General features: G+C 33.8%; 49 protein-coding genes (2 of these 49 running past the window's edge). 23 read left to right on the forward strand and 26 right to left on the reverse strand.

From position 1 onward, the window contains the following. The 13 genes from AVL50_RS08990 to AVL50_RS09050 form a co-directional block, all read right to left on the reverse strand. On the reverse strand, positions 1-654 hold the 5' end (the start) of the coding sequence (locus AVL50_RS08990; RefSeq protein ID WP_062616155.1) for a TonB-dependent receptor. The gene continues 1,338 nt to the left of window position 1, outside the view; only the first 654 of its 1,992 coding nucleotides appear in the window; it begins with the start codon at positions 652-654; its stop codon lies off the left edge, out of view. Further along, on the reverse strand, positions 655-1,521 hold the full coding sequence (locus AVL50_RS08995) for a FixH family protein (protein WP_062616156.1): 867 nt from the start codon (positions 1,519-1,521) through the stop codon (positions 655-657). It abuts the gene before it with no gap. A 241-nt stretch (positions 1,522-1,762) separates the two neighbouring features. Next, positions 1,763-2,152: a hypothetical protein gene (locus AVL50_RS09000; RefSeq protein WP_157491221.1), complete on the reverse strand. Its 390-nt coding sequence runs from the start codon at positions 2,150-2,152 to the stop codon at positions 1,763-1,765. Positions 2,153-2,244: 92 nt separating this feature from the next. Then, entirely contained in the window at positions 2,245-2,793 is a 549-nt protein-coding gene (locus AVL50_RS09005) for a hypothetical protein (protein WP_062616158.1), read from the reverse strand. An 11-nt stretch (positions 2,794-2,804) separates the two neighbouring features. Then, positions 2,805-3,323, reverse strand: coding sequence for a hypothetical protein (locus tag AVL50_RS09010; RefSeq protein WP_062616159.1), 519 nt, complete (start codon positions 3,321-3,323; stop codon positions 2,805-2,807). 222 nt (positions 3,324-3,545) lie between these two features. Beyond that, positions 3,546-3,854: a hypothetical protein gene (locus AVL50_RS09015; RefSeq protein WP_062616160.1), complete on the reverse strand. Its 309-nt coding sequence runs from the start codon at positions 3,852-3,854 to the stop codon at positions 3,546-3,548. A 3-nt stretch (positions 3,855-3,857) separates the two neighbouring features. After that, complete coding sequence (gene rlmF, locus AVL50_RS09020) at positions 3,858-4,724, reverse strand: 23S rRNA (adenine(1618)-N(6))-methyltransferase RlmF (RefSeq protein WP_062616161.1); 867 nt, start codon at positions 4,722-4,724, stop codon at positions 3,858-3,860. A gap of 55 nt (positions 4,725-4,779) precedes the next feature. Next, entirely contained in the window at positions 4,780-5,718 is a 939-nt protein-coding gene (locus tag AVL50_RS09025; protein WP_062616162.1) for a manganese-dependent inorganic pyrophosphatase, read from the reverse strand. 188 nt (positions 5,719-5,906) lie between these two features. Beyond that, positions 5,907-6,668, reverse strand: coding sequence for a LytTR family DNA-binding domain-containing protein (locus AVL50_RS09030; RefSeq protein WP_062616163.1), 762 nt, complete (start codon positions 6,666-6,668; stop codon positions 5,907-5,909). 1 nt (position 6,669) lies between these two features. Continuing rightward, positions 6,670-7,716, reverse strand: a complete 1,047-nt coding sequence (locus tag AVL50_RS09035; protein ID WP_062616164.1) for a sensor histidine kinase — start codon at positions 7,714-7,716, stop codon at positions 6,670-6,672. A 255-nt stretch (positions 7,717-7,971) separates the two neighbouring features. Continuing rightward, positions 7,972-9,285: a TolC family protein gene (locus AVL50_RS09040; protein ID WP_062616165.1), complete on the reverse strand. Its 1,314-nt coding sequence runs from the start codon at positions 9,283-9,285 to the stop codon at positions 7,972-7,974. Positions 9,286-9,290: 5 nt separating this feature from the next. After that, on the reverse strand, positions 9,291-12,329 hold the full coding sequence (locus AVL50_RS09045) for an efflux RND transporter permease subunit (RefSeq protein WP_062616166.1): 3,039 nt from the start codon (positions 12,327-12,329) through the stop codon (positions 9,291-9,293). A gap of 14 nt (positions 12,330-12,343) precedes the next feature. Next, positions 12,344-13,396, reverse strand: coding sequence for an efflux RND transporter periplasmic adaptor subunit (locus AVL50_RS09050; protein WP_062616167.1), 1,053 nt, complete (start codon positions 13,394-13,396; stop codon positions 12,344-12,346). 316 nt (positions 13,397-13,712) lie between these two features. Here AVL50_RS09050 and AVL50_RS09055 point away from each other — a divergent pair, with 316 nt between their 5' ends. After that, on the forward strand, positions 13,713-14,255 hold the full coding sequence (locus AVL50_RS09055; protein ID WP_062616168.1) for a hypothetical protein: 543 nt from the start codon (positions 13,713-13,715) through the stop codon (positions 14,253-14,255). On the opposite strand, the gene AVL50_RS09060 is transcribed toward AVL50_RS09055, so the two are convergent. The 6 genes from AVL50_RS09060 to AVL50_RS09085 all read right to left on the reverse strand — a co-directional run bounded on the left by AVL50_RS09060 (position 14,248) and on the right by AVL50_RS09085 (position 27,120). Next, the gene (locus AVL50_RS09060; protein WP_062616169.1) at positions 14,248-14,868 is read right to left on the reverse strand and encodes a 3'-5' exonuclease; all 621 of its coding nucleotides are present in this window, start codon (positions 14,866-14,868) and stop codon (positions 14,248-14,250) included. The two genes, AVL50_RS09055 and AVL50_RS09060, sit on opposite strands and share 8 nt — an antisense overlap. Before the next feature lie 148 nt (positions 14,869-15,016). After that, positions 15,017-18,082, reverse strand: coding sequence for a response regulator (locus AVL50_RS09065; RefSeq protein ID WP_062616170.1), 3,066 nt, complete (start codon positions 18,080-18,082; stop codon positions 15,017-15,019). Between the two features lie 36 nt (positions 18,083-18,118). Next, positions 18,119-20,119, reverse strand: coding sequence for a SpoIIE family protein phosphatase (locus tag AVL50_RS09070; protein ID WP_157491222.1), 2,001 nt, complete (start codon positions 20,117-20,119; stop codon positions 18,119-18,121). Positions 20,120-20,489: 370 nt separating this feature from the next. Beyond that, complete coding sequence (locus AVL50_RS09075) at positions 20,490-23,594, reverse strand: efflux RND transporter permease subunit (protein WP_063850633.1); 3,105 nt, start codon at positions 23,592-23,594, stop codon at positions 20,490-20,492. A gap of 3 nt (positions 23,595-23,597) precedes the next feature. Then, positions 23,598-24,707 (reverse strand): efflux RND transporter periplasmic adaptor subunit, encoded by a 1,110-nt coding sequence (locus AVL50_RS09080; RefSeq protein WP_062616173.1) that lies wholly within the window; start codon positions 24,705-24,707, stop codon positions 23,598-23,600. Positions 24,708-24,714: 7 nt separating this feature from the next. Next, positions 24,715-27,120 (reverse strand): TolC family protein, encoded by a 2,406-nt coding sequence (locus AVL50_RS09085; RefSeq protein ID WP_062616174.1) that lies wholly within the window; start codon positions 27,118-27,120, stop codon positions 24,715-24,717. A gap of 587 nt (positions 27,121-27,707) precedes the next feature. Here AVL50_RS09085 and AVL50_RS09090 point away from each other — a divergent pair. The 3 genes from AVL50_RS09090 to AVL50_RS09100 are packed head-to-tail and all read left to right on the forward strand — an operon-like array spanning position 27,708 to position 30,750. Continuing rightward, positions 27,708-29,129 (forward strand): MBL fold metallo-hydrolase RNA specificity domain-containing protein, encoded by a 1,422-nt coding sequence (locus AVL50_RS09090; RefSeq protein WP_062616175.1) that lies wholly within the window; start codon positions 27,708-27,710, stop codon positions 29,127-29,129. Continuing rightward, positions 29,130-30,041 (forward strand): Rossmann-like and DUF2520 domain-containing protein, encoded by a 912-nt coding sequence (locus AVL50_RS09095; protein ID WP_062616176.1) that lies wholly within the window; start codon positions 29,130-29,132, stop codon positions 30,039-30,041. Positions 30,042-30,093: 52 nt separating this feature from the next. Beyond that, positions 30,094-30,750, forward strand: coding sequence for a protein phosphatase 2C domain-containing protein (locus tag AVL50_RS09100; RefSeq protein WP_062616177.1), 657 nt, complete (start codon positions 30,094-30,096; stop codon positions 30,748-30,750). Positions 30,751-31,164: 414 nt separating this feature from the next. On the opposite strand, the gene AVL50_RS09105 is transcribed toward AVL50_RS09100, so the two are convergent. From AVL50_RS09105 to AVL50_RS09115, 3 genes are all read right to left on the reverse strand, one after another. Then, positions 31,165-31,803, reverse strand: a complete 639-nt coding sequence (locus tag AVL50_RS09105; protein WP_062616178.1) for a DNA-3-methyladenine glycosylase — start codon at positions 31,801-31,803, stop codon at positions 31,165-31,167. Positions 31,804-32,048: 245 nt separating this feature from the next. Then, a complete protein-coding gene (locus tag AVL50_RS09110; RefSeq protein ID WP_062616179.1) occupies positions 32,049-33,551 on the reverse strand; it encodes a sigma 54-interacting transcriptional regulator in 1,503 nt (500 codons plus the stop codon). Between the two features lie 11 nt (positions 33,552-33,562). Continuing rightward, the gene (locus AVL50_RS09115) at positions 33,563-34,663 is read right to left on the reverse strand and encodes a VWA domain-containing protein (RefSeq protein WP_062616180.1); all 1,101 of its coding nucleotides are present in this window, start codon (positions 34,661-34,663) and stop codon (positions 33,563-33,565) included. 334 nt (positions 34,664-34,997) lie between these two features. Here AVL50_RS09115 and AVL50_RS09120 point away from each other — a divergent pair, with 334 nt between their 5' ends. Beyond that, complete coding sequence (locus AVL50_RS09120; RefSeq protein ID WP_062616181.1) at positions 34,998-35,609, forward strand: trans-aconitate 2-methyltransferase; 612 nt, start codon at positions 34,998-35,000, stop codon at positions 35,607-35,609. Between the two features lie 25 nt (positions 35,610-35,634). Here AVL50_RS09120 and AVL50_RS09125 read toward each other — a convergent pair whose 3' ends face one another. The 3 genes from AVL50_RS09125 to AVL50_RS32925 form a co-directional block, all read right to left on the reverse strand. Then, positions 35,635-36,786, reverse strand: a complete 1,152-nt coding sequence (locus AVL50_RS09125) for a BamA/TamA family outer membrane protein (RefSeq protein WP_062616182.1) — start codon at positions 36,784-36,786, stop codon at positions 35,635-35,637. A gap of 398 nt (positions 36,787-37,184) precedes the next feature. Continuing rightward, positions 37,185-37,493, reverse strand: a complete 309-nt coding sequence (locus AVL50_RS09130) for a hypothetical protein (RefSeq protein WP_062616183.1) — start codon at positions 37,491-37,493, stop codon at positions 37,185-37,187. Between the two features lie 111 nt (positions 37,494-37,604). Next, positions 37,605-37,769 carry a hypothetical protein gene (locus AVL50_RS32925; RefSeq protein ID WP_157491223.1) on the reverse strand — a complete coding sequence of 55 codons (165 nt, stop codon included), beginning with the start codon at positions 37,767-37,769 and terminating at the stop codon, positions 37,605-37,607. Positions 37,770-37,993: 224 nt separating this feature from the next. On the opposite strand from AVL50_RS32925, the gene AVL50_RS09135 reads away from it, so the two are divergent. Continuing rightward, positions 37,994-38,560 (forward strand): carbonic anhydrase, encoded by a 567-nt coding sequence (locus tag AVL50_RS09135; protein ID WP_062616184.1) that lies wholly within the window; start codon positions 37,994-37,996, stop codon positions 38,558-38,560. A 223-nt stretch (positions 38,561-38,783) separates the two neighbouring features. On the opposite strand, the gene AVL50_RS09140 is transcribed toward AVL50_RS09135, so the two are convergent. After that, on the reverse strand, positions 38,784-42,092 hold the full coding sequence (locus AVL50_RS09140) for a WG repeat-containing protein (RefSeq protein WP_062616185.1): 3,309 nt from the start codon (positions 42,090-42,092) through the stop codon (positions 38,784-38,786). A gap of 773 nt (positions 42,093-42,865) precedes the next feature. Here AVL50_RS09140 and AVL50_RS09145 point away from each other — a divergent pair. The 17 genes from AVL50_RS09145 to AVL50_RS09220 all read left to right on the forward strand — a co-directional run. Continuing rightward, positions 42,866-44,953 (forward strand): DUF5696 domain-containing protein, encoded by a 2,088-nt coding sequence (locus tag AVL50_RS09145; protein ID WP_157491224.1) that lies wholly within the window; start codon positions 42,866-42,868, stop codon positions 44,951-44,953. A 389-nt stretch (positions 44,954-45,342) separates the two neighbouring features. Then, a complete protein-coding gene (locus AVL50_RS09150; protein WP_062616187.1) occupies positions 45,343-46,011 on the forward strand; it encodes an energy transducer TonB in 669 nt (222 codons plus the stop codon). A 103-nt stretch (positions 46,012-46,114) separates the two neighbouring features. Next, positions 46,115-46,699: a Crp/Fnr family transcriptional regulator gene (locus tag AVL50_RS09155; RefSeq protein ID WP_062616188.1), complete on the forward strand. Its 585-nt coding sequence runs from the start codon at positions 46,115-46,117 to the stop codon at positions 46,697-46,699. Between the two features lie 65 nt (positions 46,700-46,764). Beyond that, positions 46,765-47,169: a DUF5367 domain-containing protein gene (locus tag AVL50_RS09160; protein WP_062616189.1), complete on the forward strand. Its 405-nt coding sequence runs from the start codon at positions 46,765-46,767 to the stop codon at positions 47,167-47,169. An 86-nt stretch (positions 47,170-47,255) separates the two neighbouring features. Further along, positions 47,256-47,807 carry a TetR/AcrR family transcriptional regulator gene (locus tag AVL50_RS09165; protein WP_062616190.1) on the forward strand — a complete coding sequence of 184 codons (552 nt, stop codon included), beginning with the start codon at positions 47,256-47,258 and terminating at the stop codon, positions 47,805-47,807. A gap of 50 nt (positions 47,808-47,857) precedes the next feature. Further along, on the forward strand, positions 47,858-48,718 hold the full coding sequence (locus AVL50_RS09170; protein WP_062616191.1) for an SDR family oxidoreductase: 861 nt from the start codon (positions 47,858-47,860) through the stop codon (positions 48,716-48,718). A gap of 392 nt (positions 48,719-49,110) precedes the next feature. Then, positions 49,111-50,139 carry a DUF2268 domain-containing putative Zn-dependent protease gene (locus tag AVL50_RS09175; RefSeq protein WP_216639024.1) on the forward strand — a complete coding sequence of 343 codons (1,029 nt, stop codon included), beginning with the start codon at positions 49,111-49,113 and terminating at the stop codon, positions 50,137-50,139. 198 nt (positions 50,140-50,337) lie between these two features. Further along, entirely contained in the window at positions 50,338-50,790 is a 453-nt protein-coding gene (locus AVL50_RS09180; RefSeq protein ID WP_062616192.1) for a DUF695 domain-containing protein, read from the forward strand. Between the two features lie 120 nt (positions 50,791-50,910). Continuing rightward, positions 50,911-51,573 carry a hypothetical protein gene (locus AVL50_RS09185; RefSeq protein ID WP_062616193.1) on the forward strand — a complete coding sequence of 221 codons (663 nt, stop codon included), beginning with the start codon at positions 50,911-50,913 and terminating at the stop codon, positions 51,571-51,573. A 136-nt stretch (positions 51,574-51,709) separates the two neighbouring features. Next, positions 51,710-52,390 (forward strand): hypothetical protein, encoded by a 681-nt coding sequence (locus tag AVL50_RS09190; protein WP_157491225.1) that lies wholly within the window; start codon positions 51,710-51,712, stop codon positions 52,388-52,390. Positions 52,391-52,500: 110 nt separating this feature from the next. Further along, positions 52,501-52,782 (forward strand): hypothetical protein, encoded by a 282-nt coding sequence (locus AVL50_RS09195; protein WP_062616195.1) that lies wholly within the window; start codon positions 52,501-52,503, stop codon positions 52,780-52,782. A gap of 92 nt (positions 52,783-52,874) precedes the next feature. Continuing rightward, the gene (locus AVL50_RS09200; RefSeq protein ID WP_062616196.1) at positions 52,875-53,309 is read left to right on the forward strand and encodes a GNAT family N-acetyltransferase; all 435 of its coding nucleotides are present in this window, start codon (positions 52,875-52,877) and stop codon (positions 53,307-53,309) included. Positions 53,310-53,579: 270 nt separating this feature from the next. Continuing rightward, positions 53,580-54,572, forward strand: coding sequence for a hypothetical protein (locus AVL50_RS09205; protein ID WP_157491226.1), 993 nt, complete (start codon positions 53,580-53,582; stop codon positions 54,570-54,572). Between the two features lie 88 nt (positions 54,573-54,660). Further along, a complete protein-coding gene (locus AVL50_RS32930) occupies positions 54,661-54,843 on the forward strand; it encodes a hypothetical protein (RefSeq protein WP_157491227.1) in 183 nt (60 codons plus the stop codon). 59 nt (positions 54,844-54,902) lie between these two features. Beyond that, complete coding sequence (locus AVL50_RS09210) at positions 54,903-55,763, forward strand: hypothetical protein (protein ID WP_062616198.1); 861 nt, start codon at positions 54,903-54,905, stop codon at positions 55,761-55,763. Between the two features lie 116 nt (positions 55,764-55,879). Continuing rightward, a complete protein-coding gene (locus AVL50_RS09215; protein WP_062616199.1) occupies positions 55,880-56,803 on the forward strand; it encodes a hypothetical protein in 924 nt (307 codons plus the stop codon). A gap of 534 nt (positions 56,804-57,337) precedes the next feature. Next, positions 57,338-57,671: the 5' portion of a DUF5018 domain-containing protein gene (locus AVL50_RS09220; protein WP_062616200.1), read on the forward strand. It continues 1,460 nt past the right edge of the window; only the first 334 of its 1,794 coding nucleotides appear in the window; the start codon lies at positions 57,338-57,340; its stop codon lies off the right edge, out of view.

Here is a 57,671-nt window from a genome sequence, read left to right on the forward strand (position 1 = left end):
TAATTTATAAGTTGATGTAAAAGTATGATTCATTTTTTCGTACTGAGTATACTTTACCAATTCATTATTCCCATCTGAATAACTATCATGCTTTCTGTATGCACCTGAATAACGGATTCCCCATTTTTTGGAAATGCTTTTCTCAACATAAACATTCCCATCAAAACCATTAGAATTACTGCTGTACGCTGTCTGTATTCCTACTTCTAAAGGCTTTTTGAAATCCGGATATTTCATTTCTGCCATCAGTGTACCTCCCAATGCAGTACCATACATCTGTGACTCATTTTCTTTCAAAACTGAAAGCTTTTTCAGGTTAACAGGTTCGAGATAAGAAGTAGCAGGATCCATTTTGTCCGTACAAGCTCCAAAAACACGCATTCCATCAATTGACACTGCAATTTGCCCATCAGTAAAACCTTCTATAATTGGTTCAAATGCAAATCCACCTCTTTTGACTACCTGTAAATCATTTCTTTGATTCATGTAGTCATCTACTGTAAGTAAATAATTTTCTGAAGGAATTGTATCTTGATTGATAGTCACCTCTTGAAGGTGATAGGTCGTCATTTGCTTGTCTTGGGAAACAACATTATATGAAATCAGCATACAAACTACAAACGTTTGTATGCTGATGAATAAATTCCTTTTCATCTAGAATTCGAAATAAAAAGACTGTCCTTCTTCTGTTAGATAGATTTGTTCTCCCTCTGAAACATTTAGCAATAATTGCCAGTCACCCGTCATTGTGAAGTTGGCAGTACCCATGTATTTCCCTTCAGATACATATTTTGGATCAGTATTATTAGAAGATCCGTGACCCATTGATGGCATGTGAGGAGTAGATTTTATAGTCAAAGCATTTAGTGGTTCATACGTTTCCAAATGACCATGCCCCATTGATGGCTTTCTTCTAAAGGCTAAAACTTCATATTCATTACTTCCCATTTCTGGACTTCCTGAAGGGAAATTATATCCCATAATCAAACGATCCTCTGTTCCTTCAATTCCAACCATAACTACCGTTTTGAAGGCTGGATCTTCTGCTAAGAATTTGATGGCATCAACCTGAATTTCAAACATCCAATTGGCAAAAATCTCGTCATTCAATAGATAAGTCACTTCAAGTGTCCAGGCACCCATTTCTACCGTTGGCATTACAAAAAGTACTTGACCAATACCTGTAGATTTGTGATCTGCATCTTCGAAACCTAAAAATGGTGTCGAGTGTACATGAGTCACTCCTTCCATTTGCATGTGCATTTTTGGAAGAATTTTCCATTCACCACCTGCTGGCAAAGTATCTCCTTCAGTCACAAAAGCAACATTATTCACCCCTTCATGTAAATTAGATTTGCTTGAAAGTAAGTTTAAGGTATAAAGATTCGCTTCATCTTTTTCTGAAGCAATTGTATATTCTAAAATTGGTTCTTCCTCTGGAATGATGTTAGATTGATCATCGTTATCATTACATGAGAATAGGATAATTGATAAAAATAGTACTAAAAAAACGTTTTTCATTTTTGTTATAGTTTAGATATAAGCATGCCTACTAATCCTTATGTGTATTCCTCCTCATTTGAATCAAGAAGTGATTTAACACACTGAAAAAGTGATACTTAATAAGTTATCTCTGAAAAAATTAAGAAATGGAGTAGGTCTCCAAAAAATAAGCTGTAAAAACCTAGGTACTTCAAGATCAAAGCACTGAAAAATTAGGTCTTAATAATTGAAAGCATATGTGCTTCCATCAAAGATAAATCTAAACGATTGGAGGGCGTAATAATTGTCCCACATCATTAAGGGGTTTCATTCGCTCAGTATTAGCAAAGACAGATGTGGTGTATTCAACAAAAATGTTCTCTTCATGGAGACAAAAATCTTGTTGTACCGGCATATCCAATACAACTTCTTTATGCATTGTCTCAGAAGTTTCCTGTTGTTTATCAGACTCTTTTTGGAGTTCTTTATTGATAAAACATTGTCCGTGACAAGACATTTCGGGTTTATCTTTATTGATACAGAATACCTCTGCAATAAAATCTCTTTGTAATTCGAGATCTAATTTCAATAAAGACACAGAAAATGCATTGAATAGGATAACTCCTGCACAGATCAAATTTAAGACGATATGTAAGCGTTCTATTTTCAATACATCATTTTTTGTTGCAACGCAAAACTATGATTTGGAAATATTAAAAACAAACCTTGACAGATAAAAATATGACATTTGTCACTATTTGTCTATTCGGCAGTTCTACCTAAATACTTCTTTCCTTCTTGATCGTAAAAGTTTCTCACTTGAATCACATGATATTTCATACAGAAAGTATAATCAATATTATCATGGTACAGATGATCCGTTTGTGTGCTAATTTTCACAAGGTACTCCTGAGAGGTTTCAAAATCTTTTAGCCCTAAATAGGTCAAAGAAACAAACCAATCTTTGTGATGAGACTGAGGCAACTCCTTTAGAATTTCTTTAGCGTCACTGTAATTCCCTTGTTTCAATTCCATAGCAACTCCTTGTAAAGAATAAGTGATCAAACGTGACCTTTCAATTGTTTCCACATTAATGTACGCTTTGTTAACTTGTTCAAGTATAAATTGATGAACTTTCACTTGATTGGCCAGATGAAAAAAGACAAGCAACAAAAAAATAGAAAATGACTTCGCAAAGATGGAAAGCACCTGTCTCATCCTCTTTTCTCTATGTAATTGTTCCTTTACTTTATCAATCAGTTCCCTATTATGCTCTATTTTAACTCTGTCCTTGATTTCTTTAATCTCCATATATGAAAGATTTAAACACTTAGTTTTGAAAGGTTTGATGAGATTGTATTCCAGTATCGACTGAGCTTATCAATACTTTTTAAATTTTCAAAAGTTATAGGTTTGCATTTTGAATAAGCATTTGAAAATTGACGATGAAAAAAGAGATCATCTTCTTTGAATGGAAGATTTTCCAACAGTTGTGGATCATAATTTTTATGGTAAGAATCTGAAGTATAATATGTATAGTTATTTTTCTTTTTTAAAGTGCTCACCCATAAACATCTAGAGAGAGTGTAAATGTAAGTTTTAATGTCCGCTTTATCATCTATGTATTTTTCCTGGATAAGCCAAATTACTTTTGACAGAGAATACCTGAATACATCTTCAGCATCACGTTTTTCTCCCTGCATTTGTAAAATCATTGCTTCAATGGCACTGTAATTATCCTTGTATAAAAGTTTTACGCACTTTTTAAGATGCTCATTGATAGAAATGAAGTAAACAATTTCTTTATTACTTAATTTAGATCGTGTAGTAAAAATTGACATGTCCTTTATTAGTTAGTTTGATATGGTAATTAAAATACTTGTGTAAAACAAAATAGCTATTTCGAAGCATTACAAAATCAGACAACTAACTCATAATGAGTAAAGTAATTATCATTATACTATTGTCTTGAAACAATATACATTTTTTTGTTTAGTACTCAAACAAAATTAAACGATAACCAACTATAGTTATATTTTTATCAAAGCTTGACAAACAGTACATCATATCTTGAAAGTATTCTCAATCAAGTCTTTCGCCATATCAGATGGGTTTTCTTCTTCCAGGTTTCTCAATTTCAATTCTCCTCTAAAATAATTACCTCCATCTTCTAAAAAACCTTGTCCTTTGGGTGTAAAAACAGGGAAATTATCAGGAGTAGAGACCTCATATCGGCCATCTTCTGCAACAGTAAGTGTGGTGGTCACTTGAAAATAAAATGCTTTTGTCCTAGTAAACATATTCAATAACGCATTTGAAATATTTCTTAGTTGCTCTTGAAGTAAATGTTCTTTTAATTCTTCTTTTGTCATGATCTAAATAAATGTCCAAGCAATAAATCTACTTTTCTTCTGTCCCTGTCCCATATCAATGATTTGATGAGACTTAGGCTTTATTTTTTTGAGATGTTTAAGAAGTGGCACCACATTCTCTTGTTTTGAAACCAATGAGGTAAACCACACGACGTTGTTTTTGTAGGCTACACTTTCATCCATCATAGATTGAATAAATTGATATTCGCCTCCTTCACACCACAGCTCATTACTTTTACCACCGAAATTAAGTTTTACATCACTTTTTCCAGTAAGATTTTTGATTTTTCTCCTACTTCCCTTCTGTGCATCTTCAAAGCTTTTATGAAATGGAGGATTACACATACAAAAAGCAAATCTCTCATTTTCTCTGATGATTCCTTTAAAAATACTTTTGCTGGAACTCTGTTTGCGGATCCCTATTTTTTTGGGACTTATTTTGTTCTTCTTCAAAATACCAACCGCATTATCAATAGAAGCTGTTTCGATCTCAGAACCTACAAAGCCCCAACCGAAAAGACTAGCCCCCAATAACGGATAAATAATGTTAGCACCGGTACCAATATCCAAGCCTTTAATTTGACTATCTTTCAGATTTGTTTTTTCAGACAATAAATCTTTGATAGCCAAAATATAATCGGCTCTTCCTGGAACTGGAGGACAAAGATATCCTTTGGGTAAACTCCAATAATTTACATTGTAATATGCCTTGAGCAATGCCTTATTTAAAGCAATTACTGCATCAGAATCCGCAAAATTAATAGTATCTTCACCTATTTTATTTTTAATAATAAATTCAGCAAGAGGTGGATAAGCAGTGATTAATTTGGGAAAAGAATAACCGTTTTTATGTAAATTATTTTTATGCATAGAATGGGAAAAGAAAGGTGGAACAAATTTGATTTATTCCACCTCAATACTATTATTAGTTGTTGAAATAAGCAGAAACTGGAGGAATGAAATCATTCTTACGAGAGATTTTACCTTCCAAACTCACACCTAAATCACCTTTTGAAATTCCAAACGCTTTTTCCAATACTGTAAAATCAGCATCGTCAGCTCCAATTACAACAGAGTTGTTTGTTGTTAAATCAACATAAGCGAAGAAAATAGCTTCATAACCGTTCTTCTTGTTTTCTTGCATAGCAGCAGAAATCTCATCATGCTTTGCAATCACTTTATCGATCAATAAACTTTCACAAACACCAAAACCAATTTTGATATCACCGAAGATGAAATCTTTGTAATCTAAGTTTAAGATTTCAGCAGCAGTATATTTTGATAAGTCAGACTTTGCAATCAACATTTCTTGAGCAAAAGCTTCAACATCTTCTACACCTGCAATTTTTGCTAATTTTGCCGCTACTTCTCTATCGATATCAGTAGTATGAGGAACTGTAAGACCTAATGTATCTGATAAAATACCACCCAACATTACTCCTGCCATTTGCGCTGAGATCTCAACATTCATATCGGCATAGTAATCCGCGATAATTGTACAGCAAGATGCTACAGTACGCATATCAATGTGGATAGGCCCTTTTTGGAAGAAGAAGTTATCTTGAACTGCGTGGTGATCAATAATTGATAAAATATTAGCCTCAACAACTGAAGCGGCTGATTGAGTTGTTTGATTGTGGTCTACAACAACAACATCTTTTCCTGCGAAATTGTCTTCAAATGCTGGTTTTTCAACATTAAATTGTTTTAAAACAAATTCAGTTTCAGGGTTTAATTCTCCTTGTACAATTGGAGTACCACCCCAAAGGTTTGCTGCCGCAATAGCAGAACATGTACAATCTGTATCAGGGTTTTTATGCCCTACAAATAAAGCGTTACTTGGAAAAGATAGTTGAACACTCATTATCTTTTTTAAATTTTGTTGATGTTAATTTTTAAAACACGCTAAAATAAAGGTTGAAAATAAGGTATCAAACTATTCCAATTATTTTTTTGGTAAGGAATGTTTTTGAGTAGAGTTTTGAGTAATGATGAAGTATTAAAAATGATTCATTTCCTTAAGAGTATGCAAACATACTTTAAATAAAACTTTTATTCTACTACCCACTTCTTGAACTTTGGAGCTTTTTCCTTTGGTATAACAATTTCCTGCTCTTCCATTGTTTTTAATCTCAATACCCATTTTCCATTGTAAAATGGCTCAATACTTTTTACAGCATTAATATTTACAATGTACTGACGGTTCACTCTAAAAAACATAGAAGGATCCAGCTCGTATTCCAATTTATCTAAAGTGAAGTCTACGGTAATGGTTACTTTTTGATCTGTCTGTGCATAAGTGGTCTTTTTTTGAGAATGAAAGCAGGCAATATCCTTTACATTCAAGGCTTCCATGCTCACAGGTGTATTCCCCCAAATTCGTTTTCTATATGCTTTTGACTGCTCAGAGACGTGACTTTTTATGTTATCTACTTCTTGTTTTGATACCACAGCAGTACTTTGATTTTCAAACTTTTCTACCGCTTTCAACACCCATTTCTCTTCCACTGGCTTCAATAAATAATCAATGCTGTTGACTTGAAAAGCCCTTAAAGCATACTCGTCATAGGCAGTCACAAAAATGATTGGAATATTCACATCTACTTTCTCCAGAATTTCAAAACTCAATCCATCGGTGAGTTGGATGTCCATGAAAATCAAATCAGGTTTCGTTTCCTTCCCTTCAAAAAACTCCACACTTTCTTCCACTGACTGTAATGGAAAAATAAATTCCCAATCAGGTCTTAATTCTTGAATTACTTTTTTTAAATAACGCTGTGCAGGTACCTCGTCCTCTATAATTAATACTTTCATTTTAAGCTGTTTTCTTCAATAATGGAATGGTCACCGAGAAATAATCATCAGTTTCTTCGAGTTGAACTTCCGCTTCTTTATCCAACGCCACAAAACTCTCTTTCAAGTAGGTAAGTCCTATATTATAAGATTCTTGTTTTTTATTTTTCAACTGTTTGTTGTTCTCAACGGTGAAATAGCCCCCCTTCATCACAATCTTGATGGTGAGAGGTTTCCGGATAGTCGCCAAATTATGTTTGAAGATATTTTCCAATAATAATTGAATACTCAATGGTGGTATAATTTCCTGTGCATGCTCATTTTCAATATCAATATCCAGATGCAAACCTTCACCGAGCCTCACTTGGTGCAAATCAAGATAGTGCTTCATTGCTTCCCATTCCGTTTCAAATGTCACCTCTGTGGCTTCTTTGGTTTGTAAAACATATCGGTAAGTATGGGATAAATCCATGGCAAATTTTTTAGCTTGCGCTGGATCATAATCTATTTCCGAAATAAGGACATTCAGACTATTGAATAAAAAATGAGGATTTAAATGAGCTTGCAACGCTCTATTTTCAGCCCTTAATTTATCCTGCTTCATTGTCTCTGCTTTGATCGACTCATCTCTCCATTTTCTTAAGAAATCATCTGTAATAGTCAACGAACAATACAGTAACAAAATCAAACTTTGAATCACGCCAAGGATCAAATTACTCTTTTCAATTAAATAAGGTGAAGGTTTATTGGAATGAATATTCAATGTTATCAAGACCACATAAAAGAACAAAAAGGCCATCACAAACAAGGAAATTAGTTCTAACGTGAGACGGTAACCAGGGTTCTTTTTGAAGGGCAATACATTTTCATAAAAATTAGAAAGGTGCCTTCCCAAATACACTACTCCGTTAAACCAAATCAAATACAAATAAGTTGACACATAACCGAGAATATCTATAATTTTAAAATCCTCAATTATTGACCAATAAGTGAAGTATAACAATAATAGAGATAATGTGATACTTAATGCAGGTGTAAGCCATTTATAGTTTCTCTCAAGTAGAATCATTGATGAAGTGTTTTATTTGTAGTAAGCAGCAAACCAAAATAGAGTATAACTTAATTCTTAATCATTCTAATACGTTGTGCTCTCAAAACAAACCTATGAATTAGTATTTATCTTTTGTCCTTGTATTTATACCTTAATACCATTTTATAAACTTAATGAATAGCATTTGAAAGTATACTTACTTTTATAAAAAAAGTGGGAAGATATATTAAAATATCTCCCCCTCTTTCTCCTCTTTCGTAATTGTTTTAGTTGTTAGTTAGCTGTTAAATTTCCCATCGAACGAACATAATAAGTCCATTGTATCTGAGCCTTTAACTTTGATTGTATATATTCAATGACGGCTTGTTCTAGATATAACTGTGAATCAATTACTTCCAAAATATCAATCACCCCCTCTTCGAATCTTTCTTCCATTACCGTTGCATTTTGTTTTGCCTTCACCAAAGACATTTTAGCTACAGTATTCTCTTTTAAACTATTTTGCCAAGCCACTCTCTTTTGGGCAATTTCCAGATCCAGTAATTCTTTAGTTCTTTCCAAAGCCAATTGCTCATTGTGTACTTTCAATTGCTGACTTGCTACAAGGTGTTGCTTTCTTCCACCATGGAAAATTGGAATACTCATCATCAAACCCGCTTGAACATTGGGTACTGCACCTGGCTGAAAATTATAACCTGGAGATGAATAAGATCCTGTTACTACACCACTGAATTGTAAACGGTAAGTACTCTTCACTATATTCATGTCTTTGATACGCTCCTCTACTTTGTATTCTGCTACTTTATACTCAGGACGTACAGACATTTCCATTTCGTGTGTTTGAAAATGCTCCAATTCAATAGAATCAATTAAAGTAATTTCATCTTCAAAAGGTCTTCCTAGTATTCTATTCAAAGACATTTTGTAAACTTTCAAATCATTTTCAGCTTGAATAACAGCTAAATCAGCTCTATTCACTCTTACTTCAGTCATCAAAAGATCACTTTGATCTAGTGTACCCACCTCTACTTTATTTTCAACAAGACCTGCAATTCTTGATAAGTCATTTTTATAATTCTTCATGGCAAATACAAGCTCATTTTGAGCCACCGATTGCCAATATTGAAGATCTGTTGCCATGATGACATCCTGACTTGTAATTTCCAATTGTTCAGAAGCCATTTTATGTTTGATCTCAGCCCTATTTTTTCTTTCCTTCAGCTGGCCACCTCTATAAATTGGCTGTGTCAATGAAGTGTATAAACCGTATTGATTTTGAGCTCCTTGCCCCATAGTTTGCCCAGCTAATTCACCAAACCTTGGATCATCAGGCAAAGCCATCTGCAATGGATTTTGAACATACCAGTAATCGGCACTTGCACCAATTTTAGGCATCATATTCGACATGGCTGCTTTGTAGTTTTTATAACCCATTTCTACCCTATTTTCAGCCATTTTCACCAGTTGCTCGTGCTCAATTGCCTCCTTTCTATATTCCATCAAATAAGGATCGTTGACTTGAGCATGTGCTTGAACTGCTCCTAAACATATCAGGAGAAATACGAAGTGTTTTTGTAATTTTTCCATGGATATTATTTGTTTAGTTTAATGTTGTAGAAAATAGCGTAGAAGACTGGTACTGCAATTAGAGTCAAAAATGTAGCAAACCCTAAACCGAAAATGATGGTCACAGACATGGCTCCAAAAACTGAATCTGGAATCAATGGTATCATACCAAACATGGTTGTAATGGCCGCCATTAATACTGGTCTTGTTCTTGAAATAGTAGCATAAATAATAGCATCAAGGTGCGACTGTCCTTCTTTCCTTTGGATATTCACTTCGTCCAACAATACTATAACATTTTTGATAACCATTCCCAAAAGTCCTATCCAACCAATGAACGACATAAAGTCAAAGGCCTTTCCTAATCCTACCAGACCGAAAATGACACCAATCAGTGAGAAAGGAAGTAATACTACTACAATCAATGGCTGTTTGTAATTTCCAAACAAAGCAATCAAAATGGCAATAATCAATAAGAAGGCTAATGGGAAGAAAGTTACAATTGCATCAACTGCTTCTTTCTGATTTTTCTTCTCAGCATCCCACATGAAAGTATACCCTTCGGGTAATTCCATGGCTTCAATTTTACTTACAATATCCTTCTGTAACTCCGCTGTTGTCACCCCTTCAATTGGATCACATAAAGCTGAAAGTGCTCTATGACGGTTGTAAGTTTGAATAATTGGATATTCATAACCAAGTGACATCCCATTGGTTAATTGAGGTAGAGGAACGTTTTTCATTCCTGAAATCACCTTCATATTTTCTACCTTTTCAATATTTGGAATTTCACCTTCATCCAATTTTAATACAATTGGCATCAGCTCATTTTCTTCTCTATAAGTACCTACAGGTAAGCCTTCACTCACTACTCTGAATGAATTAGCAATTTCTGCTCTTGTCACTCCTGCTCTAGCGGCTTTATTGTTCGAAAACTCTGCCGTCCATACAGGTGCCATGTTGAACCAGCTACTATGAACATGTCTTGACAACTCACTGCCTCTCATAATTACCATTGCTTCATTGACCAATGAATCCAGTACTCGAATATCATCTCCCATAAAACGAGCCTCCATTTTACCATCAAGTGGTGACATGACTGAATACAATTCAGGACGAATAAAGATGTCTGGCCAGTTGGCGTATTTCTCTTTTTCTAAACGAGAAAATACTTTATCCACATTTTCAAAGTCTTCACACTCCACTATAAAGTGCATTACATTGGATTGTGGCCCATAAGAAGAAGAGGCCAAGAAATATCTTGGAGGTGTATTTCCTAAAGTTAAAGTCACCTCTTTTACTTCCTCTTGAGCAATTAGCCACTCATAGATTTTATCTGCTTGCTCTTCCGTATATTCAATTCTTGTCCCCTCTGGAGTGAAAGCATTGATTTTGAACAAGTTCTTCTCAAGTTCAGGCATAAATACAACTGACATGTACTTAGCCGTGAACAATGAGAAAGCGAATAATCCTAGAAAAATGCCTAATGAGATATATTTATATTGGATTCCCAATCTTAAAAAAGCTCTGAATTTATCATAAAATTTCCCTTGGAATAACGCTTCTGCCTCGCCCTCTTCCTTCTTTTCATCTTTAAGAAAAACGTCGCAAACCAAAGCCGATTGTGTCAAGGCAAAAATCCAACTTAATGACAGTGAAATGGCTAAAACGCTGAATAAAGATGATAAATACTCTCCTGTTGAATCAGGTGAGATTCTAATTGGCAAAAACGTAAGAATGGCAATAATTGTAGCACCTAAAAGTGGCCAAGCTGAAGCTGTTGCCGCTTCCATAATAGCTTGCTTTTTAGGAATACCCATCTTCATTTTCATCAAAATGGACTCAATCACTACAATGGAGTTATCCACCAGCATACCCATGGCAATGATCAGCGCCGCTAATGAAACCCTTTCCATATTGATTCCAAAAGTCCACATGATAATGATTGTAGCAAGAATCGAGAATACCAATCCAGAGCCTACTAAGATCCCGTTCTTTAATCCAATAAAGAATAAAAGAATTAATACAACCGTTCCTACTGATGCAATTAGGTTGAAGACAAAACCGTCATTGGCCACCTTGGACTCGTTTCCTTGGTCGTAAATATTTTTGATAAATAAACCAGCAGGAAGATTCTCCTTGATGATTTCCAATTGAGCACGTACATCTTCCCCTACCTCTACTACATTGGCACCCGTAGAAGCTGAAACAGCAAAACCTACAGCTGGGATACCTTGTATTTTCATTTTGGAGGTATAGGGAGTGACGTACCCTTCCTCAATCGCACAAATTTCTTTTAACCTGATTTGGTTACCTTTTGAATTAGTAACTAAGAAGTTCCCAATCTCATCTATATCGTTAAAGTCTCCGCCAATTTTCACTCTCAATCGCTGTTCATGCGTATTGACGAAACCCGCATTTACTAAATTATTTTGTTGATTGAGTGCATACATTACATTTTCTAATGACACCCCCAATTGATTCATTGCAGTATAAGATAACTTTAAGTCGATGCTTTCCTGAGCCTTACCAAACAATGATACCTTGGCTACATTATTGACCTTCAACAGCTCTTTCTTAATGTTATCTGCATAATCATTAAGCTCTCTATAAGTGTACCCTTCTCCGTAAATCCCATAGAAAAGACCCAATACATCTGCAAAATCATCGTTTACAATAGAAGTATTGGCGTTTTTGGGTAACTGTGGTTGCACATCCCCTACTTTTCGTCTCAACATATCCCACATCTGCGGAATATCATCACCTGGCACTGTCTTTTTAAGTACCACCAAAATCTTAGAAACACCGTGTCTACTATCAGAATCTAAATAATCCAGTCCGTCCATGGCTTGGATTGCTTCCTCCAACTTATCTGTTACCTGTTGCTCAACTTCTTCGGCTGATGCTCCTGGGTAAGTGGTCAAAACTACAGCTTGTTTAATAGTAAAAGGAGCATCTTCCAACTTACCAATTTTTTGATAGGCGATTACACCACCAAGTATGACCAAGCCTAGAACAAACCAAGTAAATGATTTATTCTCAATAGAAAATTTCGTTAAGTTCATTGGTTTCTTAGTTCTTAGTTCTTAGTGATTGTTGAATTTCCAATGTTAGCTCTCACTTTCTGGCCCTCCACCAATAGTGTTCCACCAGTGGCCACGACCCATTCGGCATTGCCCAGCATTTTCACTTCAACCTTGCTGTCATTTTTTAGATGAAGCAACTGTACATTAACTTTATGAATTTTGTGATTTTTGGGTGATACTGACCAAACAAAATGCTCTCCATTGGCCTCACCCATTACTGCGTTGGAAGGCAGTATCACTGAAGCTTCTCCTTGATTATTGAAGTTAAAATAAACCTCTGCTGTCATCCCTGCTAAAAACTGTTCATCCACATCTTGAACTTCCAACAACATTGGGTAAGCATAATTCAATTGTTCTGTGTCATGCAACACTTCAATCACTTTTGCCCAGTATTTTTTATTAGGATTTGAGTCAAAAACAACTGCTACTTTATCTAATTCTTTGACATGTCTGACAATTTCTTCTGGAACAGTGCATCTCACTCTTGTGTTTTCAAAATCTTGTAAAGTAATAACTGTTTTGGATGCTGTGACATGCTCTCCTTTTTCAATGGATAACTTCTTGATTCTACCTGTGAAAGGAGCTCTTAATTTTGTATCTTTTAAGGCATTTTCTGCAAATTCTAAATTAGAAGAAGCTTGTTCAAAATCAAGAATTGCTTTGTCATATGCTTGCTCTGAAATATTACTTTTCTGAAATAGTTTTTCGGCTCTTTCTTTGGCTGCTTTAGTCAATTGAAATGACGATTTTGCTTTCTGTAGATCTATCTTATAATCTCTTGGATCAATAATCCCCAACACTTCACCCTTTTTGACATGTTGCCCTTCCTCTAAATCAAAGTACTTGAGGGGACCACTTACTCTGAAGGACAATTGTACTTCTTTTTGTGGTATAGAAACGCCCGTTGCAATATTGGTTTTATTCGTTCCTTCTTCAATTACAGGAACCACTTTAACCAATTGATCTTTAGATGGTTTTTCTTGAATTTTTCCTCCACCACAAGAAGTGAATACAATTAATATTGTATACAGAAATAAATGCCTCATTTTAGGTAGTAATTATGTGAGTATAAAAATTATGATAATGATTGTGTAGATAAATCGCTTTAATCTTATTCTATATACTCCATTGCGTTTCGATTGTACTTACACAACCACCCAAACGGCAAAATAATGCACTGTAATCCGCCATAAAACGACTGAAACAGCCTCTTAAAGGGAAGTAATATCTTCTAGCTACAAATAAAAAACAGCTAACGAATGTCAAAAAAAATAAAAATCAATTTTGGTTTATAAGGTAAAATGTTAAATTTGTGTAAGACTAAATTTTTTAAATGTGTATCAGAAAAACTTACTCTAAAACATGTCAATTTGGAAAGCTCTTGAAAATGCGGTCTTAATTACTCCTTCTTCCCAGAAACTCACAGTATCAGAAAATACAATCTTAAAAGAAAGTGAGTTATTTTTATTAAAGGAGAATGATTTGGCTGCGGACGAGTACATGCGTAACTTAATACATCGTACTTCAGAAAAATTGTATAATACAGAACACTACGAACCTTACGTTATAGGGTTATTTGCTGTGGGAATGGCAGTAGCTCGTTGTGACGGTAGAATTGTAGAAGAAGAAAAAGTTGAAATCAGACAGTTTATTGATTTCGTAACTCAAAGTGAACTACCTCAAAGATATTACGATAAATTAGATGCCATTAAAAACATGGTTTTCTTAAATTTCAATACAGCAATGAGCTTTGTAGGTCAAATGCATGAAGACACTTGGGAAGTGGTTGACCACCTTATTACACTTACTATTAAAGCAGACGGAAAAATAGCAACTCAAGAACTTGATTTTTACAGAAAGTGGAAAGCTTGGTTAGCATCTCAAGCATACCGAAGGGCTATCTAAGATAATTTTTTCCTTTTTCAAAACCAGCTTGCATTAATTGTTCCCAGACAAAAAGTGTCATAAAACTATCAGACAGAGAGTCGTGAGCATTGTCTAAAAGTATTTTATCTTCTAATGTCAAATGATTTTTGAAGTGGTTGAACGCAGTAGATAAACGTTGCCAAGTATAATTGTTGTATTTATCGTTCCACTCTTTAATGACGCCTGTTGAAAAAACATTCATTGCACAATAAATACCCTTAGCATTTCTAAGGTCTATATAGTTCATGTCAAAAGGTGCATTGTAGATAATTATATTTTGATCTTCTACGATATCGTTGATCATATCCTGCATTGCAAAGTCATATACAGGTGCATCTTCTACCATTTTTGGAGATATACCATTCACTGCCATTGCTTCAGGCCATGTTTTTCTGTACTTAGGTTTAATATAAGTACTTAATAGGATCTCTTTTTTGTCATTGATAATACTTATCTGCAAAGCTTCATCTACACCAGCATCCAAACCTGTAGTTTCAGTATCTAGAACTAAAAAATCTTCAGTAATAAACTGTTCTTCTTGAAATTCAGCTTCAGGTCTTGCTTTTTTATTTTTGATAAGATCATCAAACATAGTAAAAAATATAAACTGGTTTAAAGGATTTAATAACTATCAGGTGCTGAGACTTACAGATTGGTAGCTTGTCAGTGATACCTCAACACTTTGCTCAAAGGTATTAATTTAATCATTAGATCTTTTCATTACAATATTTTTTGAAGAATTAATTGTAATTTTTTGATTTCTCAACCGTTCCTTCTCTATATTTTTTAGGAGAAACGCTATAAAGATCTGTAAAACACTTTGTGAAATAGGCTGGTGTGTTAAATCCTGTCTGATAAGCAATATCTGAGATACTTGTATCGGAGTTTTTCAATAATTCGGCACTGTATCTTAGTCGGATATCACGCATAAATACACTAGATGATTTTCCTGTTAACGCTTTAATTTTTCGATGTAACTGGCTTCTACTGATAAATAATTTCTGAGCAACCTCTTCAATACTCAGTTCGGTGTTATCAAGGTTTTCTTCAACAATTGATGTAAATGATTTAATCAGTTTTTCATCATTGTTGGAGAATTCTACCACATCTTCTTTCACCATAAAATGCTCCCTGAATTTAGCCTGAAGTATTTTCCTGTTTTCAAGAAGGTTATGGATACGTACCAATAACTCCTGCTTATTGAATGGCTTAGTGATATAAGCATCTGCCTTGGTTGAGTAGCCTTTCATAACCGTCAATGGATCAGCTTTTGCCGTTAAAAGAATGACTGGAATATGCGAGGTTTGAGAAGTTTCTTTGAGTAAACGAGTCATTTCTATACCGTCTACTTCTGGCATCATCACATCTGATAAAATAATATCTGGAATGAGATCTTTTGCCATAGTCAAACCAATTTGTCCATTTTCTGCCAAGCTTACCTCAAACTGTTCTTTTAGTATTTTATGAAGATAATTTCTGATATCCTCATTATCATCAATCACTAAAATAGACGGGAAGTTTTGCCCCTTATTTGAGACCACTTCAATTGCAGTATTTTCTACAGGAATGTTGTGAGATAGAGTTTCTTTTTCTGCCACGTCAGACTCAATGATTTCCAGCTCGACATCTTTTTGTTCAAAGAATGCTAATGTTACGGGTATTTCAATATCAAATCTTGTCCATTCACGTTCTACACTTTCAACCTCAATTTTACCGAAGTATTTATTGATAATTCCCTGCGTTAAAGCTAAACCAATTCCATTTGTAGTAGAAAGTCCCACATTGGAATGATAATATTGATTGAATATATGTGGAAGATCTTCAGCTGCAATTCCTTTACCATTATCATGAAAAGACATTTTCAGAAGTCCATCCTCCAAACTCGACTTCACAGTAATCTTTCCTTCGTTTTTTGAGAATTTTATAGCATTGAAAATCAAATTATTCACTACTTTATCAAGGCTATTTTTATCGATATACCCTTGATGTTCTTGACCTTTAAATTCAAAATCGATGTGTACATTTTGTTGTTCTGCATAGGAATGAAATGATGACACACTCACTGATAATGATTCTTTCAAGTCAATTTTACTAAGTTTCAATATATTGCTATTCTGCAACTCAATATTTGTAAGATCAAGAATCTGGTTGATCAGTTCTAGTAATTGCTTGGTTTGGTATTCCAAAGAACGTAAATTTTCATTCTTTACCATTTGCTCTTTTAAATGGTCAATTGCACCAATCATTAATGTAAGTGGGGTTCTGAATTCATGAGAAATATTAGCAAAGAATTTGGTTTTAAATTCATCCAACTCTTCCAACCTTTTTTCTCTCTCTATTGCATTCGATTTCTGCTCTTCCGAAATTTTCAATTGCGCTTCTTTCAATCGGATATTAATGAAGTATAATACGATAACCACCAATGCTAAAACACATACCAAAATGACAATACCAAACCATAATTTCCTTTCTTTTTGTGCAGACTTTAACAAATCATCTTTAAGCCGCTTCTCTTTGAGTAATTTCTTGTTATTGAAATTGGCCTCTAACTGAGTAAGCTTTCTAAACTCTGATTTACTGTTCAGTTCGTTGTTTACTTTTAGTAGTTCTTGCTGATAATCAAAGGCTTTTTTATAGTCTTTTGTATTCACATAAAACTTTATCAAATGAGATAGAATCTTATATTTTCGTTGGATTAAACTCCTTTCTGTTGCAATCTCATAAGCTTCTAAATAATACTTTTCAGCCTTATTGATATCACCATCTCTATCGATTGCAATAAGTGCCAAAACTTCAAAAGCAGCTGCTTGAGTTGAATAATTATAATCGTATTTTTCAATAATGTCTAATGCCTCATGAACATAATATTCAGCAGAATCATACTCATCTAGATGCCATAAACCAATACCGATTAGAGTAGAAGCAGGTGCTAGCTTTTCATGATAATTATTTGAAATGAGGATTTCTCGTGCCTCCTTTGCAATAGCTACAGCTCTGAGATAGTTCTTGTGAATGAGAGCAGAATCATCTAATGTTTCATTCAGAGAAGAATAGGTTCCTGACAAATTAATCCTTACAGATGATCTAAAATGATTGTTTTGGAGTTTTTCTGCAATTTTTAGTGCTTCCTTAAAGGCGTTGATAGCCTTTGTATAATTCTCTCTTTCTAACTCAATATCGTCATCAATACTATTATTCTTCCAGATTAAAGCCTCATTATTCAGCACTTTAAAAAGTCCTTTGTAGTCTTGATTTTCCTCATAGATAATCTTCGCACGCTGAAAATATCGAATTGCTTGATCGAAATCTCCTTTACTTTTTAGATATAAACCGAGATGATTGCAACCATGTGCAATTTCAAGAGAATCTTGGAGATCTTCCAAGTAGCCAAAACCTGTGAGCAAATTCACAAAAGCCAATGAATCATTACCCATAAAAAATTCTATTGTACCAAGGCATACACTACTCTTACCTTTACCCTTCAAATAATCATATTCATAGCTCAATTCTTTGGCTTGGGTAAGGTATTTTTTTGCACTGTCCAGTTTTCCTCCAATCATAAAAGATCTTCCTTTGATCTCTATCAAATCAATTTTTTCTTCAGACAGACTTTCAATCTCCGATTCAGAAAGCAGTGAATCGATCACATTTATGGTATGTTGTGTATTTCTATATTTAGCCTTTTCTAAATACTTTTTAGCATTGACATACTTATCTCCACCATCTTCACTAAAATTAGGGGTCTGACTTAGTAAAGATGAAAAGGTAAAAAGTAGAAAAGTTAGTAGCAGTAAAAATTTATTCACTTTCGAATATGTTTAAAAAAATTGATTCCGATTTATTTAAAGCTTGAATCCTATCACCAGAATATCATCTGTTTGGGATTCATTTTGCTGTTTTCTCCAAAGTTCAAAACGATGCAACAAAGCCTTCTCTTGTTCTTTGGCAGGAAGATGGTGAATTTCATCGATGAGTTCCCTGAATCTTTTTACTAAGAACTTCTTATTATTTGGTCCACCAAGCTGATCTTGATAACCATCAGAATACAGGTATATATAAGTTTCTTCCTCACTGAAATCAACCTCATGATTTACAAAGGCAGAACTATTTAAATCCATTCCTCCAATACTTCTTCGATCACCTTTCATTACAAATTGCCTTCCATTTTGGTAATAAAGCCAAGAATTTTTTGCACTGCTTACGATTACTTTCTTTTTCGTGTAATTAATCAAAGCAATCGAAATATCCATACCATCTTGAACGCCAAAGCTTTCGTGTTGCTTCAGTGTCATTTGTAGTTGAGTATGCAAATTTTCTAAGATATCTTTTGGGGAGGTAATATGCTTTACCTTAATGATTTCATTTAAAAGTCCTGTCCCAATAAGCGACATAAATGCACCTGGAACACCATGACCTGTACAATCACTACAAGCAATAATTGACATCTTATCTTCCTCACCTTCAAGGATACCTGACGAATAATAAAAGTCTCCAGATACAAGATCTCTTGGTTTATAGAAAAGCATTAATTCTTTGAAAAGCTTCTCTATATTTGATCTAATTGGCAATGAAGCATTTTGAATTCTAGTGGCATAATTCACTCCAGCAGAGATTCTTCGGTTTTTTGAATCAATTAATTCTACATATTCCTGAAGGTGATCTCTTTGAGCTGCAATTTCTTCAGCCTGAATTTCAATCTTAAAGTTTTTATCAGAAATCTTTTGATAAGCTACTTTGAGGTCGCGGTAGAATCGATATAAAAAGTAAATGAAAATACCACTAACAATAAAAATGAATACCAGAACATAAATGAACTTTTCCTGATCATTCATCACTCTTTCGTTGTATTCTTTCTCTAACTTTAATGAATAGATTTCTGAAATGTGCTTTTCAGATTCATACGAAGATTTGATTTTCTCAACCCTCGTTTCAATTTCTATATTATCTATTTTAGATTTTACTTCATTGTATTCCGTCACATAATCAAACGCCGCTTTCCAATTTTGATCTTCCTTTTCAATCTTAGCCAGCAACTCACAAACATCTCTTTTAAAAAACATCGCCTCCAAAGCATTGGCAATATGATATACTTCCACGGCCTGCTTTCTCGCCATATTAAGATTAGAAGAAATGAAATAATACTCTGCCGACATCAACTTGTATTCACAAAGGGCGTATTGATCTTCGAATACTTCAAATTGTTGAATGGCTTCATTGATGTAGGAAGAGGCTTCTTCCATTTCACCCAAATTCGCATAAATCTGAGCTTTTATCGCCAATACATACGCTTCTTCTTCTTCAAAATTATACTTTATCGCATTGACGTAAGCTTCATCTTCATATTTCAACCCCAATTGATTATGCCCCCACTTCATATAAACTTCTCCAATATTGAGCAACATGCTGACTTCGTGCCTTCTTTGCTCCAAGGTAATTTCATCAGATTCATACATGCCATTACGAATAGACTCCAATCCCTTCAAATAATATTTCAAAGCCTTTTTATAATCTTTCTTTCTGAAATAAAACACCCCAATATTATTACAAATGGTGGATACGTCTGGCCAGTCTTTAAGTTCTTCTGAAATATGAAGAGCCTTGATGGTATTTTCAAATCCCTCTGTGATTTCACCTTTTTTAATCAAATAACTCCCACTAATCTGATAGGCAAAGCTTTCCGCCTCTCTATCACCTATTTCCAACGCAATTTTTTTCATCTTATCTGTAAAATAAAGCGTTGAATCGGTCAATAAATTGAGATGTCTTATTGACTTCTCTTTTAAATTGGCAATATCGATCTGAGGAGTATTCTTTGCAGAAGCATACTCAATAATACATGACAACAGTATTATGATTAGGGTAAGTTTAGAACCAAACTTTTTTGTATAAAAGGTATCGATCAGCAAGAGTTTTGTGTATATGAATAGAGCCTTATATCTTAAAATTATAAAAATACTTAGCTAAATCCAAGTTTTTTGACATAGTCTCTTCGTCAAAAAAAATGATTTTAATCTTTTTAGCTCATACAATGTGTTATATGAATGTATTTAAAAAGTAAATACATAACTTACCTCTCATTATTCTTACACATTTCATTCTTTAAAATCTCAGAATAAATAGTGAAATACAAAAATCCCCTCAACTTAAATCATAAGTATTTTTTTCAATTTTTCTTACGATTAGTCAAGGGAATTAATATGATTTAAATGCAATTTATAAATTAGAACCGTCGTAATTTTTAAACTTCACTTTGTAAAACAAACTATAGAAAACGGGCACTAAAACTAAGGTAAGAACTGTTGCAAACAACAACCCAAACAACAAGCTTATTGCAAGGGGTTCAAACATTATACCTCCGCCTAACCATAAGGGAATTAAACCACAAACTGTCGTTGCCGTAGTCAGTAAAATCGGTCTAAAACGCTCAGTTGCTGCTGCCACAATAGCATCCGCCGGTGTCCTTTTATTTTCGGTCAGTTCTATCTCAATCCGATCAATTAATACAATACCATTATTAATCACAATACCTGCTAAAGATACCAATCCTAAGAACCCAAAAAAGCCCATATAGGAATCTGCGATGAAAAGCCCATAATAAACACCAATTGCACCCATTGGTATGGTAAATAAGATAATTAATGATTTTTTGATGGAATTAAACTGTCCAACTAATAGTAATACAATAATACAAAACGCCAAAGGCAAGAATGCCACAACAGAACCTATACCAGACTGCGTCTTTTCAATATCACCGCCAAAGTCATAAAAATAACCTGTCTCCCATTCCTTCTGATCTTCTTCCAGCCAAGGAGTTATTGTATTCATAACTTCACTTGAAGTGGTATTCTTATCCACATTTGCAGTAACAGTTATGGTTTTAAATAGATCATACCTTTTGATTTTTGTAAACTGCCAATCTGTAATAATATCCGCCACTTGTTTCAATGGAACATTATTCCCGTTCATCTGAGAGTAAATATTAATAGATTCCAGTTCTCTCAATGAATATTCTCCGTCATGATTGTCTTTCATCATGATTGGAATAGACTCATCAGCTTCTCTGTAGCGATCTAATTCAACACCTGAAATACTTGTGAGCATTGACATAGCAATATCTTGATTTGTCACACTTGCCAACTCCGCTCTATCAGGATCAATTTTGATAATAAACTTCTTGGTTTTCACTCCCCAATCATCATTTATATCTTTCGTGCCAGGAGATTCAGCAAGTTTTGCTTTCACTTTATTGACCAATTGATAAAGTACCATTGGGTCTCTTCCAGAAATACGAACTTCTATAGGGTTATCTGCTCCACCTGCACTTCCAAGTCGTTTGATTCTTGGCTGAAGGTCAGGAAAATTATTAAAACAATACCAGTCCAAACTATCAATTACCACTTGATTGAACTCATTGGAAGTGGTATTCACCAAAATATGAGCGGTGTAAGAGGACTTCTCAGGCGCTTGGTAGCCTAAGTCATATTTTGGAGCACCTTCCCCTACATAAGAAGTATAATCCAAAATTCCTTCTTCCTCATTTTGAGCTTGCTCTGCAGTCAGCAAGAACCTCTTTAAGTACTCATCTACTTTAGCTACTACATCTTTAGTAACCGATATATCTGAGGTCATTGGTAATTCTAAATTGACCGTTACTAAAGCTCTATCAGAATCAGGCATAAAAATAAACGGTACATGAGGGGCAATTTTTGTCATGGATAAAAAACAAAGCCCAATAATACCTAAAAACAATACTGGCCTCTTTAAATTCCAAATCAAGAAAGGTTTATAATAGCCCAATAATTTATCAAAGTTACTTTGGTTCGTTTCATTTGATGTGTCTTTTGGCTTTACCTTAATCAAATAAATAGCTAAAAGAGGAATCAACGTAATGGACATTACCCATGAACTAATCAACGCAATAGTTATTACTACGAAAATTGGTCCTACCACTTCGCCCATTGTTGACTTGGCTAAGAAGAAAGCTAAAAATGCCGCAGACGTTGTTAAGGTAGAAATCAATAATGGCACCATCAATTCCTTAGCTGAATCGATTGCAGCATTATAAACCTTAGCACCTCGTTCCATCTTCACCATTATGGATTCTGACATAACAATTGCATTATCTACCAACATCCCTAATGCCATAATAAGCGCTGCCAATGAAATCTGATTCAAGCCAACATCCAACAATCCCATTATTACAAATGTGATAACAATGGTTGAAGGAATTAATGCAGAAACAACTAGCCCAGTCCTTAAACCTAAAAATAAAAACATTACAACCAATACAGTTGCTACAGATTGTAACAAGTTACTTACAAAATCATCTACAGAAGACTCCACGTATAAATCAGCTGAAGCAGTTCTGGTAAACTCAATGCCCCAAGGATATTGTTGCTGATAATATTTTATCTTTTCATCGATCTCCTGTCCTAGTTGTACGATATTCCCCCCTTCTTTCAATTTCACACCTAAAGAAATGGCAGGTTGCCCAGAAACAGTAACGATGCTCTCTGTTGGATCTTTGTAACCTCTTCTGATTTTGGCGATATCTCCAAGATGGACAGATTGTCCATTTTGAAGTGGTATCACCACCTTTTCAATTTGACTAACTGTCTCGAAGCTACCTGTAGGTTCCAAAATGATTCTTTCAGTACCAAATTTCACATCTCCCCCTGGGAAAATAATATTAGTATTGGCAATGGCATTTTTGATCATATTGGTTGTCAATCCATATTTGGAGACCGCTGCATTATCAAACTCCACAAAGACATTTTCCACTTGTTCTCCTACAATTTCAATTCGAGCTGCATTGGGAAGTTTAATCAATCCATCTTTAACATCTTTGGCTATATCATAAAGCTCTTTGTAGGTATAACCGTCACCTGTAATAGAGTAAATCACACCAAAAACATCTACAATATCCTCATCTTTGATCTGAACACTGCAACCATCCGGTAAGTCAGGCTCTACCTCAGCCACCCTTCTCCTAATTTTATCATAAATAGGTTGCATTTTCGTATACATCTCTTTGATTTCCAAGGTGATGATAGATACATTATTTCTTGATTCTGATTTGATGGATTTCAATTCAGAAACCTGCTGCAATTGCTTCTCGATCTTATCTGTCACCAGCATTTCTACCCTTTCTGGAGAACCTCCAGGATAAGTTGTAATGATCGAAACAAATCTCACTGTAAATGGAGGCATACTATCTCTTGGCATCGTTTCATAGGTCTGAAAACCTAGAAAGCCTAAAAGCACCACCAACGTGAGGGTAAGAACGTTATATTTAATTGAAAACTCGGTAATATTCATGTGCTAGATCTTCTGTTGGTACTTTGTAAGGAATTTCACTTTCAAACCGTCACTTATTTTTGTGACGCCACTCGTCACCACCATTTCACCTTCTTTCAACCCTTTTTCCACCACAAAACCTTTCCCGCTCAATTCTCCAATTTCGATGGTTTTATAGTGCACAATTCCAGTTTTATCATCCAATCGTTCTACCGTGTATACAAAACGCTTTCCATCCACTGCCTCACCCACAGCATCTACAGGGACAATCATATAAGGCTCTGAAGACTTTTGCTGTACTTGGAAAGTCACGTTAGCTGACATGCCTGGTCTCACATTTTGAGATTTAGCATCCAATAAAACAGTGACTGGAAAAGTAGAAGAAACATCTGATACATAAGAAAGCTTTGTTACTTTGCCTTTGAATTTTTTTCCTGCTACAGAAGTAAAACTAACATCAACTTTATCCCCAACTTTTATCTTAGAAATGTACTTTTCTGGAATGCCTACTTTAATTTCAAGGTCATTTCCAGAAGCAAATTTTACCACAGGATTCCCTGCCATTATGTTCTCATTTCTTGAAGCAATTTTCTCCGCGATAATACCATTCATCGGAACATAAAGCTTATAATAACTCAATTCTCTTCTTTTCAAGTCTTCCGTTTGCTGACTGTTCTTATAAGCTGCTTTTGCAGAAGAGAAGGAGTTTTTAGCTTGTTCGTATTCTGATAGAGAAACGTTATTGGCTTCATATAATTTTTTTGTTCTATCCAGACTCGCCTTCATGGTTTCCAATTGTACTTTAGCACTTTGTGTTTGCGCCACCGTCTGCTGGAAAGCAATTTTAGCATCGGAATCATCAATTGTTGCAATCAACTGTCCTTTTTTTACGACATCGCCTTCTACCACATTGATACTCGTCAGCACTCCGCTTACTCTAAAACTGAGTTGAGACTCTGTTCCGGCTTTTGACACTCCAGCAAAAGTTTGAAAAGCTTCTCCACCAGAATAATACACTTCTGCGTAACGAACGGGTCTGATTACTTCTTCTTGTTGTTCTTCTTTTTTGGAACAGCTTCCTAATAGCTGCACAATGGAGAAGAAAATAAATAGTTTTGTTATGATATTTTTCATTTCGATATTATCTATCTATGTTTTTTAATAATTCATTGACCTCTTCATTGGCCTGTTTCCGTTCTTCATCCGTCTGCAATAAGCTGAAAGTACCCACTGCCCTTTGTATTTTCATGGAAGATTGCAGGAATTGATACACTGCATTGGCGGCATTCTGTTCTGATTCAAAAGCATTGTTTTGTGCATCAATCAATTCAATAATGGAAACTCTACCCTTTGAATAATTATCTCTTACAATTTCAAAGTTTTTTTGGGCGGCTTCCATTGCTTCTCTTGAGTTGGTGATATTTGTACTTGTACTGGCTAACTCATACAATGCACCCCTTACTTCTCTTTCAACATCAAGATTTACCTGTCGTTGTTGTGCCTCTAGCTGAAGCTTATCATATTTTGTTTTCTGATAATTTCTTGCTTTTTGAAACCCAGAAAATAAAGGAATAGAAGCAACTACAGAAATACTCCAATTTTGATCCAATGGACTCAAACCTGTTCCTCCTCCTGGTATTGTTATGGACTCAGTGCCACTTCCGCCTCTAGCTAAAAATCGGTTATAAGAACCTTGTAATGCTACTTCAGGAATAAATCTATTTCGACTATCTGAAGATTGCTGACGCTGTATTGCCAGCATTTGTGCTGCGTATTGTTGTACCACAGGACGTTGAATTACTGCTTTGTCCACTACATAATCTGATATTATTAACAGAGAGATGGGGTCGTTTACTAAATTAGCCATTCCTTCAGAAGCTAACCCTCCATAAATACCATCTGTCAGTTCAACATCTTTTACATAGATCGGTGAACTCATGTTTCTATTCAACAAATTATTCAACACCAGCATCTGCTGTCTTTCTTGGAGGTTGGCATCAATTACTTGCTGTTCTGATTGTACCAAGTTGGATTGCCAACGATAGACATCTGAATTACCAGAGTACCCAACATTTTCACGTAATTGAGCAATTTCAAGATTACGTTTTGTTGACTCTAAATATCTGTTGGTAATTTGAACTTGTGTTTTCGCATATAATAAATTAAAATAAGCAATAGAGGCCTGATAAACTACATCCAGCATAACTTGCTCATTTCCTGCTTCTCTGGATTGCTGCAAGTATTTCTGAACTCTGGCATTGACAAATACTTTTTCAGAATAAATGACCTGTTGCAGTTCTAGAGTTCCTATCAATTGTCTTTCTGCACGAGTACCAAAGGCTCGATCCGCTGTAGGCTGATCAATCCAAGTCCCTGCCATAGACGCATTAATACTTGGCATCAGAGAGGAATTGGCCACTTTTCGTAATTCATCACCGCTCAAAACTCCATATTGAGAAGCTTTATAATTCATATTTTCAGCAATTGCCTCATCCAATACATTTTCTAGGCTTAGCTGTTCACTTTCATCAGGCAAAGCATCCACCCACTCTGCATTGAAAATTACATTCCATTTGGGGAGATAAGAAAGTTGTCCAGCAACAGATGCATTCAGCACTATTTTCTCTTCATAATCCACCCTTACAGGCAAGTCTTTTGGATTAGTATTTTCATAAAAAATCGATTCAATATTCAATGCGATTCTTCTTGCAACTATATCATACTTGTCTTCCGTTTTCAAACCTACTAATGCTCCATTTTCTACGCCTTCTTCTCCCTCAGCAGTAAAAACATAGAGCCCCTTTTCAGCGAAAGCCTCAAATAATTGCCGTTTCTTCTCATTAGAAAGTTTAAACATGAAAGATGCATAAACAGCGTCATAAGTGGTGTCAACCTGTGCTATTAATGAGTCAATATCATCACCTACCCCAAACGATTTGTACTCCACGCCAATTTCTTCAACAATTCGGTCTAAAGGTTTTGCTGGAGAATAAACCTGATGAATATAATTGTCAAATAGGACTGCAATTTTATTGTACTTGATAGCATCATGAAAAGTAATAATATCCGTTTTCAATGATGAACTAGTCAAAATAAAATTGAGGTTGTTAATTCCTGTTGTTCCTTCTTCAGTCAACGGCACCCCTTGACCTTTAGGATCAATAATGCCCCACAATAGTGTAGGCTTTACTAAATTCTTTTGCTGCACTGCAATAGTCGACCCCAAAACACCCAAACATATGACGACATCGACCTCTTTGTCCGTTTGTAAAAGTTGAAAATGCCGTTTGGCTTTGGTGTTATCCCAATCGCTAGAAAGCTGATATTTATCGGGAAAAGTGACGTTGTAGGACGATCCCATGACTGCGGGCACCTCCTTCTCTAGGATATCAATAAACTTAGATTCTTTGTATACTTGAGCATCATACAAAATTCCTATTGTAAGGTTTTTGACTTGATCTTGACAAAATGCTCGTTGAGTATAAAAAGAAGAAATAGATAGTAGTAAGATTATTGATAAAGTTAAGTTCTTTGTAACTCTAAACATGTGATGTAGTATATCATTTACTTAGTTATAAGCTACAAAAATGTAAACTAAGAATGAAGTAAAAAATAGATAACACAGTTCATACTGTCAAAATTTCTTAGTTTATAATAATTTTTTGTTACATCGTTACATTCTTAACAAAAAAAAAGAACAGAATACTTTTACAATAAGCATTCTGCTCTCCAATAAGGTAAAGAATCGTAATTTCTAATATACTTAGCTAACAGTAATCACTAAGATAAAACGTAAATTATCTTAGTAGTTATTTTTATAACAAAGCAAATATATTCAGTAGAGTACAAACTTCTACTACCCAAAAGGGTAGTTTCTACCTTTTTTTATCAGAAATTAATCTGCATCATCAACAACCTTATTGAAAGCACATTTCTACTAAATTTTATAAATGTAATACACCTTCACTTTAACTGTTTGAAAAATAATGAACTACAATCCATAAAGGTTATACTACAAGGAAATAGTCTTTTTTATTTTACATAGATTGTAAAATAATTTTTGGATTTTACTTCTATAAGTGGGTGTTCATGTTAAATTTGTATGACTTTTAGATTATAAATAATAATAACTTAATGAGACTTACATTTTGGGGGGCAGCCAAAAAAGTAACAGGAAGTATGACGTTACTGACTTTGGATGATGGATATCAAATACTAATTGATTGCGGAATAGATATGGCAAATATGACCGAAACTGATCCGTTATACCCTACTTCAGCTTTACCTTTTGATGCTTCATTAGTCAATGTAGTTTTATTAACGCATGCCCATTTAGACCACTCCGGTAAACTTCCCAATTTGTATAAAGAAGGTTTTGAAGGACAAATCTTATGTACTTCAGCCACTGCTTCTTTAACACAGATATTACTGGATGATTCTGCTAGAATCAATCAACGAAAACTCAAGGCTTACAGCAAAAGAAAGTCGAAAGGTTTGAGCCTGGATCACTTCAATTTTATTCCAGAAAACCTTTATACTACTTCAGAGGTCAATGAAACCATGAAAGAAGTAGTACCTATTCAGTTCAAAAGAAAGTTCAATATCAAACCTGGACTATGGGTTACTTTCCTGCCTGCAGGACACCTTCTGGGTGCGGCACATATTCTTGTTGAGGTAGAAGAAAATGGAATTCAAAAGTCATTCCTTTTCTCTGGTGATATAGGGAGAAAAAATTATCCACTTTTACAAGACCCTATTGAACTGCCACAGGTAGATTATGTCATTTGTGAAACAACTTATGGTAATAGAGAACACACCAAGATTGACGATTCTACTAAAGAGTTGCAAGATGTTATCAAAAGAGCTTGTGTGGATATTCCTGGACGACTGATCATTCCTGCATTTAGTATTGGCAGAACTCAAGCGGTACTTTTTGAATTGCATAAACTTTTTGAGGCTGGAAAACTTCCAAGAATAAAAGTATTTGCAGATTCACCTTTGGCAATGCAGAGTAATAGAATCTATGAGGATTTTCTTTATTTGCTAAATCAAGAAGCAAAAGATTTCAAAGAGGATTACGACTCATTATTCAACTTTGAGAATATAGAGTATGCCCAAAAGCAAAATGACAGTAAGGCCATCTCCAATTACAATGAACCTTATATCATTATTTCTTCCTCTGGAATGCTGGAGGGTGGCCGTATTCAACACCACATTCAAGCTAATATGGAAAACCCGTATGCCACTGTGCTGATGGTCGGTTTTTCGGCTGATGGAACACTGGGTGCTCGACTTCGTGATAATGAAGGGTACTTGAGAATTGGAAATGAGGATTTAAAAGTCAATTGTAAAATTGAACAGACTGATTCATTCAGCGGACATGGGGATGTCAACGATCTTCAGCACTTTATTCAGCAACAGGATAAAAATAAAGTCACTCAAATCTTCTTAAACCATGGAGAAGAAGAATCTATGACAGCTTTTAAGGAGAGAATTGAAAACTTAGGATATGAAAATGTAGTGATCCCAGAAAAGGGACACGAATTTATAATATAGATGATGAGGGTATCTTTAATAGGATCAGGAAAAGTAGCTACACACTTGGGGACGGCTTTGGAAGATAAAGGTGTAGTTATTGAGGAAGTATACAGCAGAAATAAAAAACACGCTAAAAAACTAGCAAGGAAATTTTATGACGCCCACCCTACTGATCAATTGGATTTTTCAAACAGTATCTCCGAAATATTTATTATTGCAGTGGCCGATAATGCGATTCAGGAAGTCGCTGACAGTATAAAACTTCCAAATCACAAAGTCATATTAGTACATACATCTGGAGGTACACCTTTAGAGGTTTTATCTGGAAGCACCTTATATACAGGCGTTTTCTATCCATTGCAGACTTTTTCTTTTGAGAAAAAAATAAAGTTCAGCGAGGTTCCAATTTGTATTGATGCCACCTCAAAATCTGCGTTAGATCAGCTGGCCTTACTTGCAGAAACACTTACTCCTAAAGTTTTTCACCTTAACAGCGAGGAAAGAAAAAGACTTCATATTGCCGCTGTTTTTGCCTGCAACTTCACCAACTATCTTTTAGAAACTTCCTCTCAAATTATTGAAACTTCTGGTCTTTCATTTCAAGAATTAAAGCCTTTGGTACAAGAAACCATTGACAAGGCTTTCTCACTTCCTTCACCAATTGAAGGACAGACTGGACCAGCTATTCGTCATGATTACAAGACCATCAAAAGGCACTTGGACGCCTTGGAAAATGACTCTCAAGAATATAAATACCTCTATGAGCACCTGACGGATGTAATTCAAAAAAACGAGGGACAATATGTGAATGCCGAAGTAGTGAAAAAATTAAAGGAACTAGAGGAACAAAAAGGTCTACAAGAACATTTGAATGACATGGGGGAAGCATTATCTCAAGAAGACGAGGATTATTTGGATTTAGAAGAATAAAAAACTACAAGTAATAGGGTAATCACTGAAAAAAAACACTTTTAAAAGAAAAATGATTATCCAAACTTTTTCTAAAAGAGGGCATTTTCATGACTGTAACGAAGACGCCCTTTACCATTTCACTTTCAATGAGCGGTTTATTGTAAATGCTGTGATGGACGGATGTTCTTCTGCAATTGAAAGTCATTTTGCATCTATGCTCTTCAAAAAAATCCTGCACAAATCATGCAATCGATTAATGATACGGTGGAAGCAGTCAAAAAAAATCGAAGCTTCTGTCATAGGAAAAGAGTTATTGCACACTTTTTTCACTCAAGTACAGCTTACCCAAAAACTTCTGCAACTGAATTACGATGAGCTAGCAAGCACATTGATTCTAAATATAATAGACACTGAGCACAAAAGTAGTACAGTTTATTGTTCTGGAGATGGAGTATTTGCTGTCGATAATAAATGGCAGAAGGTAAACCAGAATAATGTACCTGATTTTCTCTGCTATCACCTTCAAGATCGATTTCAAAATTGGTTTGATCACCATGTTTTAAAAGTCCAGAATACTTTTGAGCAATCTGTAATTATTTCCACCGATGGTATTGATAGTTTTGATTTTGAAATAAATTACAGCACTATTAATTATGAGGAAATCAAAGTACTTTCCTCAAAGTGTAGACATCATGATGATATAAGCATGGTATTTTTTATTTTTTAAAACACTGAATTACAACCATGTAACATTCTATTAATTAGTTTCCTCCATTTTTAACATCGATAACAAAGTATATATCGTATTATTACATGTGTAACATTGTTACAGTGAAAGTGATAGAAAATTAGTAGTAATGAGTTGTAGGCAACTACAAACAAGAAGTAAATTAAGCTAGAAAGTAATACGAAAGGTTTGGTATCTTATATCAAACCTTTTTTGTTTTGCATCAATCAAGAAATGAACAACCCATTCAATAACAATTATTTAATTTTTATTTTGTTTAAATTGAAACATAAAAAGAAAAACAAGAGTATAAGTAATTAGAAGTTAGATGAATAGACTTATTAGATAAGTGAAAAAATTGAGAGAGTTAAGTTCATAAGACACCTTGATGATGTTATCGTTAAGGTGTTTTTTTTATTTCAATATGGGGTCTTCCAATCCTTCTATTGCCCCACCCGCTATGGCCCATAAATACAAACTAGCAATTGAGCCATAAGGAGCATATCGTTTTTTGTATTTCTGAAATCGCTCCTTTGATACTTCTTTATGTCGGTAAAGCATTCTCAAACCTCTTATAATGGCCAAATCTCCATAGGATAAAATGTCTTTTCTTTGCATTGAAAAAATCATCAGCATCTCTGCTGTCCATTCTCCAATTCCTTTTAAAGAAGATAAAGCTTGAATTACCTCATCGTCTGTTTGATTTTTCAAAGCTTCAATATCAAATTCGTTGGAACGTACTTTTAAAGTGAAATTTTTGATATAACTCACTTTTCGAAAAGAAATACCAATACCTTGCAAAGTTTCATCCGAAAGTGAATCAATGTTTTCAGCATTGACCATCCCTACCTTTTCTTGCAACCTTGCCCAAATTGTTTCTTGTGCTTTGGTTGATATCTGTTGTCCGATGATAATTTTTATGATGGAAGAAAATAAATCTGGATTGACACTTCTTTTTATCATACCGATTTGCTCAATAACTGCTTTCAGTTTTTTGTCTTTTTTTTTCAAAAATTCAAGTTCTGTTTCTCCGTACTGAAAATAATCTGACATCTTATAATTGCTTAGACTGATTGGATCTTTTTTGTTTTGCAATTTATAATTTACCGCATAAAAAAACAGTGATAGGTCATAAACCTATCACTGTTTCACAACTAAATTGATATGATTATCATAATTGTTATATCTAACAACTACTATTTTTTTATACTCATTTATTATAACGGTATGTTATGTCTCACGATTTGCCTTAAAAGGTCTTAAATTATACCAATCTGTCCAAATTTACTTTTTTTGAACTATAAGTCTTCATCATCTGAAAAATTCATCATACCTGTCAACAAATCAGAGAAACTCATACTTGAAGTAAGATTATGTTTACTCAGCTGACTGAACTCAGCCAATCCGTGCAATACAAATTCCATTCGATAGTAAATTTCATCTGGTGATTCATTAGGGTATTTCTTCTCAACAATTTTTCGAAGATTAGGTACAGAATCCAGTACTTTTCTAAACTTCTCATTGCTTGCTGCATGAATCAAATCTACTTTATAACCTTCACCAAACCACTCTACAACAGGCTGATATATATTATCTCCTTGCTTTTTAGCTTGCTCTGGAGAAGGGAAGTAATTCGTAAATTGTTTTCTAATGGCCTTACTGATCAAACTTTGTGCTACTTCACCAGCCCCTTCTTGCTCCCCTTCATACACCAACTCAATTTTACCCGTGATAGCCGGAATTGTGCCTACTAGGTCTGCTACTCTCATAAAGGTGGAAGATTCATTATTGATCAAAAGTCTGCGTTCGGCAGCAGAATATAGGTTTTCAAGAGCGGAGATGGTCAATCTTGCCGATACACCACTTTTCTCATCCACAAACTCATTTGATCTCGCTTCAAAAGCCACTTGCTCAATTAAGTTTCTAGTAATATCATTGATTGTGATTGTTTCTTTTTGCGAAGGTTTAATAGCCGCCTCCTGTTCAGTAATTTTCTTCGCAATTTGTAAATCCTTCGGATAATGAGTAATGATCTGTGTCTCAATTCTATCCTTCAGAGGAGTTACAATACTACCTCTATTTGTATAATCTTCAGGGTTGGCTGTGAAAACAAACTGAATATCCAAAGGCAATCTCAGTTTAAAGCCTCTGATTTGAATATCGCCTTCTTGTAAGATATTAAAAAGAGAGACCTGAATTCTTGGTTGCAAATCGGGCAATTCATTAATAACAAATAAACCTCTATGCGACCTTGGAATCAATCCATAGTGAATCACTCTTTCGTCTGAGTAACTCAATTTATTTGCAGCTGCTTTAATAGGATCAATGTCACCAATCAAATCTGCCACACTCACATCTGGTGTTGCTAATTTCTCAGTATATCGATCTTCTCTCACCCACCAATCAATAGCGGTATCATCACCGTATTCTTTGATAAGTTCTTTTGCTTTATAAGACAACGGTGCCAAGGGATCATCATTCAGTTCTGTATCTTTTACCACCGGAATCACATCATCCAATAAGTTAATCAAAAGCCTTGCAATCCTTGTTTTAGCCTGCCCTCTTAACCCTAGTAGGTTGATATTGTGCATAGACAAAATACCTCTCTCCAGTTCTGGAATAACCGTTTCCTCATATCCCCAGATTTCTGGAAATGGGTTTTCGTTCTTCTTTAATTTCTCTATTAAATTATCTCTAAGTTCTTGTTTGATAGATTTAGACTGATAGCCAGACGCTTTTAGTTCACCAAGAGTACGTATTTGCTGTTTCTCTTCAGTAGTGAGTTGAGTGTAATTTTTCATATATTTTTCGTTTATCTTTTTTTCTTATTTCTATTGTAATCGCTGAAAATCATATCACCAAGTCCTTTTAAGCCACTGTAATAAGCATTTCCATTGTTGGCTTGAGTGAATTCTTGTACAAACTGCTGCAAGTAGGGATCTGAGGCGATCATGAAAGTGGTAATTGGAATTTTGAGCCTTCTTGCCTGAGAAGCAAGATTGAGTGTTTTATTGACAATCTTACGATCCAAACCGAAGCTGTTTTTATAATACTTCGCTCCCTCTTTAATACAAGAAGGCTTTCCGTCTGTAATCATAAAAATCTGCTTATTAGTTGTTTTTTTTCTCCTCAAAAGATCCATGGCTAACTCCAGGCCAGCAACAGTATTGGTATGAAAGGGACCTACTTGCAAATAAGGCAGATCCTTGATATTGATCTGCCAGGCATCATTTCCAAACACAATAATATCTAGTGTATCTTTCTTGTATTTCCTCTTGATCATCTCTGCTAGGGCCATTGCTACCTTTTTGGCTGGCGTGATTCTGTCTTCTCCATACAATATCATGGAGTGTGAAATATCAATCATCAATACTGTGGAAGTTTGGGTTCTAAACTCCTTTTCAACCACTTCAAGGTCATCTTCATTGATTGTAAAATTATCAATACCGTGATTGACTTGAGCATTTCTGATGGAGTCTGTCATTGAAATTTGGCTCAATGCATCACCAAACTCAAATGCCCTTTTATCGGGTGTAAACTCATCTCCTTTATTACCAGAATAGGGCGTTTTATGATCACCTGCACCACCTTTTTTAAGCTTACCAAAAATTTCATCCAATGCCTGTTGACGGATGCTTTGCTCACTTTTAGGTGTGATTGTCACATCTCCATTGGTTAATGGGTCTTCTTTGATATAACCATTTTTCTTCAGGTCATCATAGAAGTCTCCCATTCCATATCCATCATTGGTCAGATTGTATTGTTTATCAAGATCATTCATCCAAGAAAGCGTTTCTGAGACGTTACCTGATGTAATATTGATCAGTTCTAAGAATATCTTAAGCAGATCTTGAAATGTATTATTTTGATTATTTTCTGGTGGGATATATTGTGTAAATCTATAACCACTCATAGCATTTCTTTTGTTTAAAGTTTAAGATGGGTCAGCATCAAATAGTCTATTTTCAATATTAATGTAATAACTAATCAAAGCTAAAACAAGTTAACAAAAAAGGAACAGTTAATTGATTTGTTTTGTTTTCAATGAATTCAATTAATACTTCTTTTTCATTTTTTATAAACTCCCATACACCAATGATGATCAGATAATTCTTAGGAAGTTCAACACCTTCTTTTTATATTGAGAGTTGTTATGTACTACAAATGAGCAACTTGATTTGTTTATTCAGCGACTATTTTGAGTTCAAAACCAGAACAGACTTATTCTTTTTAAACTACTAAATATTATGAAAACAGAAAAAAGCTACCACGACTATGTGATTAAGGAAGGACAATTTATTGGTGATTTTGAAACCATGTACCGCGAATGCAAAGATCCTTGGACTCAATCTACCCAACCGAATAATTACTCCAGACTATCAGGTATCTTGCACATGAGGAATTTCAATATTAATTCATTAGTAGAGTGCGGTTGTGGTTTAGGGTATTATGCAGAATGGGTTTACAGAGAAACCGGTGTTATTCCAAAAAGTATTGACATCTCTGAAACAGCAATTGAAAGAGCTAATGCATTATTCCCACACCTTGATTTTGAGGTAGGTGATATTACAAAGAGTTTGAAGGATTATAAGTCATATGACTGCATACTACTCAGTGAAATCATATGGTATATTCTACCTGAATTGAAGCAACTTTTTGAAACGATGAAGGAGCATTTTTCTGGAAAATACCTGATGGTAAATCAAGTATTTTACAAAGGCACTCAAAAATATGGCAATGATTACTTTACCTCCATGGATGAAATGATTGAATATTTCCCGTTTGAATGTGTGGCTAAAGTAGAAGGTACACAGAAAACGGATACCACAATTGAAACCTCCGTTTTATTTAAGATATAAAAAAGAAGCAATAGACTAGCAAGGTTTAGAAAGCTTCTCGGCTTGTTAACCATAGACCTTGCTGGTCATAATTACCAATACCATAATCCATTCTGAAATTCAGTTTCATATTTTCGACCAATTGGAATCTAAAACCAACACCCAAAGTGTATTTTATATTTTCAAAGGCATTGGTCCCGTTTGAACCGTAGACATTTCCTACACTGGCAAATGTTGTAATACCCACTCTCCACCAAAGATGTCTTCTGTATTCCACTTGAGCTAAATAATAGTTTTTATCAATGAAACGATTGGGTTGTGCAATGCTTCTCATCTTTTTTGAGCCACCCAATGCATTGAGATAATAGAAAGGTACATGACCGCTTTTCATATGAAAGGCCCCAAAGAATCCCAATATGTTTTTATCATTTTTCAGCTTAATAAAATGACTGTATTCCGTGTAAAAATGCCAGAAGACATAATCATTTCCTAAAAGTTTTGGATAAGCCGTAAGCGATGTTACTAGTAATCCTCCTTTTGTGGGATAAACAATATCATCTCTTGAATCATATTTTAAAATCGGCCCTAATCCAAAATTAAAGCCACCCTCAATCCCTTCTGAGGTCTCGTATAAATGAGGCACACTCTCCACTTCTTCAATCGTATTATTCTGAATATCATAATGTAAACCAAAGAATAATGTCTCCGTCAGCTCATAGCTCACCTCTCCAAATGTTGAAAAACGTCTATTAAAATACGACGTTGTATCAGTAGGAATTTCCTCATTAATACCATAATAAGTATTAGGTACATATTGATAAACTCCAGTGAAATACATATTGAATTTCCCCTTGCCAAACATAATTAAGCTGGCATCTAAGTTGAATAACCCTTTTGTTGAAACTGACAAAGAAGGTATCAGAGTGGTTGGTCGGTTATACTTGGAAATAGGCTTATCTTCTGACTCTTTTTCATTAAATGTCACCACTGGCATCACCCCCAAAGAAATGCCCTCCTGCTCGCTAAATCCACCAATAGGATAGAATACAGAAGTGAAGCTTTTATTTCTATGTGTCAATAAATCCAGCACCTTATCTACTAGGTTTGGATCTTGTAAAGTTTCTTTTGTTTGATTATACTCTTGGCCATAAGCAAAAGTACTAAGCATTAGAAGAGAAGCAATTATGAATGGTTTCATTTAGTAATCGATGGGTCTTGATTGTAAAAATTGACAGTGATTGTATAGGGTTGACTTAATTTATATTCAATTTACATGTTTTTTATGGATTATTTCTACGTATGTAATAATTCATCTTAATAAACCCTAATTCTTAAAAAAAAGTTTTCTATTCGGTCACATTAATTTCACTTCATTCATGTTCTCTTAATTTAAGAGAAAAATCACACCAAATAACCACATGCTATCCTTTGTTATTACCTTGTGTAAATTCTCATCAACTATCAAAATGGTATTTCAGTAAGCTTTTGATGTTCTACTTTCAATCATAAATACTGTTTTAACTGACGGTAACATGAATTGAAAGGACAAAAAAAAACCACTACTTCAGAAGCAGTGGTTGCATATATGGAATCAAATTATCTAAACATCTTTTGAAAGTATTCTTTGTAAATAAAGATGTCGTTTGGCTGATCTAATCTTTTTGAAAAATCATATATCACATCCAACATCTCTATAGCACGAGCTTTAATATTTTTCTCATTCAACAAAGAACTTGCATCCGTTTGTTTATTCAATAATATTTCATTTATCATAGACAACAGCTTCTTTTCTTCAGTTACGTAAGAAAAAATTGCATGGTCTTCAACTCTTTTTTCATTTAAGTAATCTAAAACTGATTCTAATAAATCAGGATGAACATCTAAGTGGTATCTATCTGTAATCATAATCAAAAGTATTAAGACGAGTTATTGTTTAGATATATATACGCCCACCCTTGAGTTATTTTTTTACTTAAATGTTCAAAAGTTTACCCTAAAAGCTCAAAATATCCTTATTTACCACACACGGTCAAAATAAAGAAGCTGATGATTGTTATTTTGTATCTCAAAATCACTTTTGGCTTTATCAAAGAAAGGAGAGTCTAATTCTACAAATAAAATGGCGATGACAACGATTAGCAGGCAGATCAGTTGCTTTTTTAAGGCGTTAAGTTTGTTCATAATTTTGATTGATATTATACTCCCAATCTAGAAGTAATAATCTTGAAAGCCAAATGTCGATTTGATAATAATTCTATCTTTTCTCAGAAAATGGCGAACCAAACCTATAAGATAACCGCTTAATTTTATGACAAAGGTTTCTTAGTTGGCCAATCTTTGATAAAGATGCTTAATAATATTATATTAGTCCGTTATTAATATACACAACCGTTAAAAACTTTATTATGACACAACAAGAGATCATCAATAGTCTTATTGCTGGGAACGAGAAATTTGTTGCTGAAAAAGCTGAAGGGAAATTAAGAAATAAAGCAAGAGTAGAGGAACTAACTACAGGCCAAAATCCAGACACTATCGTTTTGAGTTGTGCTGACAGTAGAGTTGTACCTGAATTAGCCTTTGATAAAGGTTTAGGTGAATTGTTTGTGGTTCGTGTGGCTGGAAATATTGCCAATACAGACAGTATTGCATCTATTGAATACGCTGTAGCTCACTTAGGATCTCAGGTGATTGTAGTATTAGGACATGAAAGCTGTGGTGCTGTAACTGCTGCGGTAAACGGTGGAGACAATGGCTATAACCTAAACCACTTGTTATGTCAAATTACTCCTGCGGTAGAAGCTTCTGAAGAAGGCGCTGATGTTAATACTGTAGTACAAAAAAATGCTGAGTTAAACGCAGAGCAATTGGTTGAAAGATCAAAAATTATTGCTGATGCTGTTAACAGCGGAAAAGTGAAAATCGTACCTGCTTACTATCACTTAAAAGATGGTAAAGTAGAATTCTTATAAGAAGATATTTTTGATTGAAGTGTAAATTTACAGCACTTCAAATAAAAGGTGAGCAACTTATACCATTAGAATAGATATAGTGCTCACCTTTTTTTAGAGTATGTTTGGAATATATATTTTAGTATTGAAAATTTCCCTTCCACCAATCACCTCAAGTTTAAAGAGATTTAGGAATTTATGATGTTCCGTTCCCTTTTTACTTAAAATACGAAGTCAGAAGGATTTAAATACCATCATAATACCCATCACTGTCTGTGATCAATCCTTCATTGAGATCAACTACAGCATATAGCTCTTTTCTTTTGTTATTGATATAAACAGGGTATTTAATTTTAAACTTTGAAGTAGATCTCACTTTGACTTCATGAGGATAATTGGTGATCAAATCGCCTTTATTATCAAGAATACAACGGTCTCCACTTCCTTTACTTCCTATAAAGAAAGAAGTCTCAAAAATATAATTATCATTTTCAATGATGTAGTCAATCGGTTTGACCTTTTCATCTGGAAAAATAAGTTCGAATTTATAAAAATACCCATCGTCGTCATCGTTATCATAACTCACTAAAATGGCACCATTGTTAAGTTTACCCAACGCTTTTTCGTATTTCTTGCGAGTAATTTTATCTCCATCCAAGTTCAATAAATTAAAATTATTTCTAGAACCTTTATCCGCAAACTTAAACATGTTTGATGTTCTCAAAGAAGATAAATACTTGTCTTCTTTTTGCTTGATTTTATAGAGTTTTTGTTTTTCTAAATCAAAAATCTGAGTGAATTCATCGAACTCACTTAAAAGGTATCGGTGCATTTGAATACGGATTCTACTACTTGTTTCCTGCATTTTAAAATCTTCATCCACTGGATACACTTTTTTATCTGTCAGACTTTGAACAACCCATTTATCATTTTCCTTTTTGAATACGTATTCCATCATTACATCAGCATTATTAATGATAGAATGTACGTTATCTGTGATCAAAGAAAAGTCTTCTGCACTTTCTACCCATTTTTTACCCTTTGTGTCTTCATAATAAATAAATGGACCTTCTACTCTAATCTCTTTAAACTTCACCTCCTTTACAATATTACCTTGAGGATCTAATAATCCAAAAAGGTTATTTTTTGATATTCTAAACAGCTCATTGTTTTTATAATAATAACTAATATTGTGAAGTGGGAGTTCTAATAGCTTTTTATTTTTGAGATCAAATACCTTTCTGATAGGATTAATATAAGCAGTATAATTATAATCTGATTGAGACAATCTTCTTACTATTCCATCAGGATCTTTAAGGTTTTCCGCTACTTCATTATCCAAATCAATGTCTGAGCTATAGAGTTCTTTAACAGGAAGGTTATTGAGCACTTGGAAATGTTTAATTTTCTCAGGACTTTGAGGATACTCCAGTATAAAATGATCAGCATTTACACGGTATTGTTCAAATCCCTTGGCGGTATAAAGTGTTTTTCCTGTTTTTAAATCAACAAAATCAATTTGCTCAATGTCTGAATAGCTTTTGGGTTTCAATCGTTTACCAATCACAACCACGTCATGTTCATAACCTAACACTTTTACATTCGTTGCTTTATAAATTGACTTCTCGTTTCGGTCAAAAATATTAAGCGTATTCAGTTTCTTTTTGGGATCTTGTTTGAATTCATAAAAATAATCTGTGCCAAATCTTGCAATGGATTCATACTTCGCTTTCAACACTTCCTTTCCATCTTGATCGATATACCAGAATTTATAATTGTTCCCCACTTTTGCTAAGCCATCTTTGAAAGGAAAAGCATATTCATATTGAGGTACGATGACCATATTTTCCTCAGCATCCGTAAAGCCCATTTTTATACCTCCATCTGTTTTAGAGGCAATCAATTTTCTATCTTCAAATAAAAAGCCTGCATACTCAAAAGAGAAATCTAGTTTTTCATAATCTGAAAAGTCTTTCGATAAACTTGCTGAAGTTCCATTTTTACGTAACTCATATTTATTATCAGATACAGACCACGTAATATATTCGAAGCTTTCCGGTAACATTTTTTGTCCATCTTTCATGGAATATATATTATAAGAATTACCTTTTTTACAGATAAGATAACCTTTTGAAGCTTCACGGTAATCCAAAAACTCAACTTCTAATGTTTTCTTCCTTTTGTACATTAAACCTACCAAGGTGTCTTTCTCTAAAAAGATATAATCATTACCATACTCTTCCTCTTGGACATAAGTTCTGGTGTACTTCTCCTCATCCATCTGATTTCCCTTTACATCATATAGGACTTCATATCCCCCTTCAGCAATTGAAAAAGTATTGGCATTGAGTTGTTTTTTCAAAAAAGGCATTCTCCTTTTAGGCCTCTTAGTAAGTGTACTGAAATTGTAAACCGATTTATCACTCACTCTATACTTCATAAAATCTTTGGAAGCCAAGGTGTCATATACATCCACAAATTCACCAAGAGCATTGACATAAAAATCTGCTTCTCTTTCACTCGCCTTAAAAACAGTATTGTTTCTTGGTCCAAAATACCCCACAAGACGTCCTTTCTGATCAAGAAAATATTTATTCCTGATTACTATTAGACCATTTTCCTTGAATTCAGCATAGTTATCATCATCGCCCTTATTGGTTAAAAAGCCATACTCAATGTACTTCAAAGGCTTATTATCGGTATCTGCAATCAGCAATATTGGATTACCATTATTTGTAACATTAAGAACCAAAAAGTTGGTATGATGTGCCAAATCATCTTCACTGTTGTCTCCTAATTTTTTTCCACTGGCATCAATCAAGAATCGTCCTCTTTCTCCTGTCTTCTTCACTATGGCCATTCCTTTATGAAAAGGACTAGCAGTTTCAAAGTATTGATCCATCAATTGCTTTCCGTACAAGTCAATATACGTCCAGCCTTTTTGAGTTTTAACAGCCACCCTACTCTCAGATGGAATAGATATTTCGTCATAGATTAGGTCTGTAATCAGTTTACCATTTTTATCTGCAAGAGCGTATTTATCACCCACTCTAACTACCCTACGGTTTTCCAATTCCAAACTCACAAAATCAAAATGTTTTTCATCCCATACTTTCAATTGTTCTGAAACTGATAACTCAAAATCTTCCTTTGTTAGAGTTGGGAGTTTTTTTAAACCGTAATTTTTCTTGATTACATCCACAAACATTTTATTGGATTCCTGCCTGCTTCTAAATAGGCTTCCAATATTCAAATTATCAGAGATAACTTTTGTTATTATCCTGTAGTAATTCCTTGTTGCCTCATTCGCCTTTTTAGTATACTTATGAACAGAAGGAACATCAAATGGATACGCGGCCTTAGGAGTAGGTCGCTTTTTTTCTTTTTTCTTTAACTGTAAAAGCTCCTCATTAGAATAGATTTCAACTACTGGAGGAAGAATTTTTTCCTCAATGATAACCACTGTCTCTTCCTCTTCTTCCTTTTTATTTGTATCACATGAAATGAATATGTACAAAAGAGGAATACAAAAAAATAATAGTTTTAGTCTCATGGTTGCATGATTAATTTAATAATTGGTTCATTAAAAGTTACATCACTTATCTACTAAAAAAGATATGATTTAAGTCGTTTGCTTGAAAATAGTTTAAAGTACAGTAACCTTGTAAAATTAATCAGTGTGATGGTAGATTCAAAATTATATTCTGCATTACAATGTGTTGTATTTGATGTTAGTATTAGATTTTTGAAAGTCTTGCTTTATTCACCTGTAGAAATACTAATACTCAATAAAATGGTAACAGTGAAATCTTCTAAAATGAATAGATAATTAAAGCTTTACAATTTCTTATCGTAATTATCACTACTGTTCATGTAGTGCATTGGAATACAACAGTCATTCAAACCATCAAGTAATTATAAAAATGGAATAAAATAAATATTCACCTCCTCATTACTCAAAATCAAGGCATAAAAAAAGCGTTATTCAACTCAATCCATCACCTCATCTCCGAATCATTTTAGTTATTGACGTAGAGATACACATGAACTGTAGAAATACGTCCAAAAAATGTTGTTTTCATGAGCAAAACGCCCTTTTTAACATAGAAACGTATTCTAAGAAATATTAATAATATCTAGAGCAACATCAAATTTTCTCTCTCAAACTAATTTTACTACCGTTAATTTAAGTCTAATGCGTGACTTGTTACTCCTTTAACACCCTATAATTCCCATCATAAGCCTATGGTTACAGTCAAGGGCTTATGATGTATGAAATATAAAATGATAAAGCGATTACAATCACCATAATTGAACTCAATACTTATGAAAAGAAATGATAATTTCATACGCTTATTGATGGCCCTTCTCTTTACTTTAGGAACATTTATGACGTATGCTAACGCTATTACAACGGCTGATAAAACAGTCATTGAAAATAATAAAATCAAAGTAACGGTAGATGAAAAAACAGGTTCATTTACAGTGCTTGAAAAAGAAACCAATCACTTATGGAAAGATGATCCTTGGATAAAAGCGGCAGGTCTGTTGACGGTCAAAAAGCAAGGGAAAATGGAAAACATCAACATCTCAACCAGTAAAAAAATAAGCGTAGTGAAAGATGGTGATTCCAAAGTTAAATTAACTTTCGCTGATCCTGTGTTCGAGGACGGCACAGTAGCAAAAGGTGTGGTCATCAACACTGAATTACGTTTAACTGAACAAAGTAATGTTTTAGATGTTGAAGTGATGTCAGTAGAAAAAGGGGATTACAATTTGACGGAATTGAGATACCCAACAAGAGCATTTAGTTTAGAAACAGACGTGGATAAGGGCGCTGCCGTAATTCCACAAAAGCAAGGTGTAATTTGCCCTTCTTATATTTCTCCAATGAACGGTGGTTCTTTTTGTATGTGGGACGATGCTACTTATTATAGAAAGACAAGTGGGAAACTGCCTCTTTTTAATAATGGAATTGGCTTGACAATGCCTTGGTGGGGAACACATACCGAAAAGACTGCTGTAGTTGGGATTGTGGATGTATCAGCGAGACCTGATATGTTTTATAATATCAACAACAATGGACAGTATTTATTTAACAGCAAAGGTGTAATGTCACCTTACAAGAGAATTGCCTTTTTAGACCCAGTTTGGAAGCTAAACAGAACGAACGAGCGTAAACTGATCAGCTATGAGTTTATTCCTAAAGGTGATCATGTGGACATGGCGAAATCTTACAGAAAGCAAGCAATCAAAGATGGTTATTTTGTTTCTCTGAAAGATAAAGCGAAGAGAGATCCAAACGTCAACAAACTGCAAGGTGCCATTTATATGGGTGTGTATGGTGGCTATCCTCACTATGTTGAAATGCCGGGCATGGCGTTTACTTTTAAAGAGTTACAAGATATTATTAAAACCACGCATGATGAATTGGGTGTTGATAATGCATTCTTCCATGCTTGGGGGGTATTCTCTAACTTTGTGCCGAACTGCTGGCCTATCAACGAGAACCTTGGCGGTGTAAAAGAACTGAAAAAAGCGGTAGACTTAACAAAGAAATACGGTTACTTATATTCATCTTATCACGCCTACTCTGCAACGCTTGAAAACGATCCTGAATTCAATACCGACCTTTTTGCAAGAGATAAAGACGGTAAATTAAAGAACACAGGCAGTCGTTGGGCTAATATCGACCAAAACAAACAATTAGGTCTTGCTCAAAAAAGCTTACATAAAGAAATTGCCGCTTTGAAATTAGAAGCTGATATTACAGATATTTCCTTCGCCACTTTCCCAGACGAAGACAATACTGGCTTATTCAATTTGGCTAAATACATTGACTCTTTAAACTTGGTCAACGGTACAGAACATGGCCAACAGCAATTTATTCCTTACTTTGATATGTTTGAAGGATTGACTTACCTGCCTAACCCGAACTTGGTACAATTCTCACATAGAGCACCATTATTCAATTTAGTTTATCATGATGCGATTGCCATCTTTGGTAAAATCCAAGATCCAGATAACCAAATTTCTATCAATGGTGACTTCAGAGTAAAATCACTAAGAAACATTCTTTTCGGAATGGGGACAACCATCTTCTTCTCTCCTTATGAGTTTGACGGAATGAAGGAGATGATTCAAATTGCCAACCAAGTAGTAAGTCCTGTCAACCGCGAGACTTTCTTTGCAGAATTGACAAATCACGAATACCTCAGTGATGACTTTAAAGTACAACGCTCTAACTTCTCATCAGGAACAGAAGTGACAGTAAATCTTGGTCCTGTTGATCAAAAAACAAAAGAGGGCGAAGTCATTCCTGGCTATGGTTATAAAGTAACATTCAGTGACGGAAAAGTCGCAGAAGGAAGCTTTAAACTATCATACAATACCACTCCAACGAAAAAAATCTAAGTTACTTACTTTTATATAGATGATGATAGAGGCGACCAGCAAGTAAAATTGTTGGTTGCTTTTTTTATTTTTAAATTTAATTTTTTGAGGTGTAAGCAAAATATTCGATTTAAAAACTGATTTGCAATAACTCTCGACTAGCCCTCGATAAGAACCTTAGAGATCGTTTAATAATGGATTATGATACATTGACTGTTGAGAATTGGGAGAAGTTAGATGACAATAGCAACGGTTGGATAATGAGTAGATATTATCGTGACCCAAACAGGTATTATGGATCTTGAAAAGCGTAAATATCTAAATCTGCAAAGACCGTAAATTTTTGGATATTTGAAATCGAAATGCTTAAATCTAAGTTACTACTTTTGTCGTCACAAAATAATCAAAAAATGAAGCATATAGTTTTACTTTTATATTTATTCCCATGTTTGATTTATGGACAATCAAGCTCTATTGATACACTATTCTATGGATTTGACGAAATAGTGTCAACTATTGATTCAGCTTTTACGGTGAGATACATTAATTACGACTCTATATCAAAACGATATGAGTATGAAGAATGGCTTACCACAGAGATGTCTCATGGAGGTTTGGTTCAAAGAGGCACTCTTAAATCGATAAGTCCAGAAATAAAGGATGGTAAATTTTGGGAAGTAGATGATTTTGGTAATAGTGTAACGTATGTTTATTCCAATAATAGTTTTATTGATATCATTGAATATCTAGATAAAGAAGGTCAAGCGGTAGAACCAATATATAATAATGGTATTATTGAAAAATCGGCAACATACACAGGAGGTATGAATAAACTCTTTGAATTTCTTTCTGAAGAATTATCAATTGAGCAATTACAACAGAAAAACCGTATATATGTTCGCTTTGTGATAGAAAAAAATGGGAAAACTTCGAATATAACACCTATTACAGGGGAGACGAAAGAACTAAACCCAAAAGTCTATAATGCACTCTCAAAATTAACTTTTATTCCTGCCATGCATAAAGGAAAAAATGTCAGAACAAGCTTAATAATTCCAATACAAATTAAAATGAGGTAAATGGAATTTATTTAAAGAATTGGAAATTCATTTTATAAATATGATTTTCTATTATCCATCTTCACTCAGAATCTAGCCCTCACATCTCACTCTATCAAAGAAAATGTCAACAAATAAATTAATAGAACATATATCAAAGTTCATTCAATTGGATGAAGAAGAAATCAACGCCATTTCTAACCAAATTCAAGTAAGGAAGTATAAAACAGGAGATATATTGCTTAGCGATGGGGATATTTCTACGGTTTCCTATTTTAATTTGGAAGGGTGTGTGAGATTATATCATTTGGTTGATGGTGAAGAAAAAACGGCCTTTTTCTATACTGAAAATTGTTTTATTTCTTCCATTCGAAGTTTTACAACAGGAGCTCCTTCCAATCATTATTTAGAATGCATTGAAGACTGCGTTTTGGCCTTGATTCCTTATGATGTTGAGAAAGAGTTATTGATGAAATATCCAAAATTAGAAACATTTGCCCGCATTTCTTTGGAACAAGAATTAGCAAATTATCAAGAGATTTTATCGTCTTTTATTATATCAAACCCCGAACAACGTTACCTCAATTTACAGCAAAAACAGCCTGAGTTACTTCAAAGAGTACCGCTTTATCATTTGGCCAGTTACATTGGCGTTAAAGCGGAAAGTCTGAGTAGGATAAGAAAACGTATAAGCAGAAAGACTTCTTAACTTAAGTCAATTTTTCCCACTAATAGAATATCGATTTTTGTTTTTCAATTAAAAAATAGAAATCTATGACTTATCAAAAATTTAGCTTATTATTCGGATTTTCAGTGTGGTTTATGGCCACTTTAACCTTCAGTTTGTGGGGAGATCTTTTCTTTCTCGTAGAAAACGCTTTGCTTCTGATCTCTTTCTTTATTGGAACAGTTCCTATTTTATTTTTTTTATCACAATGGGTATTTAAGAAATATCAATTAACGGGGCATCAAAGGCTTGAAAGTACAGTTTTCTTGGCAATACCAGGAATGCTTTGTGATGTTGCTTGTCTGAAATTTCATGCTCTTATTTTTCCCAAACTAACGCTTGAACAATCAGTAATACTTGGAGCTTGGATCTTATGGGCATACGTCATTTTACTACTTATTGGGGTACTAAAAAGCAGAAATAATAAAGAAGTTATCAAACAAGTTGTATAGTAGAAAGTTTTTGGAATACTCAACACACACAATACATTTACTGACAATTACTTTGGAATGATCATTCCATTTTATATATTTACAGAGTGAATAAAAAAGAAAACATTATAGCATCAGCTCTTGAACTCCTCACTGAAAAAGGAGTGCATAATACACCAATGTCTGCAATTGCAAAAGTTGCAGGGACTGGTATGGGAACCATTTACAACTACTTCCCCACTAAAGAAATCCTTATCAATGAAGTCTATGTAAACATTAAAGTACAAGAAATTTCCATTTTTTCAGATTTTGATACTGAAAAACCTATTCGTACTCAATTTGAAATTTATTTTAAGTCTGCCATTTCTTTTTTTACAGATAACCCTCTGTATTTTAAGTTTATGGAACAATTACAGGCATCACCTGTGATTACAGATGAAAGTAAGGCAATAGGCAAAAAATCCATCACTCCAGTCATTGAACTTCTTCATAATGGTCAGCAACAGAGAATAATCAAAAATATTCCGACCGACGAATTATTAACATTTATAGGAGGAGCGATATTATCTTATCTGAGATGGTATTTTAATCAAACCGAAACAAAAAATTCTTCTCTCAAAAATCAAATGGACTTGGTTTGGGATGCAATTAGGGAATAAAAAATTTCAACTCTAATTGGAATGAATATTCACTCTAAACATTAAGTATTATGAAAAAAAATGTATTAATTACAGGAACATCATCTGGTTTAGGTTTTGACAGTGCCGTTTTATTTGCACAAAATGGCTACAAAGTATACGCATCCATGCGTAATCTAAAAAAAGCAGATGCTCTAAAAGAAAAAATAGAGCATGAAAACCTGGACATTCAAATCCTTCAGTTGGATGTTACCGATCCGCAATCAATTAATACTGCTGTAAAAACGATCATTGATGAAGACAAAAAAATTGACGTGCTAGTTAATAATGCTGGAGCCGGTTTTGCAAAAACAACTGAGCAAGCTACTGAACAAGAAATAAAGTGGGTGACAGATGTGAACTATCATGGTGTTGTTTTTTGCACTCAGGCGGTTTTACCCTTTATGCGAGAACAAAAATCAGGACAAATCATCACCATTACATCCGTTGGTGGTTTAGTAGGACAACCCTTCAATGAACTGTATTGCGGAGCTAAATTCGCGGTGGAAGGGTTTATGGAAAGTTTGGCAACTTATGTTTCAGATGCCTTCAATATCAAAATCACTTGTGTAGAACCTGGTGGAATAAAAACTGAATTTATGAACTCAGCTGTAAGCAAGACTGCGGTAGATGGAGCATTAGCCACTGGTGAATATTTACCAATTTTCCAGGCTTATATGGCAGGTATTCAAAAACGTGCAAAGGAAGGCGAAGCTCAGACCTATCAAACAGGAGCTGAAGTAGCAGAGGTATTGCTTGAAGTAGCAAAAGCAGAAAACCCACCAGTAAGGATAAGAACCTCCCAATGGGCAGAGATGTTTTGTAATTTAAAAACGCAGGCAGACCCTAATGGAACTAAGCAGTTAGAACAAATCAGAAGCAACTTTTTATAATCGCAATAACTGCTTCAAGGAAAGTAAGTCTGTCTAGAAAATAACATATTTATAAAAGAAAAATGAAACGTTTCTCAATCCTAATTTTTAGTATTCATACCTTCCATGAGTTCTCTTTTCAATTGGCCAGTGCTATTTTGAGTTACAGATTTAGCTTTTGATATGGTATGTAAACGATTCGTTTTATAACAATTACATCAAAAACAGATAAATAGAAGTTAGAAAATACTTTAAAAATACAATGTATGAACAGCGACGGTTTGGGTATTCACTCGAACCGTTTTTATCATTTAAAAAACGTATATTGTAGCTCGAAAAGCAGATATATACAAACTTCTGTTGTTCATTAGCAAACCGTTGAATACAATAAATAAACTTTCAAAGCTATAACTATGTACAAATACACTTACACCTTTTTAATCATGTCTGTGTTACTTTTTTCAAAATGTACAAGTGACACAACAACAATCCAAGAAACAGAAACACCAATGGGATTTTTTGATCAGATCAATAACCTACCAGACAGTGTTAATGTAGACGGAATTACCATCAGAAACCTCTTTAAAAATCAAATTTTAGCTCATCAAAATGGGTATGACAGTGCTTTAATTGTAGACAAAGTATATAAAAGCCATCAAGCATTTTGGGACAATTGTTATGGAATGATCTTCGGTGAAGAAAATAGCTATAAGTTCAAAACTATTACAGGAATGATAGAATGGAACAGAACGCTATATCCTAAAAATAAGAGCTTGTTTGATGAAAGAGCTAAAACTTTGATCAATCTACAATTAGATTCATTATTAAAGACAAATTTGAAAAAATTTAATGAGTTAGTTCCTTATAAAGTAGAATCAAAAATAGGGATTTTATTTACTCCATTAGTCGGCATTGGTTTTGGTGGTTGCGACAAAGATCAATTTTGTATAGAACTCAACAATACAGATTATGAAATTGATTATTTGATTGAAATAGGCTTGCCTCATGAATTAAATCATCTAGCTTATGAACCACTTAGAGAGAATGACCCAAAAATAGAAACCGCTCTAGCACAAGTGATTGACGAAGGGTTTGCTTGTTACTTTGCATGGTTATTCTTTGAAGGTCGAATTTCTAAATACGAAGCCGTTTCAAATATGAGTGAAGATGATTGGAATTGGTTTATAAATAACGAGAAAGCAATTTTTGTAAACTTAAAAAAGTATTTCGACGATGAAAGTGGAGATAATCCAATATTGAGAAACAATAAATTCAAACTTTTCCCAGATGCACCTCAAGGTTTAGCGTATTGGATAGGGTTTAGAATCGTTGAAAAATATGTAGAGAAAAATGGAAAAGATAGCTGGAAAAACCTTTATGAGATGAATGTTGAAGACGTATTAAAAGAAAGTGGTTATGAAGAATATATTAGAGAACTATAAAAAATTGTCGCTTATAAAGCATCGTTCATAGCCGGTATCCAGACATAATACACATATAAAGTCATTAAAAATGATCAAAAATGAAACTAAACAAATCCATCATAAAAACATTATTAATAATTTTGACAACGGCCTTTTTAATAAGTTGCCATAAGAGATGAAAAAAGCAAACAAACACAACTTCTACATTAAAATCTCATGAATTTAAAAAAAGAGCAAAAAAACAACGTAAAGAAAAAGGGGGTCATTGGCAGGTATTATCAGAATGGACAACCTGTTATCGTTAGTTTTGAAAATGGTTTACCTCATACCAGAATTAGAAATAAATATGCATTCTTAACCGTTATATCTTGGCAGTATAATGGAGCAACAAATAACGGAATGCCAAACGAGTTTGAAAATAAGAAAATGGTTAAGTTCGAACAGGCAATTGACTCCTTTTTCGAACCTTCAGAAAATATTCATTGGGCTTATAACAGAACTGGAAATAATCTAAAAGAATTTATCTTTTATATATCAAGTCAGTCACAATTCATGGAGTCTTTCAATTCAATATTAGCTACCCATGAAAGGTATCCGATAAAAATCAAATTCTATGAAGATCCTAATTGGACAGAACTTGCAAAACTTATAGAAGATTTTAAAAATTAAAAGGTTTTAAATGAGACATATAATTTTATTTTTCTTAAGCTTATTTTTTTATTGTTGTACTGGAATCAAACTAGTGATACCACCATTTTTCATAAGATATAAATCAAGATTCCATTAATTATGAAAGAACTCTATTTACTTATTTTCATTCTCTTCATTAGTTGTAAAAATGAATTAAAAGAGAAAAAAGTTAACAATATAATTATCAAAAAAGAAGTAATAAAGATAGGAGACGATTATTCAAATTTGAATAATGAAAAAATTGTAACCGATAGAAAATATCAAGAACAATCGCCCTCTAAGGTTCTTATACCTCAAGTGATAAAGAAATACTTTTTACCGGACTTTAATACAATTGTAAATAATCTATTTACTCATCATTCAAACTATAAGAAACATAACTATTGTGAAGTCGATTGCTGTACAGAAGTCACTAAAAATCAAAAGGCTGACAGCATTTTATATGAGCAATTCACAGATTGTGGAGATAATGGATTCTACGTAAATAGATATTTATTTGTCGATAAAGTTTTAATATTACGTCAAGAACTATCATCTTTTGGTATGTCACAAAATAATCAAGATGTCTTTTTAGAAGATGTAATCTACACTTTAGAAAATAATCAATCAAAACTAAAAAGGAGAGCATATACAACTAAGGAATTTAAATCTGATGTTGTAAAAGAATATTCATTAATACCTGAAATTGAATTAAATCAACACAAATCTTCCTCAATAAGTCAGCTGGATGAATTGTTTTCAAAAGAGGACATTATAGAATAATACAACTTACAACACCCTCATTTTACACAAGATTCAGTTCAACTGTTAGTGTAGACTTGCCTCCGTTTAGTTGTCAATTAAGATTCTTCAAAATATCTTAGCCTCTACAGATTTTCCGCAAAAATTGAATCAAAATATGAAGCAAACTCTTTTTATTCTATCTCTATTTATTAGCACTTTATTTAGCTTTAAAAGTCCTCAAAAAACGTATGTGATAGGATTTAGAATTACTACTGAAGACCGTATTTACAGCAATCAAAACAAAGAAGCATCTCTACCGGGCATGGATACCACAGGACTAAAAAATTTGATCCAACAGATATATAAATGGCACATCAATAATGAATTCAATGATTTTCCTTATAAATACGATTCCGAAAACAGCAACATCGTTACGGGTATTGATTGGAATCAATATAATGAAAACATCAAAACACTTGAAGCTACAAACTTCTTTTCTCAATCCTTTATGAATTTACATCAGTCAATTGCAAGTAACATTGACATTTCAATGAAAGCCGCCGATCAAAAATGGAGAACTATAGAGGGTGTCTTTTTACTTTGGGACCCAGAGGTTGATATTTGGTGTGGCTGTCAAGATTCTCCAGAGAATTATTGGAAACTCCTATCTCTTCAAAACCTTACTTCAAACAATGCAGAAGTAATTGTAGAGTGGACCTGGAATCAATCAGAAGATGTATACCCTTTTAAATATAAAGTAAAAGCAGAATTCATAGACAATCAATGGAAAGTAAATTGGATAGAAGGGTTCGAGTACTTTCATTCTGTAGAAGAATATAAAAAGATGATGAAATGATCATTTATTTGTAAAAAATCGAAGACATTGTTGTCTCCAAAAACAAAAAACAGCAATTTCGAGTCACACAGCGTTTATCACAATTTAATACATTCGTTGTGCAACATAAAATGCAGAAACAAGAGTTTTATATCGAACAAATCATAGCATTGGTTAGAGAACAAGAACCTGAAAGGCTTGACGTTATTGAAAAATTAGAAAAGTCAGAAAAGAAAAAGTGGATTCGGCAACCCTATATATACTTTGTTGAGGCAGAAAATCCTAATCAAGAAGATTCTGAATGGCAATTTGATGAAAATATTGTCTTAGAGTGTGAAACCGAAGGAACGATAGTACTCGACATCCTCAAAGATGGTAGAATAGGTGGAATTGAGTTTGTGAGCCTCTTATAAAGCCTTTAATAGGCAATCCCTCCTACTCTTCATTAAAAAGCAATACACATACGTATTATATCCAACATTATCAACAACTTAAAAAAATCACAATGAAGATAAGTTTAAGAAATGCGACACTAAAAGATTCAAAATTAATTGCACAACTTTCAAATCAATTGGGTTATAACGCACTGATTTCAGATATCGAACATCGACTGAAAATAATTTTGGAGCACCCTGAAAACTGTATCTATGTTGCCACAGAAAATGAAAAAGTTGTTGGTTGGATTCATGGGTTTTACACAATGAGAGTTGAGTCAGATTTTTTTGTAGAAATCGGTGGTTTAGTTGTTGATGAGAATTTTCAGAATAATGGAATCGGTAAAAAATTAGTAAGCAAAGTAATAGAATGGGCTGAACTGAATAGCTGTAAAAAAATTAGAGTGAGGTGTAATGTAATACGTACCGAAAGCCATCTATTTTATAAGAAAATTGGTTTTGAACTCAATAAAGAACAGAAGATTTTTAACAAACCACTAAAGTAATTTGTCCTCTTGCTACTTATCCAACTCAACAGGCACACATACTCATAATTTAGAATATTGCTTCAATTCAAAATTTACAAAAAAAGGAATCTTGTTTTGTAATACACAAATACTTAAATTGAAAAATCTTTCAACAATCTAACAGCAAACTTCAAATTGATTGAAAGTATCTTCTACTATTAGATAAATTTCATGGTATAATTCACAACAATCTGTATGTGTAAGTACCATTTGGTTTACACCACTTTAACCATTAAAAAAAGAGATAAAATGAAAATTAAAAATTTACTCTTCCTCCTTATCTTTCTTCTTCCATTTGTTACTTATGCACAGGAAAAATCAGGTTATTATATCAATTGGGATATGAATCATGCTGAAACTTCTGTGAAACCAAGTATTCCTATCTCTAACGAAGAAGCCAAAACCATCAACTGTTACTATGTCGAATTTGATAACGATAATAGATTGGTCAGCGTAAAGTATTATTTTTCTGGTCAGCCTAGTAATCATAGTAACTTTGGAGCCTTTGAATTAGTGAGAGAATATCATTCAGACTATGTAATTGAAAAGTACAAGAATACTGAAGGGAAGTGGGTTGAAAATTCAAGTAAAATTCATGAAAAGAAATACTATTTGAATTCAGATGGCTATTGGATAAAGAAGGAAAATTATCATAATGGGAAACTATTGCCTGAGGGTGTTGCCTTCTCAAAAGTAACAAGAAATGAGAAAAATGAGATGGCTACTGAAATTCAATTTTCTGCTCAAGGAGATACAATTCCTGATGGAAATGGGTTCAAGATTGTTCATTTTTTATATAATAAGGATGGACTGACTTTGTATCGTCAAAATAGAGATGAAAAGGGCAAAATCATTAATGGAAGTCAAGGTTATGCCACAGTGATTTTTCAATTTGACCAAAATGGAATGTTCTTCGAGGAGCAATTTTTGGACGAAAACAATGATTTATTTTTGCACCCGAGGTTTGATTTAGCCAAAATCAATTGGAGAGCTTTTAATAAATATGGAAAGCCTTCAAGGATCTATTATATGGATGGACTAGGTTATCCACATGAAAAAAGAGCCTACGGTGTAATCGAATACCGCCTTAATATGACCAGAGAAAGTATCACTTACTATGATAGATATGGTGAGAGAACCACCGACGGAAATGGTGTAGGAAAATCTATCTATAATTATGACACAAACGGAAAATACCTGGGTAAAACTGACTTCGATTTAGAAAATAAACTGATAGAATAATTTTTACAATCTAGAAGTGGTTGAGTATCTCTTCTACTCACTTTGCCAAATAGACCTTATTTTAGTAATACATAAACTACATACTTCAATGAAATACTTTCAATTTCTTATTTTAATGCTCTTAAGTTTTAATTCTCATGCTCAGAGAGTTACCTACAATTTGATTTTAGATTCAGCCGATCAAGATACAAAGGAAGTGATGAATCTAATTGAAAATTATCTAAAGTCAAATCCTGAAAACAAGAGAAAAATTCCTATTGGAATGAAATAGATCAGCAGAATTTCGAAAAATACGACTTTTTAGAAGATGAGTTCACGCCTTCATTATATATGGGTCTTCCAGTCCATATATTAAGTATTGAATTTCGTGATGATATATGTAACATAAAAGCACAGTTTTCTTACTGTAAAGAAGACGGGGTTCCCTATGTTTTTGCCATTGTCAATTATGTAGCCAAAAAAATAAATGGAGAATATAGACTCTTTAATGCTTTATCATTCAATCAAGAAAAGTGGCTTTCTACAAAAGTAGGTCTTGTAAATTTTTATTACCCTCATTATCATAAATTCAACCATGAAAAAGCCAATAAACTAAATGACCTCATTAATGAGACTTGTGCTCACTTCAATGTAACTCCTGAAGAGTTTAACTACTACCTTGCCAATGATTTTGATGAAATTCAAAACCTTAAAGGATTCGATTATTATTTGGGTATGGGTGGATATTCCAAACCAAGTGGAAAGGCTGCAACTGGTAAAGCCTATTGCGGAGGTTTAGGAGAGTTCTATTTTCATGAGGTATTCCATGTTTTAATAGATAAACACTACCCAAATAAGCATTATTGGGTTTCTGAGGGAATTGCTACTTTACTAGGAGGAAGTAGAGATGAAAGTTTAGAATGGCATATCAATAGAACTAATACCTATTTACAAGATCACCCTGAAGTAGATCTGAGTGATTTATTTTCTTTAGGAAACTTAGATACTATAACAACTTACCATTATGTATTAGGCGGTTTAATTGCAAAGAAAATAATGGAAAAAGGAAGCTGGAGTCTACTAATTGAGTTTATGAATAGTGGAACGTCAAATGAAGACTATTATAATGCCATCGAAAAGTTTTTAGGTGTTCAACACAACGATTTAAATTCCTATTTAAGAACTCAATTAAAACTTGAAGCTGAATTATAGTAAAAACAGCGTTTTGGGGTTGAAAGGCCTTAAACGCTGTTGGGTAAATTCTTTTTTGTAAGAGCCTCCAATAATTATAACTTTAATACCAAGTTTAGATAAAATACTTTAATACAATGCTTCCAAATTACCTAATTGAAAACTTCGAGAATACCATCAAAAATTACTTTCCTTCAGACTCGGCCAATGCTTGGAAAGAAAAGTATAAGAAAAAAATAGAGCAGATTGATCATGATGAACCTTGGCTGACGCTTATAGCTTGCTATGCTGTTTTAGGAAATTGGAAGAATACAAATAAAGATAATATTGATGCTTTAAATGAAATTTTTCAGCGTAGTGGACTAGAAAAAACAGTATTGTTCAATTCTATAACTAAGGTGAAAGTTGAAGAAAAACTTCCTGAAATAAAAGAGTATCGTGCTTATTTGAAAGAAGCTTTCACTAAAGACAATTTCCATTTATATCCAGACAGACGTACATCTATCAATCAAAAAATCATTACAAAAACAGCTTCATTTGAAGGCAATACAAATTTAGATCTACTTATTGAGGGAATGTCAAATAATAGAAAAATCACATGCTTTATTGAGGCAAAGTTTCTTTCAGACATCTCCTATCAAACTACTTACAATCCTGTAAGAGATCAAATCATAAGAAATATTGATTGTGGCATTGACTATGTAAACGGAAATAAATCTGAGGTTGATTTTAAAGACTTTTACTTTTTGCTCTTGACCCCTCAAATTTTTAAATCAAAGAACTTTGGGCTTAGTAAAACATCTCTACTGAATCAATTTGGTGCAAATTCAAGCAGATTTTACTGTTATAAGATGGAAGAATATTCTAACTATCAATATTTAAAACAGAATTTACCTCATAGAAATCTTAAAGATTCAGAATGGAGATCTATTGCTAAAAATATTGGCTGGCTTTCTTTTGAGGACTTTTATTATAGCTGTAGAAAATATTCAACTTTTATCAATAGTTCAGAAGAAGAGGCCATTATCAGGTATTTTGAAGAACGGAATTTAACACCTTGAATTAAAATCTAAGTAAAACTTTGATCAAAGCTTGAAGAAATCGATTTAAATATCCTCCTTATTAGTTCATACAAACTCCCTTTTACACCTCAAAAACTATTTTGAATATAAACATTGTGCAAAGTGTTATATTTTCTTTTGTGATAAAATAGATAATTATTAATTTGCCCGCCGGAAAGTTCAGACTGGATCTTTTTATAGAGAAAAAACTGTCTTTTCATTGAGAATAATGTTTTGGTTGACTTCACCAAAACATTTCTCGGAAAACTAGAATAACAAGCTTCACTCTTTCAACTATTATCTCTTTTTCACCTTTATCACATCATAAATAACCAAATCAATCAAGATAACAAGGCAAGAGATTATGAACTTGAGCTAGTGTCACTTTTATTCAAAATCAGAAAAATTTCATGTATCAGGCTTATACTCCACTACATGATTTTTCACAGTACTTTCATAGCCAATTCTTTCAAATCCTAAAAACGGATACATTTTTTATTTCAATAATGTATCACTAAACAATTTTAAATCAATATGAAACTGAGCATCAAACTTCCATTGATCTTTTTATTAATCCTTTTGTTTTCTTGTGAAAAAGATGAACAACTAGAAAGGACCTCCATTCCGTCCATCAAAGAATTTAAATTTGAAGTGACCAATAACAATACCCTATCAGAAGACATCTATGGGGTAATTGATTCAGAGAATAAGACCATTAATATTCAGTTCCCTGCAAATACTTCCCTCATTGATTTAACCCCAACCATCAGTGTTGCTGAAGGAATCAATATCTCTCCTAACAGTAATGTTTCGCAGGATTTTACTGCTCCGAAAGTTTATAGCCTTAGTGGTGAAGGATATGTCACAA

The sequence above is a fragment of the Flammeovirga sp. SJP92 genome (assembly GCF_001583495.1).
Classification (GTDB): Bacteria; Bacteroidota; Bacteroidia; order Cytophagales; family Flammeovirgaceae; genus Flammeovirga.

Coding starts and splice junctions, on each gene's coding strand:
- AVL50_RS09140 (WP_062616185.1), bottom strand. CDS start 42,092: ATGAGACTAAAACTATTATTTTTTTGTATTCCTCTTTTGTACATATTC.
- AVL50_RS09040 (WP_062616165.1), bottom strand. CDS start 9,285: ATGGAAAAATTACAAAAACACTTCGTATTTCTCCTGATATGTTTAGGA.
- AVL50_RS09035 (WP_062616164.1), bottom strand. CDS start 7,716: ATGATTCTACTTGAGAGAAACTATAAATGGCTTACACCTGCATTAAGT.
- AVL50_RS09095 (WP_062616176.1), top strand. CDS start 29,130: ATGATGAGGGTATCTTTAATAGGATCAGGAAAAGTAGCTACACACTTG.
- AVL50_RS09215 (WP_062616199.1), top strand. CDS start 55,880: ATGCTTCCAAATTACCTAATTGAAAACTTCGAGAATACCATCAAAAAT.
- AVL50_RS09200 (WP_062616196.1), top strand. CDS start 52,875: ATGAAGATAAGTTTAAGAAATGCGACACTAAAAGATTCAAAATTAATT.
- AVL50_RS09125 (WP_062616182.1), bottom strand. CDS start 36,786: ATGAAACCATTCATAATTGCTTCTCTTCTAATGCTTAGTACTTTTGCT.
- AVL50_RS09150 (WP_062616187.1), top strand. CDS start 45,343: ATGAAGCATATAGTTTTACTTTTATATTTATTCCCATGTTTGATTTAT.
- AVL50_RS32930 (WP_157491227.1), top strand. CDS start 54,661: ATGAAATACTTTCAATTTCTTATTTTAATGCTCTTAAGTTTTAATTCT.
- AVL50_RS09080 (WP_062616173.1), bottom strand. CDS start 24,707: ATGAAAAATATCATAACAAAACTATTTATTTTCTTCTCCATTGTGCAG.
- AVL50_RS09205 (WP_157491226.1), top strand. CDS start 53,580: ATGAAAATTAAAAATTTACTCTTCCTCCTTATCTTTCTTCTTCCATTT.
- AVL50_RS09190 (WP_157491225.1), top strand. CDS start 51,710: ATGAAGCAAACTCTTTTTATTCTATCTCTATTTATTAGCACTTTATTT.
- AVL50_RS09030 (WP_062616163.1), bottom strand. CDS start 6,668: ATGAAAGTATTAATTATAGAGGACGAGGTACCTGCACAGCGTTATTTA.
- AVL50_RS09105 (WP_062616178.1), bottom strand. CDS start 31,803: ATGTCAGATTATTTTCAGTACGGAGAAACAGAACTTGAATTTTTGAAA.
- AVL50_RS09175 (WP_216639024.1), top strand. CDS start 49,111: ATGTACAAATACACTTACACCTTTTTAATCATGTCTGTGTTACTTTTT.
- AVL50_RS09120 (WP_062616181.1), top strand. CDS start 34,998: ATGAAAACAGAAAAAAGCTACCACGACTATGTGATTAAGGAAGGACAA.
- AVL50_RS09010 (WP_062616159.1), bottom strand. CDS start 3,323: ATGTCAATTTTTACTACACGATCTAAATTAAGTAATAAAGAAATTGTT.
- AVL50_RS09075 (WP_063850633.1), bottom strand. CDS start 23,594: ATGAATATTACCGAGTTTTCAATTAAATATAACGTTCTTACCCTCACG.
- AVL50_RS09135 (WP_062616184.1), top strand. CDS start 37,994: ATGACACAACAAGAGATCATCAATAGTCTTATTGCTGGGAACGAGAAA.
- AVL50_RS09185 (WP_062616193.1), top strand. CDS start 50,911: ATGAAAGAACTCTATTTACTTATTTTCATTCTCTTCATTAGTTGTAAA.
- AVL50_RS09005 (WP_062616158.1), bottom strand. CDS start 2,793: ATGGAGATTAAAGAAATCAAGGACAGAGTTAAAATAGAGCATAATAGG.
- AVL50_RS09015 (WP_062616160.1), bottom strand. CDS start 3,854: ATGACAAAAGAAGAATTAAAAGAACATTTACTTCAAGAGCAACTAAGA.
- rlmF (WP_062616161.1), bottom strand. CDS start 4,724: ATGCATAAAAATAATTTACATAAAAACGGTTATTCTTTTCCCAAATTA.
- AVL50_RS09100 (WP_062616177.1), top strand. CDS start 30,094: ATGATTATCCAAACTTTTTCTAAAAGAGGGCATTTTCATGACTGTAAC.
- AVL50_RS09115 (WP_062616180.1), bottom strand. CDS start 34,663: ATGAGTGGTTATAGATTTACACAATATATCCCACCAGAAAATAATCAA.
- AVL50_RS09090 (WP_062616175.1), top strand. CDS start 27,708: ATGAGACTTACATTTTGGGGGGCAGCCAAAAAAGTAACAGGAAGTATG.
- AVL50_RS09210 (WP_062616198.1), top strand. CDS start 54,903: ATGGGTCTTCCAGTCCATATATTAAGTATTGAATTTCGTGATGATATA.
- AVL50_RS09130 (WP_062616183.1), bottom strand. CDS start 37,493: ATGATTACAGATAGATACCACTTAGATGTTCATCCTGATTTATTAGAA.
- AVL50_RS09170 (WP_062616191.1), top strand. CDS start 47,858: ATGAAAAAAAATGTATTAATTACAGGAACATCATCTGGTTTAGGTTTT.
- AVL50_RS32925 (WP_157491223.1), bottom strand. CDS start 37,769: ATGAACAAACTTAACGCCTTAAAAAAGCAACTGATCTGCCTGCTAATC.
- AVL50_RS09160 (WP_062616189.1), top strand. CDS start 46,765: ATGACTTATCAAAAATTTAGCTTATTATTCGGATTTTCAGTGTGGTTT.
- AVL50_RS09050 (WP_062616167.1), bottom strand. CDS start 13,396: ATGAGGCATTTATTTCTGTATACAATATTAATTGTATTCACTTCTTGT.
- AVL50_RS09195 (WP_062616195.1), top strand. CDS start 52,501: ATGCAGAAACAAGAGTTTTATATCGAACAAATCATAGCATTGGTTAGA.
- AVL50_RS09025 (WP_062616162.1), bottom strand. CDS start 5,718: ATGAGTGTTCAACTATCTTTTCCAAGTAACGCTTTATTTGTAGGGCAT.
- AVL50_RS09055 (WP_062616168.1), top strand. CDS start 13,713: ATGTCAATTTGGAAAGCTCTTGAAAATGCGGTCTTAATTACTCCTTCT.
- AVL50_RS09155 (WP_062616188.1), top strand. CDS start 46,115: ATGTCAACAAATAAATTAATAGAACATATATCAAAGTTCATTCAATTG.
- AVL50_RS09085 (WP_062616174.1), bottom strand. CDS start 27,120: ATGTTTAGAGTTACAAAGAACTTAACTTTATCAATAATCTTACTACTA.
- AVL50_RS09045 (WP_062616166.1), bottom strand. CDS start 12,329: ATGAACTTAACGAAATTTTCTATTGAGAATAAATCATTTACTTGGTTT.
- AVL50_RS09060 (WP_062616169.1), bottom strand. CDS start 14,868: ATGTTTGATGATCTTATCAAAAATAAAAAAGCAAGACCTGAAGCTGAA.
- AVL50_RS08995 (WP_062616156.1), bottom strand. CDS start 1,521: ATGAAAAACGTTTTTTTAGTACTATTTTTATCAATTATCCTATTCTCA.
- AVL50_RS09110 (WP_062616179.1), bottom strand. CDS start 33,551: ATGAAAAATTACACTCAACTCACTACTGAAGAGAAACAGCAAATACGT.
- AVL50_RS09180 (WP_062616192.1), top strand. CDS start 50,338: ATGAATTTAAAAAAAGAGCAAAAAAACAACGTAAAGAAAAAGGGGGTC.
- AVL50_RS09145 (WP_157491224.1), top strand. CDS start 42,866: ATGAAAAGAAATGATAATTTCATACGCTTATTGATGGCCCTTCTCTTT.